This window comes from Crystallibacter degradans (genome assembly GCF_012952295.1).
Taxonomy (GTDB): Bacteria; Actinomycetota; Actinomycetes; order Actinomycetales; family Micrococcaceae; genus Crystallibacter; species Crystallibacter degradans.
Window position 1 is genome coordinate 170,418 of the sequence record NZ_JABBCH010000007.1, and the last position, 40,917, is coordinate 211,334.

At 65.0% G+C, this 40,917-nt stretch carries 31 protein-coding genes and 1 pseudogene (1 of these 32 cut by a window edge); 16 read left to right on the top strand and 16 right to left on the bottom strand.

From position 1 onward, the window contains the following. On the top strand, positions 1-421 hold the 3' portion of the coding sequence (locus tag HGO92_RS13370; protein ID WP_169995574.1) for a bifunctional allantoicase/(S)-ureidoglycine aminohydrolase. 398 nt of this gene lie to the left of the window's left edge; 421 of the gene's 819 nt are visible here — the last part of the coding sequence; its start codon lies beyond the left edge, outside the window; it ends in the stop codon at positions 419-421. Positions 422-498: 77 nt separating this feature from the next. Here HGO92_RS13370 and HGO92_RS13375 read toward each other — a convergent pair whose 3' ends face one another. After that, entirely contained in the window at positions 499-726 is a 228-nt protein-coding gene (locus HGO92_RS13375; RefSeq protein WP_169995576.1) for a helix-turn-helix domain-containing protein, read from the bottom strand. After that, a complete protein-coding gene (locus HGO92_RS13380) occupies positions 726-1,217 on the bottom strand; it encodes a DUF2975 domain-containing protein (protein WP_169995578.1) in 492 nt (163 codons plus the stop codon). Before HGO92_RS13380 ends, HGO92_RS13375 begins: the two co-directional genes overlap by 1 nt. 198 nt (positions 1,218-1,415) lie before the next feature. Here HGO92_RS13380 and HGO92_RS13385 point away from each other — a divergent pair, with 198 nt between their 5' ends. From HGO92_RS13385 to allB, 5 genes are all read left to right on the top strand, one after another. After that, entirely contained in the window at positions 1,416-2,198 is a 783-nt protein-coding gene (locus tag HGO92_RS13385) for a hydroxypyruvate isomerase family protein (RefSeq protein ID WP_169995579.1), read from the top strand. A gap of 63 nt (positions 2,199-2,261) precedes the next feature. Further along, positions 2,262-3,140: a 2-hydroxy-3-oxopropionate reductase gene (locus HGO92_RS13390; protein WP_169995581.1), complete on the top strand. Its 879-nt coding sequence runs from the start codon at positions 2,262-2,264 to the stop codon at positions 3,138-3,140. Positions 3,141-3,274: 134 nt separating this feature from the next. Beyond that, on the top strand, positions 3,275-5,053 hold the full coding sequence (gcl, locus tag HGO92_RS13395; protein WP_169995583.1) for a glyoxylate carboligase: 1,779 nt from the start codon (positions 3,275-3,277) through the stop codon (positions 5,051-5,053). A gap of 7 nt (positions 5,054-5,060) precedes the next feature. Beyond that, complete coding sequence (locus tag HGO92_RS13400) at positions 5,061-6,230, top strand: glycerate kinase (RefSeq protein ID WP_169995585.1); 1,170 nt, start codon at positions 5,061-5,063, stop codon at positions 6,228-6,230. Further along, entirely contained in the window at positions 6,231-7,586 is a 1,356-nt protein-coding gene (allB, locus tag HGO92_RS13405; protein ID WP_169995587.1) for an allantoinase AllB, read from the top strand. Positions 7,587-7,649: 63 nt separating this feature from the next. On the opposite strand, the gene bcp is transcribed toward allB, so the two are convergent. The 3 genes from bcp to HGO92_RS13420 all read right to left on the bottom strand — a co-directional run bounded on the left by bcp (position 7,650) and on the right by HGO92_RS13420 (position 11,512). Beyond that, positions 7,650-8,117 (bottom strand): thioredoxin-dependent thiol peroxidase, encoded by a 468-nt coding sequence (bcp, locus tag HGO92_RS13410; protein WP_169995589.1) that lies wholly within the window; start codon positions 8,115-8,117, stop codon positions 7,650-7,652. A 100-nt stretch (positions 8,118-8,217) separates the two neighbouring features. Then, positions 8,218-9,924 (bottom strand): flavin monoamine oxidase family protein, encoded by a 1,707-nt coding sequence (locus HGO92_RS13415; RefSeq protein WP_205834470.1) that lies wholly within the window; start codon positions 9,922-9,924, stop codon positions 8,218-8,220. Between the two features lie 55 nt (positions 9,925-9,979). Next, complete coding sequence (locus HGO92_RS13420) at positions 9,980-11,512, bottom strand: amino acid permease (protein WP_240974612.1); 1,533 nt, start codon at positions 11,510-11,512, stop codon at positions 9,980-9,982. Between the two features lie 93 nt (positions 11,513-11,605). On the opposite strand from HGO92_RS13420, the gene HGO92_RS13425 reads away from it, so the two are divergent. Then, complete coding sequence (locus HGO92_RS13425) at positions 11,606-13,321, top strand: PucR family transcriptional regulator (RefSeq protein WP_169995591.1); 1,716 nt, start codon at positions 11,606-11,608, stop codon at positions 13,319-13,321. Positions 13,322-13,716: 395 nt separating this feature from the next. Here HGO92_RS13425 and HGO92_RS13430 read toward each other — a convergent pair whose 3' ends face one another. The 5 genes from HGO92_RS13430 to HGO92_RS13450 all read right to left on the bottom strand — a co-directional run bounded on the left by HGO92_RS13430 (position 13,717) and on the right by HGO92_RS13450 (position 20,416). After that, entirely contained in the window at positions 13,717-15,156 is a 1,440-nt protein-coding gene (locus tag HGO92_RS13430; RefSeq protein WP_169995593.1) for a zinc-ribbon domain-containing protein, read from the bottom strand. Then, positions 15,153-16,001, bottom strand: coding sequence for a nuclease-related domain-containing protein (locus HGO92_RS13435; protein WP_240974613.1), 849 nt, complete (start codon positions 15,999-16,001; stop codon positions 15,153-15,155). The genes HGO92_RS13430 and HGO92_RS13435 overlap by 4 nt, the downstream gene beginning before the upstream one ends. Before the next feature lie 34 nt (positions 16,002-16,035). Beyond that, on the bottom strand, positions 16,036-16,755 hold the full coding sequence (locus tag HGO92_RS13440; RefSeq protein ID WP_205834471.1) for an 8-oxoguanine DNA glycosylase OGG fold protein: 720 nt from the start codon (positions 16,753-16,755) through the stop codon (positions 16,036-16,038). Then, entirely contained in the window at positions 16,748-19,171 is a 2,424-nt protein-coding gene (locus HGO92_RS13445) for an AAA family ATPase (protein WP_169995598.1), read from the bottom strand. The genes HGO92_RS13440 and HGO92_RS13445 overlap by 8 nt, the downstream gene beginning before the upstream one ends. A gap of 414 nt (positions 19,172-19,585) precedes the next feature. Further along, positions 19,586-20,416: a nitrilase-related carbon-nitrogen hydrolase gene (locus tag HGO92_RS13450; protein WP_169995600.1), complete on the bottom strand. Its 831-nt coding sequence runs from the start codon at positions 20,414-20,416 to the stop codon at positions 19,586-19,588. A 138-nt stretch (positions 20,417-20,554) separates the two neighbouring features. Between HGO92_RS13450 and HGO92_RS13455 the strand changes: the two genes are divergently transcribed. Then, the gene (locus HGO92_RS13455) at positions 20,555-21,451 is read left to right on the top strand and encodes a dihydrodipicolinate synthase family protein (RefSeq protein WP_169995601.1); all 897 of its coding nucleotides are present in this window, start codon (positions 20,555-20,557) and stop codon (positions 21,449-21,451) included. Positions 21,452-21,487: 36 nt separating this feature from the next. Here the strand turns inward: HGO92_RS13455 and HGO92_RS13460 are convergent, their stop codons facing one another. Then, a complete protein-coding gene (locus HGO92_RS13460) occupies positions 21,488-22,132 on the bottom strand; it encodes a hypothetical protein (RefSeq protein WP_205834472.1) in 645 nt (214 codons plus the stop codon). 172 nt (positions 22,133-22,304) lie between these two features. On the opposite strand from HGO92_RS13460, the gene HGO92_RS13465 reads away from it, so the two are divergent. From HGO92_RS13465 to HGO92_RS13485, 5 genes are all read left to right on the top strand, one after another. Next, positions 22,305-23,456, top strand: coding sequence for an MFS transporter (locus tag HGO92_RS13465; RefSeq protein ID WP_169995646.1), 1,152 nt, complete (start codon positions 22,305-22,307; stop codon positions 23,454-23,456). A gap of 91 nt (positions 23,457-23,547) precedes the next feature. Then, a complete protein-coding gene (locus HGO92_RS13470) occupies positions 23,548-25,944 on the top strand; it encodes a multicopper oxidase domain-containing protein (RefSeq protein ID WP_169995605.1) in 2,397 nt (798 codons plus the stop codon). Positions 25,945-26,049: 105 nt separating this feature from the next. Beyond that, a complete protein-coding gene (locus HGO92_RS13475) occupies positions 26,050-27,030 on the top strand; it encodes a S1C family serine protease (RefSeq protein WP_346768954.1) in 981 nt (326 codons plus the stop codon). A 174-nt stretch (positions 27,031-27,204) separates the two neighbouring features. Further along, on the top strand, positions 27,205-28,938 hold the full coding sequence (locus HGO92_RS13480; protein WP_169995606.1) for an ABC transporter ATP-binding protein: 1,734 nt from the start codon (positions 27,205-27,207) through the stop codon (positions 28,936-28,938). Between the two features lie 122 nt (positions 28,939-29,060). Continuing rightward, complete coding sequence (locus HGO92_RS13485) at positions 29,061-31,070, top strand: ABC transporter ATP-binding protein (RefSeq protein WP_169995650.1); 2,010 nt, start codon at positions 29,061-29,063, stop codon at positions 31,068-31,070. 70 nt (positions 31,071-31,140) lie between these two features. Here HGO92_RS13485 and HGO92_RS13490 read toward each other — a convergent pair whose 3' ends face one another. Both HGO92_RS13490 and HGO92_RS13495 read right to left on the bottom strand, forming a co-directional pair. Beyond that, positions 31,141-32,463: an Nramp family divalent metal transporter gene (locus HGO92_RS13490; protein WP_205834473.1), complete on the bottom strand. Its 1,323-nt coding sequence runs from the start codon at positions 32,461-32,463 to the stop codon at positions 31,141-31,143. A 183-nt stretch (positions 32,464-32,646) separates the two neighbouring features. Then, positions 32,647-33,582 carry a dihydrodipicolinate synthase family protein gene (locus HGO92_RS13495; protein ID WP_205834474.1) on the bottom strand — a complete coding sequence of 312 codons (936 nt, stop codon included), beginning with the start codon at positions 33,580-33,582 and terminating at the stop codon, positions 32,647-32,649. 179 nt (positions 33,583-33,761) lie between these two features. Here HGO92_RS13495 and HGO92_RS13500 point away from each other — a divergent pair, with 179 nt between their 5' ends. Then, positions 33,762-34,784 (top strand): LacI family DNA-binding transcriptional regulator, encoded by a 1,023-nt coding sequence (locus HGO92_RS13500; protein ID WP_205834491.1) that lies wholly within the window; start codon positions 33,762-33,764, stop codon positions 34,782-34,784. Positions 34,785-34,949: 165 nt separating this feature from the next. On the opposite strand, the gene HGO92_RS13505 is transcribed toward HGO92_RS13500, so the two are convergent. From HGO92_RS13505 to hutG, 3 genes and pseudogenes are all read right to left on the bottom strand, one after another. Beyond that, the gene (locus HGO92_RS13505) at positions 34,950-37,673 is read right to left on the bottom strand and encodes an aminotransferase class I/II-fold pyridoxal phosphate-dependent enzyme (protein ID WP_169995612.1); all 2,724 of its coding nucleotides are present in this window, start codon (positions 37,671-37,673) and stop codon (positions 34,950-34,952) included. Then, a complete protein-coding gene (locus HGO92_RS13510) occupies positions 37,670-37,891 on the bottom strand; it encodes a hypothetical protein (RefSeq protein WP_169995309.1) in 222 nt (73 codons plus the stop codon). The genes HGO92_RS13505 and HGO92_RS13510 overlap by 4 nt, the downstream gene beginning before the upstream one ends. Beyond that, positions 37,888-38,894 (bottom strand): annotated as a pseudogene (gene hutG, locus HGO92_RS13515) (formimidoylglutamase). Before hutG ends, HGO92_RS13510 begins: the two are co-directional and overlap by 4 nt. Positions 38,895-39,055: 161 nt before the next feature. Between hutG and HGO92_RS13520 the strand changes: the two are divergent. Continuing rightward, positions 39,056-39,823, top strand: a complete 768-nt coding sequence (locus tag HGO92_RS13520; protein ID WP_169995613.1) for an IclR family transcriptional regulator — start codon at positions 39,056-39,058, stop codon at positions 39,821-39,823. A gap of 145 nt (positions 39,824-39,968) precedes the next feature. Continuing rightward, on the top strand, positions 39,969-40,917 hold a 949-nt coding region (gene hutU, locus HGO92_RS13525; RefSeq protein WP_169995615.1), incomplete at its 3' end, for a urocanate hydratase.

Consider the following 40,917-nt stretch of genomic DNA (forward strand, 5'->3'; position numbering starts at 1 on the left):
CGGTGCTGCCGCCAAGTTCCACTGGATCCGCAAGGCCTACCAGGCCCTGGAGGGCTACACCGCGAAGCCGGTGTTCGGCAACGAGCAGGAACTCGAGCCGAACCCGATGCCGGGCACGGACAACAAGTGGCGCACCACCCGGATGCTGCCGGTCGATGACCTGGCGTACGACATGCACATCAACATCGTCACGTTCGAGCCGGGCGCCTCCATCCCGTTCGCCGAAACGCATGTCATGGAGCACGGCCTCTACGTGCTCGAAGGCAAGGCGGTCTACCGGCTGAACGAGGACTGGGTCGAGGTGCAGGAGGGCGACTACATGTCGCTGCGCGCCTTCTGCCCGCAGGCCTGCTACGCCGGCGGCCCGTCCAACTTCCGCTACCTGCTGTACAAGGACGTGAACCGCCAGATCGTCCTCTGACGAACACCACCGGCCGCTGCGGCCGGACAAGACTGCTCCGCCCCCGTTTGAGAGTCCGGGGGCGGAGCTATTTTGCTTTAATTCGGTGATTCCTCGGGCACGCCGGGCTCCCAGCGCAGCAGATCTCCGGGTTGGCACTCCAGTACCTCGCACAAGGCGGCGAGCGTGGTGAAGCGCACGGCCTTGGCACGGCCGTTCTTGAGCACCGCCAGGTTGGCGGGCGTGATTCCGACGCGTTCCGCGAGCACGCCCACGGGCATCTTGCGCTTGGCCAGCATCACGTCAATGTCGACGATGATGGCCATCAAATCACCTCGTCCAGCTCGGTCCGCAGATGCTTGGCTTCAACATCGCGGGCAACGGCTTGCGCCAGGAGCTTCCGGAGCACCAGGACGATCAGCGCCATCCCGGCGATCAGCAGGGACGCACCGCAGATCAACAGGACGATGCCGGGAGCAATACCGCCCGGTGCCAGCAGCACGGCAAGCCCGAACATGAGGACCGACGCCGCCGCTACCGCGCCGAAGATGACGTCCACGTACCGGAAGGCGCGGTGGGAGAAGACCGTTCCCCGCCGCACCATCGTCAGCAGCCGCCACACGCAGACCATGGTGACCTGCACGGTGACGATGCCCAGCACCACGATCACGAGGAACAGGATGCGCAGGGCGGTGTCCGCGCCGGCCTGGTCCAGATCAGTGGAAATCAGCGGCACCATCCACACCTGGATGAACAGCGAGCCGGCGAGCAGCAGGGCGAGCACAAGGCGCAACGCCAGGACCGTTAGCTTTCCCAATGGAGTCTCCTTATTGTCGACTAACAAGGTAAATCTATCGATAAACAGTAATTAGCGCAAGCCAGCGGTTGATTGATGGAAAAGAGTTTCCATTTTATGGAAAAGAAGCTTGACAGTGCTCGCGGTCCCTCGCTACGCTTTTCGTAGAGCAAAAGTAAACTTCCACATTCTGGAATAAGCGAATCCCGAGGAATACCAATGTCTTACACCGTGAACTGCTCCATCCTCTTCACCGAACTGCCCCTGCTGGAACGCCCCGCGGCCGCCGTCGCCGCCGGCTTCGACAGCGTGGAGTTCTGGTGGCCGTTCGCCGAATCCGTTCCCGGCGACGCCGACGTCACTGCATTCGAACACGCGATCACCGACGCCGGCGTCCAGCTCACCGGGCTCAACTTCAACGCCGGCGACATGCCGGGCGGGGACCGCGGCCTGGTGTCCTGGGAGGGACGCGACGCCGAATTCCGGGACAACATCGCCGTCGTCGCCGGTATCGGTGAGCGCCTGGGCTGCAAGGCCTTCAACGCGCTCTACGGCAACCGCCTGGACGAGCACACCCCGGAGGCACAGGACGAGGTGGCGCTGGCCAACCTCGTCGCCGCGGCCGAAGGCGTCGCCACGATCGGCGGTACCGTCCTGCTCGAGCCCGTTTCCGGCGCGGAGCGCTACCCGCTCAAGACTGCGCAGGACGCGCTCGATGTGATCGGCAAGGTCCACGCCGAGGGCCCGCAGAACATCAAGCTCCTCGCCGACTTCTACCACCTGGCCGTCAACGGCGACGACGTGGCGGCAGTCATCGAGAACCACGCCAAGGATTTCGGCCACATCCAGATCGCCGACAGCCCCGGCCGCGGCGCCCCCGGAACCGGCGAACTGCCGCTCGGCGAATGGATCTCCCGCAGCCGCCAGCTCGGCTACCAGGGCCCCATCGGACTCGAGTACAAGGCGCCGGCCGAGCAGGCCTTCGGCTGGCTCATCCGCTAACCGTCCGCCTCACCGTCTCAGCACAGACTCTTACCGACCAGCACGAAGCAAAGGACTTTCATCATGACCAACGTTGCAGTTATCGGACTCGGCATCATGGGCCTGCCCATGGCCATCAACCTCGTCAAGGCCGGCCACAGCGTTACCGGCTTCAACCGTAGCCAGGACAAGATCGACAAGCTGGCGGCCGAAGGCGGCACGGGCGCCAACAGCATCGCCGACGCGGTGAAGGACGCCGACGTCATTATCACCATGGTGCCGGACTCGCCGGATGTTGAAGCAGTGGTCACCGGTGAGGAAGGTGTCTTCGCCAACGCCAAGCAGGGCGCACTCTGGATCGACGCCAGCAGCATCCGCCCCGACGTCGCCGTCCGCCTGGCCGAAGAGGCCCGCGCCGCAGGCCTCCGCCCGTTGGACGCCCCGGTTTCCGGCGGCGAGCAGGGCGCCATTGACGGCGTGCTGTCCATTATGGTCGGCGGCGAGGCAGCCGACTTCGAAGCCGCGCAGGATATTTTCGACGCCGTGGGCAAGACCATTGTTCACGTGGGTCCCTCCGGCTCCGGCCAGACGGTCAAGGCTGCCAACCAGCTGATCGTCGCCGTGAACATCGAAGTCCTCGGCGAGGCCATCGCCTTCCTCGAGGCCTACGGCGTGGACACCGACGCCGCGCTCAAGGTGCTCGGCGGCGGCCTGGCCGGCTCCAAGGTACTTGAGCAGAAGGGCCAGAAGATGCTGGACCGCAACTTCGACCCGGGCTTCCGCCTCGCCCTGCACCACAAGGACCTGGGCATCGTCACCTCTGCCGCCCGCGAAGCCAACGTGGCCATCCCGCTTGGCGCCGCCGTTGCACAACTGGTCGCCGCCACCGTCAACCAGGGCGACGGCGGACTGGACCACTCGGGCCTCTTCAAGCAGGTCCTGCAGCTCTCCGGCGGGAAGTAAAAGCACCCCGGCGGCAGGCCGGAACCGCACCCAAGACAAGCAGCCGGCGTCGTAATTTGGCGACGCCGGCTCCACCGAACACACCCAAAAACAGCCCGCGAAGGGCTCCACCACAGGCTTTCAAGGAGATTCCCATGACCAAGATGCGCACCGTAGACGCTGCCATCGCCATCCTGGAAAAGGAGGGCGCCACCGAGGCGTTCGGCCTGCCAGGGGCGGCCATCAACCCGTTCTACTCCGCCATGCGGGCCCACGGCGGCATCCGCCACACGCTGGCCCGCCACGTTGAAGGCGCCTCGCACATGGCCGACGGCTACTCCCGCGCCGCGGACGGCAACATCGGCATCTGCGTGGGCACCTCCGGCCCCGCCGGCACCGACATGATCACCGGGCTGTACGCGGCCTGGGCCGACTCGGTCCCGATCCTGTGCATCACGGGCCAGGCGCCGGTGGCGAAGCTGCACAAGGAAGACTTCCAGGCGGTGGACATCGAGACCATCGCCAAGCCGGTGACGAAGATGGCCATGACCATCCTGGAGCCGGCGCAGGTTCCCGGCGCCTTCCAGAAGGCCTTCCAGCTGATGCGCTCCGGCCGCCCCGGACCCGTGCTGCTGGACCTGCCCATCGACGTGCAGATGGCCCAGATCGAATTCGACATCGACACCTACGAGCCGCTGTCCGTGGAGAAGCCGAAGGCCTCCCGCAAGCAGGCCGAAAAGGCCCTCGACATGCTCACCGCCGCGGAGCGTCCGCTGATCGTGGCCGGCGGTGGCATCATCAACGCCGGCGCCTCCGCGCAACTGGTGGAGCTGGCCGAACTGCTCAACATCCCGGTCATCCCGACGTTGATGGGCTGGGGCACCATCCCCGACAGCCACCGCCTGATGGCCGGCATGGCGGGCCTGCAGACCTCGCACCGCTACGGCAACGAGAACATGCTGGCCTCGGACTTTGTGATCGGCATCGGCAACCGGTGGGCCAACCGCCACACCGGCGGCCTGGACACCTACACCAAGGGCCGCAAGTTCGTGCACATCGACATCGAGCCCACCCAGATCGGCCGCGTCTTCGCGCCGGACCTGGGCATCACCTCGGACGCCGGCGCCGCACTGGAGATCCTGCTCGAGGTGGCCCAGGAGCGCAAGGCCGCCGGCAAGCTGCCGGACTACTCCGGCTGGGCCGGCGAATGCACAGAGCGCAAGGGCAAGCTGCAGCGCAAGACCCACTTCGAGAACGTGCCGATCAAGCCGCAGCGCGTGTACGAGGAGATGAACAAGGCCTTCGGCGAGGACACCACCTACGTGTCCACCATCGGCCTGTCGCAGATCGCCGGCGCCCAGCTGCTGCACGTGTTCGGCCCGCGCCGCTGGATCAACGCCGGCCAGGCCGGCCCGCTGGGCTGGACCGCTCCGGCCGCCCTCGGTGTGGTGCGCGGCAAGCCGGACGAGACCGTGGTGGCCCTGTCCGGCGACTACGACTTCCAGTTCATGATCGAAGAGCTGGCCGTGGGCGCGCAGTTCCAGCTGCCGTACATCCACGTGGTGGTCAACAACTCCTACCTGGGCCTGATCCGCCAGTCGCAGCGTGGCTTCGAGATGGATTACCACGTCTCGCTGGCCTTCGAGAACGTCAACTCCCCGGAGATGAACGGCTACGGCGTGGACCACGTCAAGGTCGCTGAGGGCCTGGGCTGCAAGGCCGTGCGCGTGGAAAACCCGGAAGACCTCTCCGCCGCGTTCGACAAGGCCCGCGCGCTGATGGCCGAGTACAAGGTGCCGGTGATTGTAGAGGTCATCCTGGAGCGCGTCACCAACATCTCCATGGGCACCGAATTGGACAACGTGAACGAGTTCGAAGGCGTGGCCGAGACCGCTGCCGACGCTCCCACCGCCATCATGGCCCTGCAGGGCTGAACCTGCCATGAAAGTGGTGATTGCACCGGATAAGTTCAAGGGCTCGCTCACCGCCCCGGAAGTCGCCGCGGCGGTGGAACGGGGCCTGCGGGCGGTCGCCCCGGACATCCAGGTCACCAACGTTCCCGTGGCCGACGGCGGAGAAGGCACCCTTCAGGCCGCCGTCGGCGCCGGGTACACGCGGCATCTCGCCACCGTTGCCGGACCTACCGGCATGCCGCTGGAGGCGGCCATCGCGGTCAAGGGCCAACAGGCCGTGATCGAGATGGCCGCGGCCTCCGGCCTGGATGTGCTGCCCGGCGGCCGGCTGCAGGCGCTCACCGCCACCAGCCTCGGCACCGGGGAACTGATCAGCGCGGCCCTGGACCTGGGCTGCACCAGCATCATCCTCGGCGTGGGCGGCAGTGCCTGCACCGACGGCGGCGCGGGGCTGCTCCAAGGCCTGGGTGCCATCCTGAAGGACGACGGCGGACGCTTCCTTCCGCGCGGCGGCGCGGCTTTGGCGCGGCTCGCCGAAGTGGACCTGTCCGGCCTGGACCCGCGGCTGGCAGGCGTTTCCTTCGTGCTCGCCTCGGACGTGGACAACCCGCTGCTCGGCGAGAACGGTGCCGCCGCGGTCTTCGGCCCGCAAAAAGGCGCCTCGGCGGAAGACGTGGCAACGCTGGACGCAGCCCTGACGCAGTTCGTGCGGGTCCTTGGCCCGGAACTGGGAGCGGGCACGGCTGCGATGGCGCATCTGCCCGGCTCCGGTGCCGCCGGCGGCGTTGGGTTCGCGGCACTGGCAGTGCTGGAGGCGCAGCGAAGGCGTGGCATCGACGTCGTTATTGAACTAACCGGCCTGCGGGACAAACTCGGCGGGGCCGATCTCGTAATCACGGGCGAGGGCAGCCTGGATACCCAGAGCCTCGAGGGCAAGACTCCAATTGGCGTGGCCACCGAAGCCGCGGCGGCCGGCGTGCCCGTTTTCGCGGTCTGCGGCCGTACACTTTTGTCGGACACTCAGCTGGAATCGGCAGGGCTTGCGCAAACGTATGCCCTGACGGATCTTGAAAGTGACGTCTCCGTCTGCATGGCCGAGGCGGGCAGGCTGCTCGAACGCATCGGTGCGGAGATCGGACTGCGGTTGCTGGCAGGTGACATCGGCGGCAGGGAACTGGAAGCTCAGAGGGGAGCATAAGTGGGCGGCGAAGGAACTTCACCGGAATACGACCTGGTCATTCGGGGCGAGCGGATCCTGACGACGGCGGGGGTCGCCGCACGCGAGGTCGGCGTGCGCGACGGCTCGATTGTGGCCATCGAACCGCTGGGCAACGGGCTGCAGGGCCGCGAAGTCCTTGAGCTTGCCGCCGACGAGACGCTGATCCCCGGACTGGTGGACACGCACGTGCACGTCAACGAGCCCGGCCGCACCGAGTGGGAGGGCTTCGCCTCCGCCACCCGGGCCGCGGCCGCCGGCGGCGTTACCACCATCATCGACATGCCGCTGAACAGCATCCCGCCCACGGTCAACGCCGCCGCGCTGGAGGAAAAGCGCAACGCCGCACGGGACCAGGCCTTTGTTGACGTCGGTTTCTGGGGCGGGGCCGTGCCCGGCAACATCGGCGACCTGCGGCCGCTGCACGACGAGGGTGTCTTCGGCTTCAAGTGCTTCCTGCTGCACTCCGGCGTGGACGAGTTCCCGCCGCTGGACGCGGACGAGATGGAAAAGGACATGGCGGAGCTGAAGAACTTCGACTCGCTGATGATCGTCCATGCCGAAGATTCGCGGGCCATTGAACGTGCGCCGCATGCCGAGGGCGACCAGTACCAGCGCTTCCTGGCCTCCCGCCCGCGCGGCGCGGAGAACGTGGCCATCGCCGAGGTGATCGAGCGGGCCCGCTGGACCGGCGCCCGCGCCCACATCCTGCACCTGTCCTCCTCGGACGCGCTGCCGATGATCGCCAGTGCCAAGCGCGACGGCGTGAAGCTCACCGTGGAGACGTGCCCGCACTACCTGACGCTGCTGGCGGAGGAAATCCCCAACGGCGCGACGGCGTTCAAATGCTGCCCGCCCATCCGCGAGGCATCCAACCGGGAGCTGCTGTGGAAGGGCCTCGAGGACGGCATCATCGACTGCATCGTCTCGGACCATTCGCCCAGCACGCTGGATCTGAAGGACCTGGAGAACGGCGACTTCGGCGTGGCCTGGGGCGGCGTCGCCTCGCTGCAGCTCGGGATCTCTTTAATCTGGACCGAAGCCCGGCAGCGCGGCGTCCCGCTCGAGCAGGTAGTGGACTGGATGTCCCGCCGGCCGGCCGAGCTCGCCCGGATGACCCGCAAGGGCCAGCTGGCCCTGGGGTACGACGCCGACTTCTCCGTCTTCGCCGCCGATGCAAGCTTCGTGGTGGACGCGAAGAAGCTCAAGCACAAGAACCCGATCACGCCCTACGACGGCAAGCCGCTGGCCGGCGTCGTCCGTCGGACGTTCCTCCGCGGTGCGGAGATCGACGGCGAGACACCCACCGGCCGGCTGATCCGGCGCGGCACCGCCTGAGGTACAGGCAAAAATGGAGGCCTCCCCGTGGGGAAGGCCTCCATTGTTTTCAGTTGCGGGGCGTCAGTTCACGCCGAGCGATTCGCGCAGCCGCGCCACGTGGCCCTTGGCGTCCACGTTGTACTCGGCATGGCGGACGTTGCCGTCAGGATCGACGACGACGGTGCTGCGCAGCGTCCCGGTGAACTTCTTGCCGTTGAACTCCTTCTCGCCAAACGAGCCGTAGGCCTTGGCCACCTCGTTGTCGGTGTCCGAGAGCAGCGGGAAGGTCAGGGACTCGGCCTCGGCGAAGGCCTGCAGTGCCTCGGGCTCATCCGGGGAAATGCCGACGACGTCGAAACCGGCTCCCTGCAGCGAGTTCAGGTTGTCGCGGAAATCGCAAGCTTCCGTGGTACAGCCCGGGGTAGCGGCCTTCGGATAGAAGTAGACCACCACGTTGCGGCCGGCGTAGTCGGCCAGCGAGACCTTGCTGCCGGAAGCATCGGGCAGCGTGAAGGACGGGGCGGGGGTTCCTGGCTGGAGTTGCGTCATGAAGCAGTCCCTTTCGTATTGCGGAAGTTCTTTATTGCATTGCGAGAACTACTTCCAGTCTATTCTCTGCTGGCCGCCATAGTCCAGCCTCGAGCCACTGTCAGTCCAGCGCGACCGGGCCCAGCTCCGCCAGCAGCTCGCCGGGTCCAGGGTTGTCTTCGGCGCACTTGCCGCCGAGGTGGTTGACCACGCCCCACACCGCATTCAGCCCCGTGGTCACGGCACCCTCCGCCCAGCCTGCCGTGAAGGAAACGTCGTCCCCGGCGAGGAAGATTCCGCGCTGGCGGGCAGGCAGTTGGTCCTGCTTGAAGTGCGTGAACAGCCTCTGCTGGTAGCGGTAGTGGCCGGGCAGGTTGGCCTTGAACGCACCCATGAAGTTCGGGTCGGCCTCCCAGGAGACGGTGATCGGCTCGCCGACAATGTGCGAGGCGATATCCACGCCGGGATAGATCTGGGCCAGCGAGTGCAGCATCAGCCGGACCCGCTCGTCGGCATCGAGCGAAAGCCACTTCAGGGCGTCGTCGTTCCAGGTGTAGGAGAGCAGGATGACCGCCGGCTTGTCCGGCCCGTTGTCCAGCAGATACGTGGCGCGGGGGAGCCGGTCCGTGAGCGTCATGCTGAGCACTTCGCGGCCGGTCGCCGGGTCGCGGTCCTTCCAGAACGGCCGGTCCACCATCACGAAGGTTTTGGAGGACTGCATGTAGTGGTTGCGCTCGATGGCGGTCCACACGCCCGGCTCGAAGAGCGCTTCCTCGGTGTGGATCCGGGTGGAGAGCAGCCACGTCTGGCAGGTCACCACCGCCGAACGGTAGCTGGCGCTGTGGCCCCACTTGTCCGCGATGACGATGTCGCCGTCGGGATTTTCGTCCGTGGGGGCACCGCGGGTAATGCTTGCGACGGCGCCGCGGGCGCTGCCGCGGTGGAGGCTGGCCAGCGAGGTCCCGGCCGGCCAGAAGGCGCAGTCCTCGGGCGCGTAGTTCCAGAGCGCTTCCGGCAGCCGCTGGGCGCCGCCGACAATGCCGCGATGCTGGTCATCGGCGTCGGTGTAGACCACGCGCAGGATTTCCAGGATGGAGTTGGGGAAGTCCGTGTCCCAGCCGCCGGTGCCGAAACCGACCTGGCCGAATGCCTCGCGGTGTTCGAATCCCGCGGCCTTGAACGCACGGCTGGCAGCAATGAATCCGTAGAACGTCTGCTCGTCGAACTCCGGCAGCATCGCGTTCCACAGTTCCTTGATGCGGGCGGTGTCGCGTTTCCGGATGGCCTGCTGCATCTCGTCGAAGGATGCGTGCTCGCGCAGCGCCGCCTTCCACGCATCGGCCACCTCGCGGAAGAACTCCGGCAGGTCTTCGGGCTGCTCGGCATAGTGTTTCTGCCCGCCCAGCTCGATGACGGTGCTGGTAGTAGGGCCGGACAGCGGGTTGGGGAACTCGGTGGTTTCCAGCCCGAGCTTGTCCAGATAGTGGTAGAACGCCCTGCCGGAGACCGGGAAGCGCATGCCGCCCAGGTCCGCAACGACGTCGGGAGCCCCGGGGAACGCGGCCGTCTTCAGCCTGCCGCCGATCGCGCCGGCCTCATAGACAACCGGTTTAAGCCCCAGTTTCATCAGCTCGTACGCTGTCACCAGCCCGGACAGCCCGGCGCCGACCACGGCCACCTCGGCGCCGTGCAGGTGCTCCGGGACGGAGCCCAGCCCGGCGGGGTGGGCGAGGTAGTGGTCGTAGCTGAACGGGAAGTCCGGGTTCAGCATGGTGATCGGATTCTCGTCCGCTGCGGCCGGGGCGTGGAGTTCGGTGGCCAGTGTCATGGTGCTTAGCTTTCGGTTGCTCGGGTGGTGAGGGTGGTGACGGTGATGCCGGGAATCAGCGGCCGGCTGCCGTCGCTTCGGATGGTGCGGGCTCGGGATCCTGGGCGGAGAGGCATTCGTAGTCAGTTCGGGTCAGCTGCGCCACCCGTGAGTTGCGGCGGCCGTAGCCGAAGTAGGCGGCGGCGCCTACCAGCATCCACACGGCGAAGACCCACCAGGTGCTGGAGCCGAGGTTCGCCATGAGATAGATACACATCACGGTACCCAGAATCGGGGTCAGCGGATAGAACGGTACCCGGAAGGTCCGCGGCAGGTTCGGCCGGGAGCGGCGGAGGTAGATCACGGAAAGGTTGACCAGCGCGAAGGCAAAAAGCGTACCGATGCTGGTGGCATCCGCCAGCTCGCCGAGCGGGACCAGCCCCGCCGTGAGCGCCACGGCGCTGCCGACGATCAGCGTCCCGGCCACGGGGGTTCCGGTCCGCGGCGAAACGCGGCCGAAGACCTTGGGTACCAGGCCGTCCCGCGACATGGACATCAAAATCCGCGTCTGCCCGTACAGCACGGTGAGCACAATGCTGGCGATCGCCACCACGGCGCCGACAGCGAAGACCAGCGCCATCCAAGGGTTGCCGGTCAGCTCCTGCAGGATCTGGACCAGGGCGGCTTCGGTGCCGTCGAACCAGGTCCACTCGCGGGCACCGATGGCTGCCACGGCGACAAGGATGTAGATGCCGGTGATGATGACCATGGACGCGATTATGGCGCGTGGCAGATCGCGCTGCGGGTTCTTCGCTTCCTCGCCGGCGGTGGAGGCGGCGTCGAAACCGATGTAGGAGAAGAACAGGCGTGACGCTGCCGCTGACATGCCGGCCACGCCCATCGGCATTAGGGTTTCGAAGTGGCTGGCCCGGAAGGCGGTGAACGCGATGGCGATGAACATGAGCAGCACGGCGATCTTGATGACCACCATGACGGTGTTCACCCAGGCGCTTTCCTTGGCACCGCGCACCAGCAGGACCATCGCCAGGACAACGACGGCGACGGCCGGAAGGTTCAGTACCCCGCCTTCGGCTCCGGGCGGGGCGGCAATCGCGGCCGGCAGTGACAGGCCAAACGTCTGCAGCATCTCGTTGACGTACTCGGCGGAGCCGACGGCCACCGCGGCCACGGAGACCGCGTATTCGAGGACCAGGCACCAGCCGCAGATCCAGGCGATTCCTTCACCCATCGTGGCGTACGTGTAGGAGTAGCTGGAGCCCGAGACTGGGACCGCGCCGGCCATCTCCGCGTAGGAAATCGCGGAGAGCAGCGCCGCGAAGCCTGCCACCAGGAACGAGATCCAGATGGCGGGCCCGGCCAGCGGAACCGAGGCGCCGAGGACCACAAAGATGCCGGTGCCCAGGGTGGCGCCCACGCTGATCATGGTCAGCTGCCAGACGCCGAGGCTGCGCCGCAGCCGGGGACCGCCGGAACTGCCGTCGGCGCCGGTGCCGGCCTCGTTGAGCATCTGGCCGAGCGGCTTGCGTCGCAGCAACTGGCTGCCCAAGGGCAGGCCCCGGCGCTTCGTTGCGGGAGGGGTGTCGATCATTCTCGGTTCCAATCTGGAGGCTTCTTCCGTTCCACCAGCGTGCCATGTGAGACAGCTAACAAGCCGGGGCAAAATGACCTACACTCTTCTCGCATGAGACATTCTGCACCATCCTCCGGCGGCGGGGAGGACGTCCGGCCTGTGCGGGCGGGCGCCGACCAGTTTAGTGGCAGCACGGCCGGAGCCTTCGCGGCGGTCTCGCTGGAACGTTTCCTGGACCGGCTGCCGGACACCCTGACGGTGGTCCACGACGGCCGGCCGGGCACCGCGGAACCGGCCCTGGTCCGGTGGGTGGAGCCAAGCGAGTTGGAAGACCCCGCACCGTATCTGCTGGAGGGCGAATTCGTCCTGACCGCCGGACTCCCGTTCCTCGACGACGGCGGGACCCCCGAGGCCGTAGATCGGTACATCGAACGGCTGGTGCAGGCGAAAGTCTGCGCCCTTGGTTTCGGCATCAGCCCCTATTTCAGCGACATCCCCCAGACCCTGGCCGAGGCCTGCCGCAAGCACTCCCTCACCCTGGTCGCCATTCCGGAAGAAGTCCCCTTTGCCGCGTTGGGGCTCGAATTCGCCCGGCTGCTGGAGGCGGAGAACCTCAGGGTGCTGCGCCTGCTCTCGGAGGCAAACAGGCAGCTGATGCGCGCGGTGCTGACCCCGCGGCCCGAGGCCGAGCTGCTGGAAGCGCTGGTGCGGAACGTGCCGGTGTGGGCAGTGCTGGTCGGCGCCAACCGGCGCGTCCGCTCCCGTGCCGTCCCCGCGCAACTGCAAGGCGGCGTGCCCGAGGCGGCGGAACTGGAACCGATGCTGGCCCGGCTCTTCGCCGGCAGCGGCCCGCGGGTCGAACTGGAAAGCTTTGACGCGCCCGGGGCCCGGCGGGTGGTGGGGTATCCGCTCCGCAGCACCCGGGACGCAAACCTAGGTGCCCTCGTCGTCGGTGCGGCCAGCCCGCTGGAACCGGTGGAGAAGAACATAGTCGAGACCGCCGTCGGGCTGCTGGAAGCCTTGCTGCGTCAACGCACGGTCGGCTCGCTGGCACCCAGCCAACTCGCAACAGCACTGCTGCTGCACCCGGAAACAACGACGGCGGGATCCCGGCGCTCGCAGGCGGTCGGACGGCTGGTGGCGCAAAGTGTGTCCGCGCCGCGTCATGCCGAACTCCGCGTGGTGCAGGGCTTCCGGGCAGGCGGGCCGGCTCCGGAATCAACGGAAAAAGCGGGTGTTCCGTCCGGGACGGGCGGCGAGGATCCGGTCCGCGGACTGCTGCAATGGCGGCGGATCTTCGACACCAAGCTGGTGGAAAGCACCGACTACGGGTTCGCTGCCATCACCAGGGTGCGGGTGGACGACGCGGTGGTGGCGGAGGTGGAGAAGCTCGGCTGGCACCTTGTCATCTCCGATACGGCCGAACTGCCGGAGCTGCCCGAGGCCTACCGGCGGGCCACTTCACTGCGGCAGCAGGCACAGGTTGCCGGGCGCAGTGTCAGGGCGGACCAGCTCGAGTTCTCGGTCACCGGCCTGCTGGGACCGGAGGCCGGGTCGATGCTGTTCAACCGGAGCTTCAGCCCACTGCGGCAGCTGGAGCCGGAGCGCGCCTCCGCCCTGCTGGCGGTACTGCGGGCGTGGCTGGAAGCGAACGGCAGTTGGGATGGCTCGGCCAAGGCGCTGGGCCTGCACCGCAACAGTGTCCGGCGGCAGATCGGCCAGGTGGGGGAGCTGCTGGGGCGGGACCTGTCCGACGCGCAAACACGGGCCGAACTCCTGATCGCGCTGAATTACAGCCCACCGGATCTGCTGCCTGGCCCGGAATAGCTAGTTCTGATACCGGAAACCCTGGAAATTGCTGTGGACATCCAAGTCAAGGCTTGCGCAGGGCCGGAAGTCGGCGGGCGCTAGAAAACTGGGCAGTGGCGTGAATCTACCAGAGACGCTTGCTAGCACCTAGTTCTTTGTCAAAGAACCATTTTCGGATAATCGTGATCGTGGTTATATTCTCCTGCTCAGCAGCCCTGAGTCCATTGTTGCGAGTAACTCTTCAAAAAGCCGGTCCCACCACCCGGAAGCCCGGGATACGGCATAACCGTAGGAGACTCGTCAAACGGCGCTTTGCTGGAAGCTTGGAATCCTGTGCTATCGCGTCGGATGCAGTAGTCATCAATCGTAGAGTCATATGCGCCGTTATCGGCGTTTGGACGGCTCAATTCGAGCTAGAAGAGTGTGTCCCAGGCGATCGATTCCTCGGCTTTGCGTTTATGCGCGGCTTTCGCGCTGAGCGGTATCACGCGCTCGGACTCAGGCAGGTTTTTGACTATATCTGCGGCTCGTTCTGTTGCCCAGGGACTAGGTGAGTTGAGGTAGGCGCGAGTTGCCTCAGCAGATACCCAGCCCAGGTCGGTGAGGTGCTGAAGGAGGGCGTCTGCGATGATTTTCACTTCTGTGGCCCGGGTCCGCGGGACGCTGATGTCATGTTGTGGATCGAGCAGTGTCAGGGGTTCTTCCCGGATGCGCACGACCCGGAAGTCTGCGTCCAAGAGCCGCTGTGTCTTCCTACGGTCTGGTTCTTCCTTGCCATTGTGAAAGAAAGACCCGTCGTACTCGATGGCAATCTTGAGGGATTTCATGAGGATGTCGACGGTATGGGGCCGGTTGTGGCCAAGATCCAGTCGCTCCTGTTTTACCGGGTCCACTTCCTGTGGAAAGACCGCGGCGAGTTCGCAGGCCAGGGCAATGTCCATCCGGGAGCGTTTGGACGGCGCGCAGTGTTTGCAGCCGTCGCGGTCGATGGCACGTGCACGGACCTGCGTTTGCCAGACATGTCTTGGGTCCACGGGGCAAATCCACCAGACGGGCTTGTTGCTTCCGATGCTGACGCCTGCGGGGGTCAGAGGCAGGTTTTTAGTAGGATGCCACTGCTTCGCCAGGGCCGGCCGCTGAAGGTCGAGCCGGTTCCGGTCGGAGGGGAGCTTGCCGTCGCAGTAGGGACAGCCGGCTCCGTCCGCGGGCCGGGAGCTAACTGCGGCTTTCCATCGATGGGTGGCGTCCTTTCGGCAGATCCAGGCCGCGGTGTAGTTGCTGCCTACCGTAACGTCCTCGGGATTTCGGTCATTGTCAGGGCTCCATTCCGAGGCCAGTATCGGATGCACTCCGGCGACACTGTTGGAGGCGTTGACTTTCTTCCCCGCACAGTATGGGCATCCCCTGCCGCGAAATCGTGCGGCGGGGGAGGCGGTGTAGTCGTGGGTGGGGTCTCGAGGGCAGGTCCACCACACTTCGTTGTTTGCCTGGGGAAGAACCTCGGACGGGGACAACCCGAGTTCGGAGCGGTTGCGTTTATGGTGCCAGGTAGTCATCAGGTCCGGTCGGGCCACGGCCAGGTTGTTCTCAGGCGTGGCCTTCATGCCTTTGCAGGCTGCGCAGCCATGGCCCCGCGTGCGGGTGTAGGGGGCCGCTTCCCAGGAGTGGCCCCTGTCGCACAGCCACCAGATCTGCCGGTTGCTTCCCGGGGTGACCTGGGCAGGGGTCATCTTGTTTCTCGAATGATCCCATTGGGCGGCAATATCGGGATATAGGTGCTCCAGCGACCGGTGGCCTTCGTCACGGACCGGCTGTTGTCTTCTTCCGGTCCGGCGCCGGTCGTCGGGGCTCATGGAACAAGAATTGTTGGGATGAGGGTGGCAGCAGCGGGGATGAGAGCAGCAAGTATGGCACCCATGGCGGCCAAGGCGCCGAAAGCCCAGGCTGTGCGGCGGGCCCGGGCGGCGCTCACTTGCCTCTGCAGGTCGATGAAGCTGTTGCGCAGAGCGGCGGGGTTCCCGGGAACCGGCGGATTCCTGTGCCAAGTTTCCGGACGGCTGGCCGCTGCAACAATTTCGGCAATTTGTTCGGAAGTCAGGACCGGTTTGCGGCGGGTGAGCCAGCGCAAGAGCTGCCTTTCCGTCAGTACCCTTACAGCGGCGGGTTTTTCCCGGATAGTCAGTTTTTTGGCTCCGACAATGACCACAACCCCGGTGACCGGAACTGGTGTCGAGGTCACGGCAGCGAGAAGCTTTGCAGCTCGGGACGCCTCGTGCACTGCGTTGGATATGTGGCACTGTTTGCGGCCAGCGACCATGAAGGTGTTGCCCGCTACCCAAACGTTCTGGTTGGCGTGGTTCTTCGTGTTGAGCGTGAAGACTCCTGCGGGTCCGATCAGCACGTGGTCAATGTCCGAGGATCCGGTGCCGACCGGAACGGCGTGCAGAACCGTCCAGTCCGCCCTGAGCGACGTGAGGATATGTCCGATCCTGATTTCCCCTAGAGCACCCTGGTACCAGGGCAGGCTGTCGGGGCTGAGTGGATTGGCGCCGAAGATTCGCCCTAGCCGGGAGCGAGGCTGGACTCGGTTCTGTATGGCCAGCAGTTCGGTGATGACCGCATGCCCCGGTATTCGATTCTGCAGGCGGAGAGTTTGATCTTCAGCACTAATGGCGCTATCAGGGGCGGAGGATTCCAAGGCTGGGAGTTCATGGGACCGCATCGTCAGTGGGTTACTTTCCTGTGGCGAAAGCCCAGCGTTCGACTTCGTCTGCCCCGACCGTTCGATCAGGGGTGGACAGGTCGTGAGCCCATGTCGTCAGGGTTTGGACGGCTGCGTCGTAGGTTCTGAACCCGTAGTTTGTGGTCTTTGGTTTAAAGACGGGGAGTTGGGTTTCCCGATGCAGAGTTGTGAGGACACGCTTGTCGACGATGGGGCAGGTGTGGCCTATTTCTCCGCCCCCGGCGAAGTAAAGGTATTTGGTGAAGAAGTTCGGTCCGAGTGATTTGATGGCGTTGCCGCGGGGCTGGAATTTGAGGAAGGCTTCCCGCGGGTCGGAAACTGCAAGGCGTGCGGCATCGCGCAGCAACTGAGTTGTTCGTTGAGGTTCGGCTTCTATGGAGCGGATTCGGCGCGGGCTGTTGCGGTGGCTTGATCCGGTTCCCCACACGAGGGTGTGCCAGAACAGTCGAAGGGCTCCGGCTCCGGTCTCGTCGCGGTGTGCGTCGGCTGCCAGATCGAAGAGGAATGCTCGGCTGATCCTGTCCTTGGCGGTAGTTCCCTCAGAGCCGAAGACCGGGCTTCCGGGCAGGTGGGCAATGCGTTGGTTCCACCACTCGAGATTCAGCTCGAAGCCGTGGTTATCAATAGCATCGGCGCGGGTATGGGACTCGATCCAGCTTTTTAGGGACGGCGGCGTGGGCGGCACGGTATCTCCTCCTTGCTCATGCAATCGCAAGTTCCTCATCCTCCCGGGGTGCATTGTCAACTAAGAGATGAGAATCGAGGCCGAGGGCTTCGCACATCTGCGTGAAGTGTTTGGCATCTTGATTCTGTATGAGTTCAAAAACCGCATGGAGTATAAGCACGGCTTCTGGCCTATTTACGCCACGTGTTGTCTCCACTCGTTCCTGATGGGAATACTGATGTAGATAGTTGACCATCCGTTGACGAGTCAGACCGTCATCCATCGCATCGATTGCCATCTGCATCTGTACCCTGAAGTCGCCCATTTGAGCGGGAAATTTGAAGCTGAGGAAGCCTTCTAAGAGACGGCGACAGACGTTCGGAAGGATGATGGCCGCATCCATTTCGTGCTCAATAGTTGGGCTTTCCCCGCATGAAATCAATGTGGTAGCAGCTCGCCAGAATAGATAGTGGTACTCGGAGCGGAGGCGAGTCCGAAGAGCTTTGTCCTCCCTGTCTTTATCCGATCCCCAGTCGCGCCAGGTAGGGACGCGGCGAGCGACTCCCACCTCGACCTTTTTTGCCTGGGCCTGTAATTCGAGGATTTTGAAGCTTCGCCGCTGCTTTCTGACACCTTCCTTGAGCCGATCGAGTTGATTCGACCAAATCCTGAAAAGCTCAAAATTATGGGTCATCAGGAAGACCTGGCCACAATCGCGTGTGAGCTTTTGGCCGCAGCGACACCCAGGGGGAGCACCACACTCACAGACCGAAGGCTGGACCAATGCTGCCCACAGGAGGCTTGACGCGCCGATTGTGAAATTTTCGTCCAAGCTTGAGACAGGATCGTCGATAACGACAATCTGGTCGCGAAGGTTCCGCCCGCGTGTGTTGAGACTCCGTACGAAGTACAGCAAAGCAAGGGCTGTGCATTCTCCCTCGCTTAAATGGAGTGCGGGTTCCCCATTCCTAAAAATGGCATATCGGTTGCCTTCAACAGGGTCTACACGAATGTCCGACCTTCCAAGCAATGTATGCAGCCTTTTGTTCAGCCATTTGGCAGGTGGGACAGGGTCAAGCTCGGCATCCTCGAGTTCAGCGATGCGGCTCCGGGCCGCATCCGTTTTCTTGCGATTAGCTGCTAATGCTGCATCGGCGGTCTTCGAGTCATTAAGGGCTTGGACATAAGCTACTTTCTGCTCTCCGATCCAATAGGCTTCCAGTCGTGCGCAAGCAGTCTTTCGAACCGCATCGAATCTGGAACTTCTGTCATTGTGCTCGTTGAGCACTTCCGTCAGAGGTTTAACGTTGGGACCACCGTATGACCGATTCCTCCACTCGCGTGGAAGGGAAATTGCTACGTGGAGATTATCGAGCTTCTGCTCCATCAACTTTTTCAACCCGGTAAGGCCCTTGATGTCCTTCTCAACCTGCGCTTCCAACGCTTGGTGAAGTGAGGCGTATCGGTTCCGATACTCCGGGTACAGAAGACCGGAATCGGGGAAGGTCCCAGGCAAGGTCGTGAGGGAAGCGTCAAGCTTCTCCACCTGGCCAATGAGAAGGCGTAAGTCCTCCTGAAGTTCACGAGTGCTCGCATCAAAGTGCCTGGTAAGAGCCTCCATCCGTTCCTGCGATAAGGTGCCTGTGCAGAAGAGGCAGGTATCGGAATCTTCGTGGAGATCAACACCCTTCTGAACCCAAGCTGAATGCTCTGGTTTCGCAGCTAGGGCATCAAGAAGGCGTGCTGTGGGGGCCCTTCCCAAAGCCGCTTCGATAGTCGCCGTTTGTACGGAACTCGCGATGGATGCCTTCGGCACCTCGACTTTCTTTAGATAAGCGCTCTGAGCCTTGGCAATTTCGGTTTTGACGTCGAAAGTGCTCCTGTCCTCAGCTGTCATTGCGTGAGGTAGCTGCTTGCTGACGGAGCGCGAATCGTAGCCACGCCCGTATCCCTCCACCCCACCTAGCGTGGAGGTCACAAGCGTCCCGATCCCCTTAAGAATGCTGTTAGGGACGGATTGCTTCAGCTTAGTTTCCTTTTCCAGTGTCTGATAATCACGGGCCAGCTGGTCCAATTGAGCGCGAGTGGTTCGTAGCTCCTTTTCCCGGTCCGCGTTTGTTTTACCGATTGTCAGTAATGCTTTGGCTTCACCCGACTCGAAGTCGAAGCAATCAGCTATATATGCCTTGTTAAAGACAGAGACCCTGTCCCAGAATGAATCCTGTGCTGAAACGACGCTCCGTGTTTCAGATGAATCTGGTCCCGACACATCTAGGCGGACTCCAGCTTTCCATCCTTCAATGGACTGCGGAGGAGAGAGCAGCGTTGCCAAGGTGGATTTTCCGCTGCCATTGTTCGCATAGATCAAGTTAATGTCACTGAAGCCGTCGAACGTCGAAGGGGGAGACCAGTCTTGGAAGATGCGGAAATTTTTGATGGACCGGATGTTCTCAATGCGCAAGTTTCCCCCAAAGTTGTATCGTTCTAACATCCATCCTATTTGGCGGGACCGCTTGTTTCCTGAGAAGCGACCGTGTCTACTTCAATCCTTTAACCGATCGATAAGTGGTCGTTTGGATCTGCTTGAGCCAACTTGGATGACAGTTGCGCCGTTATCGGAGTTTTGAGCCCGTTCGGCCTTCGGTTGAGGAGACAAGCGATTCCGAGCTGCACGGGGGCAACGGGGAACGTCGCCCTGCTCACAATCGGGTCGGGAACCTGCCAGGGCTGACGGGCGTATTTGCTTTTGGAATGCCCGGCTGGAATGGGCGGGATCCGAGTTTGAGCGTATTCGATCGGGGAAACGCTGGGACGAGCGCGGATGCAGGCATTCAGATCTGCATCTGAAGAGGCATGAGAACCACGGCCAACAATGCTAGTGGTACTGCTGCGGCTGCTGCCAGGCGCGGTAGAGCGCGGGGCGGCGGTCACGAAGGTAGGGCACGTGGCGGCGGGCCGCCGCGACGTCGTCGGCCGTGACGTCTGCCCACAGGACTTCGAACTCCGTGTCGGTTCCTGCCTGGGCGAGCAGGGCGCCATCGGGGCCAACGATCACGCTGAGGCCGCCCAGCAGCAGCTCCTGGCCGGCGTCCGCGGGCAACGCCCCGGTGTGGTTGGCGTAGGCGATGGCCAGCTGGCTTTCCAGGGCACGGGCCCGCAACAGGACTCCGGGTACGTCCTGGAAGCCGGAACCGAGCGCCGTCGGCACCAGCGCCACGTCCGCGCCGGCATCGGCCAAGGCCCGGACGGGCTCGGGGAACTCGACGTCGTAGCAGATCAGCAGGCCCACCTGGGTGCCCTCAAAGTCCACGGCCGACGGCGCACTTTCGCCCGGTACGAAAACCTGCTGTTCTTCGCGATCGAACAAATGCACCTTGGCGTACCGGAGGAGCTCATTCCCGGCCCGGTCGAGCAATGCAGCGGTAATGTGCCAGCCGCCGTTCTCGGCGGCTGCCGGTGCACTGTAGACCAGCCCGATTCGGTGTTCGCGTGCAATCCGGGCGGCGCCGTCGTCGATGGCGCGGGACAACTCCGGGCCCAGGGAGGACTGAATGGCCAAAGGTGCGTAGCCGCAGATGAACAGTTCAGGGGTGACCAAGACGTCGGCTCCTGCTGCTGCCGCTTCGGCGGCGGCGCGAGCAACCAGAGCAAGATTTCCCGCGACGTCCAGCACTTCGCCGGCAGCCTGCATCACCGCGATCCGCATCCGGTCCTCCTTCTACATATAAGTGCCCGCTGGAACCAGCCTAAGCGGAAACTGTGCAGCAGCGCAGGATAAACTGCACCTGCCCCGAGTCCGGCAGGGATGAAACGCACAGGACCTCGACCAACAGGAGAGATAACGATGTTCGCTGGCTTGAGTGCCTTCCCCCTGACCCCACTTTCAGATGATGCGGTGGATGAGGCTGCTTTCAGCGGCCTGATCGAACGGCTCGCGGAGGCGAAGGTAGATTCCATCACCGCGCTCGGATCCACCGGGTCATACGCCTACCTCAGCGGTGAGGAGCGAAGCCGCGTCGCTCGCCTGGCTGTTGAGCATGCCGATGGAACACCGGTGTTCATCGGCATTGGGGCGCTGCGGACCTCGCATGTCCTCGTGAACGCTGAAAAGGCCGAGCAGGCAGGAGCTTCCGGTCTCCTGCTCGCGCCGATGACGTACCAGCCCCTGACCGACGACGACGTGTTCGAACTGTTCCGGACGATCACAGCGAATTCATCGCTGCCCGTCATCGTCTATGACAATCCGGGCACCACCCACTTCGCCTTCAGCACCGAGCTCTACGGACGCATCGCGGAGCTTCCCGGTATCGCTTCCATCAAAATCCCCGGTGTTCCGGACGATCCGGCGCAGGCACGGGCGCGGATCCAAGAGATACGCGCAGCCGTCCCCGCACACGTGACCATCGGAGTATCCGGCGACGCCAAGGCAGCCGCCGGCCTGGCCGCCGGGTGCGATACCTGGTACTCGGTCATCGCCGGCACCTTGCCCGCGCCGGCCCTGCGGATTACCCGCGCTGCCTTGGAAGGACGGGTCTCCGACGCGCTCGCCGAGTCTGAACGGCTTGCACCGTTGTGGCAGTTGTTTGCGGAGTTCGGTGGGAGCATCCGGGTTGTCGCAGCCATGGCAGAACAGCTGCGACTCGTCCCGAGGGCGAGTCTGCCCTTGCCGATCCAAGGTCTGAACGAGGAGCAGCGCGCCCGTGTTGCCGGGACTATCCAGGACCTCGGCCTCGACCGGTAGCGCGGCAACGCGCCGTTCGCCCTGCAGATCAGCAGGTCAGCTGTCCGCAGAGTCCTTGAGCTCGATGTAGTCGATGATCATGAATCCGTCCCACGGCACCAGGGCCACATACCATTCCTGGGCCTTCACGGTCTCGGCCGAGACCGGTGGGAATCCTTCCCCGCGCGGGGGAATGTAGGCGGCGTCGAACTTCAGGAAGGTCCCGGCGTCGGTGCTGGAATGTTCCTTCATGGTCATCAGTTCGTATTCACCGTTGGCGGGGTGGCCCGCTTCCAGCGCCAGTGCGATGTTCCGTTCGTTCAGGTCGCGCTGCTCGTCGTAATACGCCTCCCACGCCACGTCCGACCGGGTGACGAAGAGCGTGCCGGCATAGGCGTCGCGGTGGAGCTGCGCGAGATCTTCCGCGCAACTCGCGGGCAGGGCCGCGCCGCTCCATGCAGGGGAGGCGGCCAGTTCGGTGCCCGCATTGGCCCAGGCAGCGTAACTGGCCAGTACATTGGCGGCCACCTGTGCAGGGGAGCCCTGGCCGATCGGCTCGGCCTGCACCGAGGCCGGGTCTACTGCCGGGCAAGTCGGCGTCGCCGTCGGTGTTGGTGCGGGTTCCGGGGAGTTGTCGCTGCAGCCGGCCATCAGGGCCGCGGCCGCCAGCATCATGACCGTTCCACGCCTGGCGTTACGCACTGCTTCCCCCTGTGAAGTCCCAACGGCCCATGCGGCCCGGACCAGCCTACCGGCTTCACGCGCCGACCCGTTTAACGACGGCGCACCCTACCGGCCTAGCATCTAAAGCGTGACGACGGCGGACCAGCAGCCCTGGCCGGGGCATCCGAAAGGCAGCAGGGCCTACCGGCATATGCTGATCGCGCTGCTCTTCGGCGGACTGGCCACCTTCGCCCAGCTCTACTCGGTGCAGGCCGTGCTGCCCGGCATCGCCCGCGACTTCCAGGTTTCGGCGGCGGACGCCGCCCTGAGCGTTTCCGCCGCCACCATCGGCTTGGCGCTCGCGGTCATCCCGTGGTCTGCCATCGCCGACCGCGCCGGCCGAAAACGCACGATGTCCTGGGCGATCAGTGCCGCCGTCGTCCTTGGTTTGCTGCTGCCGCTCGCGCCGACTTTTCCTTCGATGCTGGCGCTGCGCTTTCTGGAGGGCGCGGCGCTTGGCGGCATTCCCGCCGTCGCGCTGGTGTACCTGAACGAGGAGGTCCAGCGGCTGCACGCTGCGGTGGCCGCGGGGACCTACGTTGCCGGCACAACCATCGGCGGCCTCGCCGGTCGGCTGGTGGCCGGCCCGGTGGCGGAGTTTACCGACTGGCGCGCGGGTGTGCTCGCGGTGAGCGCGCTCTCCGCGGTCGCCGCCGTCCTCTTCGTCCGGCTGGCCCCCGCCCCGCGGGGTTTCCGGCCGGTGGTCCGCGGGCAGGGACCCAAACTGGCCGAGCGCATCCTCATCAACCTGCGCTCGCCGCGGCTGCTGGCCCTCTACGGACAGGGCTTCCTGCTGATGGGTGGCTTCGTCGCGGTCTACAACTACCTCGGCTTCCGGCTTGAGGCGCCGCCGTTCAACCTGCCGACGTCGCTGGCCAGCCTGCTCTTCCTGGCGTACCTGGCCGGCACGGTGTCCTCCCGTTTAGCGGGCGGGCTGACAGTGCGGTTCGGGCGGTTGCGCGTGCTTCTCGCCAGCATCCCGGTGATTATCGCGGGCTTGGCGATCACGCTGGCCGATTCGCTGCCGGTCATCCTGGTGGGTCTGGTGGTCTTTACCGGAGGATTCTTCGGCGCGCACTCGGTGGCGTCGGGTTGGACACCGCGGCTTGCCACCGTGGGCCAGTCCCAGGCCTCGGGCCTCTACAACCTGTTCTACTATGCCGGATCGAGCCTGCTCGGCTGGGCAGGCGGCCTGTTTTTCGTGCAGTTCGGCTGGGCGGGCGTCGCCATCTTTGCCGCGGTGCTCGCGCTTTTCGCAGGCACGACGGCGGTGCTCGCCTTGCGTGGTTCCGAGACGAAATAACTTCTGGATCAAGACTTTTCCAAGATGGGGATGACGTACTAGGTGCGGTACTCAAGTGGGGGACTAGTACTTGCATCGAGAGGCTTTAGCTATGGGGAACGGTCTATTCAGTCTTGTGCGGCGCGGAACGGAGCCCGCTACCAACGTCAGGACCGGTTCCACCGGGTCGGCGGGCGTGCTGGATCTCTACATCAATGAGGGCTTTGTGCCTATGGTGGACGGCGCGCTGGTCTACCATCGCGGGTTTGGGGACCGACAGACGGCCCCATCGGATCCGAACCCGAGCCTGCGAATAGCCCCGCGGATCTTTATTCGGTCCGGCCAGGTGGTCGCGAGCCGTACCTACCCGTTGAACCGGCCGTTGCCGCCCCATGGCAGACCCGCGCCGGAACGTCCGGATCCGCAGGAAGAGTACTACTACCTGCCGAAACGCCGGTACTGGGCCAGCTATTTTCCGGAGCGGACCATCATCGCGGAGGTGGGAAGCACCATCAGGCTGCGCATCCACAACCGGCTTAAGCAGCCCCACGAACTGGCCATCCACGGAGCGGGACCGAACCGGGGGGACGTCACCAGCGGAAGCATTCGTTCCGGCGCGACCGGAATCCTGAACCTGAAGGCCCCGGCCCCAGGAACGTACCTTTATTCCGATCCCACCAATGGGGCTGTTGAACGCACACTGGGACTCTACGGGGTACTGGTGGTTATCGACCCGGCCCGGGCCTGGCACCTCGGCCCGAACGGCCCGGAGTTCGAGCGCCAATGGCTGTGGATGTGCCACAACGTGGTGCCGGAGTGGGCCAGCGTGGCTTCCCGGGGCGGCAGACTCGACAGCATCGGAACGGACGTTGCCCCACGCTACTTCAATCTGAATGACGAGGCCGGCTTCCGCTCCCTGGGCGTCTCCGACGACCCTGAACTGAACGAGGAGAGGGAGGAAGACAGCCTTCCCTCAGGTTTCCCCCGCTTGACGGATGTGCGGAACTTCAGCCAATCGCCGGCAGTGGGAACGGTCCGGACCGGACAGCTGATCCGGATGGTCAACGCCGGCATCGTGGGCCATCAACTGCATTATCACGGCAATCACGTCTGGACCGTCAGGGAGAACGGGAGGGACTTCCCGCGCGAGAAGGGCACGGTGATGGCGGACGGCCACGTGAGCCTCCAGCAGTGGGAGGACACTGTTGCGCTTTCGCCGCTTGAACGCAAAGAAGCGATCCTGCCGATGGTGCGCCCGCCGGACTGTGTCGACGCCGTTTGGGAAGCCCGTAAGGAAGACTGGCGGTACCCCATGCATTGCCATGCGGAGCCTTCACAGACGGCGGCCGGCGGTCTCTACCCGGGCGGCCTGGTCGCAGACTGGGTGCTGGCCGGAGAGCATGAAGCCGAGGCCCACCATAAATACGAGAGCCAGGTGGACTTTGCCTCCGACCAGCCCCATGAGGGCAGCCCGGAAACCATGTTCCGACAACGCCCCGACGTCTCGATGACGTTCGACTTCTTCAGCCGTGAACTGGAATTCCCCGACGGTTCCGAGCACGAAGTGTGGAGCTTTGCGACCAACAGCAAAGACCGGGGCATGCCCGGTCCGCTGGCGCGGTTCACGGAAGGCGACATCTTCCACGGAACCATTGAGCCGAGCAAACGCGTACACACCATCCACTGGCATGGCATTGAACCCGATCCCCGCAACGACGGCGTGGGCCACACCTCCTATGAAGTCACCGGCCACTACACCTATCAACTGAGGCCGGACATCGGCGAAGCAGGGAATCCGAACCGCGGAGGGTCGGGCACGTATTTCTACCATTGCCACGTCAATACACCGCTGCATGTCGAGATGGGCATGTTCGGCATCGTCATCGTCGACCCGGCAATCGACCGGGTGAAGCCGCCGAGTCCGGGGACACGACGTGCCTTCGTCGACGGCCCGGAGTACGACATCGCCACCGAAACTGTGCTGCTGCCGTATTCCCTGGACCCGAGCTGGCATGAAATGAACCATGCGGCAGGCCTCTCCGGCGAGGACGCCGGCCTGAACCGGTTCAAAGCCAAGCATTTCTACACCCTGGGCGGTGTCGTCCCCAAGAGACCTGGCGGCCGCCGCGTCTGGGCCTTCTCCAGCATGAAGGCGAATACGAAACAAAGCGGACTCGCGCCGACATTGGTCCGCATGGTCAACGTGGACTATTTCCCCACCCTGACGGAATTTACCGACATGAAGGGCAAACCCGTGGCGATGGCCGACCTGATTGCCCATGACGGGCGTCCGTTCCGCAACACCGCCGATCCCAACGGCCCTTCCACGCCGGTCTGGTCCAGCAAGTATCCGCTCCGCACCAGCAAGATAGCTTCTGGAGCGGCGGAAAAATACGACTTCCTGCTCCGCCCGCCTGCACCCGGCAAGTACCTCATGCACATCAAGTTCCTGTCCTGGGTGCCCGGGGAGGTGCGGGCCACCAAGACGGTGACCATTACCGCCGTGTAGGAGGACGAAGTCGGGGAAGCGTTCACCGAAGGCGTAGCACCAGCTGGATCAACCACGGGCGCAGGGTGGTTTTAATAGATCACCAACTGTTCGAGGAAGTGCTCTGTGAACGCAACAGCCGGCGCCGGTCCAGCCCCCGGCGCCGAAGATCCGCTTGATGCTTACTCACGGACCGTCATCCGCGTGGCGGAATCCGTTACTCCGCACGTGGCTGCCATCGAGATGGCGCGCCATGGCCGCAACGGGCCTGTCCGGGTCGGTGCAGGTTCGGCCGTGGTGTTCACCGAAGACGGCTACCTGCTGACCAACGCCCATGTGGTCGCCGGCGCCAATGAAGGGCGGGCGGTCTTTGCGGACGGCAGCGCCACGGACATCGACATCATCGGCGCCGACCCGTTGTCTGACCTGGCCGTCCTCCGCGGCCTGTCCGCCACACCGGCACCGGCCCGGCTCGGCGATGCCGAAGCGCTGCGGGTAGGACAGCTGGTCATTGCTGTAGGCAACCCGCTGGGCCTGAGCGGCTCCGTGTCCGCAGGGGTCGTGAGCGGTCTCGGCCGCTCGATGCCTGCCTGGACCGGCGGCAGCAGGCGGGTGATCGAAGACGTCATCCAGACGGACGCGGCCCTGAACCCGGGCAGCTCCGGCGGTGCGCTTGCCGACAGCCGCGGGTACGTAGTCGGCATCAGTACAGCCGTGGCCGGGGCAGGCCTCGGACTGGCCATCCCGATTAACGCCACCACCCGCCGCATCATCTCCGCGCTGCTGACCGACGGGCGGGTCCGCCGCGCCTACCTTGGCCTGGTCAGCACCCCAGTGCAGCTGCCGGCAACCGTCAAGCTGCGCAACGGGCAGCGCCACGCGCTGCGCGTCGTCGAGGTCATTCCCGGTTCACCGGCCGCCAAGGCCGGCCTGAAGCAGGGCGACCTCGTGGTCAGCGCCGGCCGCAGGCCGGTGGCAAGCGCCGAAAGCCTGCAGAAGCTGCTGTTCTCGGACGCCATCGGCGTGCCCTTCCCGGTCACCGTCATGCGCTCCGGGGCGCTGGTGGACGTCGTCGCCGTCCCGGAGGAGATGACCGAATCCGTCTAACTGACCGAGCCTCAGCGCCCGCCCAAGATCCTCCTTTCGACTGATAGACACTGTCCGATCGCAGGCATACGCTAGGGTGCGGCCTTTTCTTGCGGCGCCGTCCGGCAACCGGCGCCCCACCGCGACACTCACGCACCCTGGCTCTATCACTCACAATCCCGAGGAACCGGCTTCATGCTGATCAAACTGGTCCGTCACTACATACGGCCCTACCTGTCACTGGTCCTGGCGGTGGTCATCCTGCAGCTCGCAGCGACCATCGCGGCCCTCTACCTGCCCAGCCTGAACGCCCAGATTATCGACCAGGGCGTGGCCCGGGGCGACACCGAGTACATCTGGAACATCGGCATGGTCATGCTCGGGGTCAGCCTCATCCAAGTAACGACGGCGATCGCCGCGGTCTGGTTCGGCTCGAAGGCCGCGATGGCCGTCGGCCGGGACGTGCGCAAGGGCGTCTTCCACAAGGTGTCCGGCTTCTCGGCCCAAGAGGTTAACGAGTTCGGCGCGCCCAGCCTGATCACCCGCGGCACCAACGATGTGCAGCAGGTCCAGATGCTGGTGCTGATGGGCCTGAACTTCATGGTGGCGGCGCCCATCATGTGCATCGGCGGCATCATCATGGCGCTGCGCGAGGACCTTGCGCTCTCCTGGCTGGTGTGGGTATCCGTACCGGCGCTGTTCGTCGTCGTCGGTTTCCTGGTCTGGCGCCTGATGCCGCTGTTCCGGTCCATGCAGACCAAGATCGACAACATCAACGGGGTGCTGCGCGAACAAATCACCGGCATCCGCGTGGTGCGCGCCTTTGTCCGCGAGCCGTTCGAGGCCAAACGGTTCGGCAAGGCCAACCGGGAACTGACGGACGTGTCCCTGGCCGTGGGCTCGCTGTTTGTGCTGATGTTCCCGGCGATCGGCATGATCATGCACCTGGCCACGGCGGCCGTGCTGTGGTTCGGCGGGCTGCGGGTGGATGCGGGGGAGATGCAGGTGGGCGCGCTGACCGCGTTCCTGCAGTACCTGCTGCAGATCCTGGTGGCGGTCATGATGGGCACGTTCATGGCGATGATGATTCCGCGCGCCTCGGTCTGTGCCGAGCGGATCGGCGAGGTGCTCGGCGTCAAGCCTTCCGTCCACGAGCCCGAGCAGCCGCTGCAGCCGGCGGACAAGGCCGGCGTGGTGGAGTTCCGGAACGTTTCCTTCGCCTATCCGGGCGCCGAAGCTCCGGTCCTCAACGATGTCAGTTTCACCGCCCGGCCCGGGCAGACCACCGCCATTGTGGGCAGCACCGGGTCAGGTAAGAGCACTCTGATTTCCATGCTGCCCCGGCTTTTCGACGTCGGCAGCGGCGAGGTCCTGCTCGACGGCATTCCCATCACCAGCATGGCGCGCCCGGACATCACGGACCGTGTGGCGTTGGTGCCGCAGCGGCCGTACCTGTTCTCCGGCACCATCGCACACAACCTGCGCTTCGGCAACCCTCAAGCGCACGACGACGACCTCTGGGAAGCCTTGACCGTGGCCCAGGGCGCGGATTTCGTGCTGGCCAAGGAGCACGGTTTGAACTCGCCGGTGTCGCAGGGCGGCACCAACGTTTCCGGCGGGCAGCGCCAGCGGCTCTGCATCGCGCGGGCGCTGGTGGCCAAGCCCAAGGTGTACCTGTTCGACGACTCGTTTTCGGCGCTGGATGTGGCCACGGATGCCCGGCTGCGGGCTGCGCTGAAGGCCAAGACCAGGGACGCCACAGTGATCATCGTGGCCCAGCGCGTCACCACCATCACGGACGCGGACCAGATCCTGGTGATGGAGCACGGGCAGATCGTCGCCCGCGGCACCCATGAGGAGCTGCTGGAAACCTCGCCCACCTACCAGGAAATTGTTGAATCGCAGACCCAGGCGGAGGAGGTGGCATGAGCACGGACAAGGACACGGACAAGGACATCCGCCAAGACGACGGCCGCACATCTGACGGCCACACGACCGGCTCGCGTACCTTCGACCCGCCCACCAGCGACGGCCCCGCCATAGACCGCCCCATGGACGGCCCCACCATCGACCCGGTGGTGGCGCCGACTCCAGGCGCGGCGGCGGACGCCGAGGCACAGGTCCTCGAGGAGGAGTTCCAGCCCACCGAGGCCGACGGCGACATGTTCGGCGGCACGCCGGCGAAGAAGGCCAAGCAATTCTGGCCGTCCGCCAAGCGGCTCTTCGGGCTGCTGAAGCCGGAAAAGGCAGCAATCGCCGTGGTGCTCGCCATGGTGATCATCGCCGTCGTTCTTAATGTCATTGCCCCGCGGGTCCTCGGCAACGCGATGGACGTGATTTTCAACGGCGCCATCAGCAGCAACCTGCCCGCCGGCGCCACCCAGGAGCAGGTGATCGCGGGGCTGCGCGTCCAGGGGCAGGACCAGTTCGCGGACCTGCTATCCGGGATGGAAATCACGCCCGGCGCCGGCATCGATTTCGAACTGCTGGGCCGGCTGATCGCTATCGTACTGGGCATGTACGTGGTGTCCTCGCTCTTCATGTGGCTGCAGGGCTACGTGCTGAACAAGGTGGTCATGCGCGTGGTCTACAACCTGCGCCGCGACGTGGAAGACAAGCTGAACCGGCTGCCGCTGAACTACTTCGATACCCGCCAGCGCGGCGACCTGCTTTCCCGGGTGACTAACGACGTCGACAACGTCCAGCAGGCGCTGCAGCAGGCCTTCGCGCAGTTGATCATGTCCGCGCTGAGCCTGATCGGCATCACGGTCATGATGTTCATCGTCTCCTGGCAACTGGCCGTCATCGCCCTCATCGCGCTGCCGCTTTCCGCACTAGGCGCCGGTCTGATCGGCGCACGCAGCCAGAAGCTGTTTGCCGCCCAGTGGAAGAACACCGGGCAGCTGAACGGGCATATCGAGGAGTCCTTCAGCGGGCATGACCTGGTGCGCGTGTTCGGCCGGGAGAAGGAGTCGCTGGCGCAGTTCGACGAGAAGAACGAGGAACTCTACCAGGCCTCCTTCGGCGCGCAGTTTGTCTCCGGCATGATCATGCCCGTCATGCAGTTCATCTCCTACCTCTCCTACGTGGGGATCGCAGTGGTGGGCGGGCTGCGTGTGGCCTCCGGCTCGATGACCCTGGGCGAGGCGACGGCGTTCATCCAGTACTCGCGCGAGTTCAACCAGCCGCTGAGCCAGATGGCGGGCATGGCCAACATGCTCCAGTCCGGCGTTGCCTCCGCAGAGCGGGTGTTCGAACTGCTCGACGCCGAGGAGCAGGACCCGGACACGGCCACCAAGTCGCTGCCCGCCAAGACGGACGGCCATGTCGAGTTCGAGCACGTCAGCTTCAGCTACACCCCGGACAAGCCGCTGATCGAGGACCTGTCCTTCGCGGCGAAACCCGGCGAAACCGTGGCGATCGTGGGGCCCACCGGCGCCGGCAAGACCACCCTGGTAAACCTGGTGATGCGCTTCTACGAGCTGAACTCCGGCCGGATCACCCTGGACAACGTGGACATCACGCAGCTCAGCCGGGCCGAGCTGCGCTCCAAGGTGGGCATGGTGCTGCAGGACGCTTGGCTCTTCGGCGGTACCATCGCGGAGAACATCCGCTACGGCAATCTCGGCGCCACCGAGGAGCAGGTGCTCGAGGCGGCAAAGGCCACCTACGTGGACCGCTTTGTACGGGCATTGCCGGATGGCTATGACACGGTGATCGACGAAGAGGGCAACAACGTCAGCGCCGGCGAGAAGCAGTTGATCACCATCGCCCGCGCGTTCCTGGCCAACCCGTCGCTGTTGATTCTGGACGAGGCCACGAGTTCGGTGGACACCCGGACCGAACTGCTGGTCCAGCACGCCATGGCGGCCCTGCGCACTGACCGGACCAGTTTTGTGATCGCGCACCGGCTCTCCACCATTCGCGACGCCGACATCATCCTGGTGATGGAGGACGGGCAGATCGTGGAGCAGGGCAACCACACGGAACTGCTTGAAGCCCAGGGTGCGTACTACCGGCTCTATATGTCCCAGTTCGCCGCTGCTGCGGATACGGTGTAACAAAGCGCTGCTTGGAGGCCGAAGACAGGACCCCGCACAAGGGCGGGGTCCTGCGAGTTGATATGTCGTGCTAGCTGATGAGGGAGATGATCAGGCGGAGGGACATTGCGAGGATCGCGATGAGTCCGATGATGCCGAAGAGGTTGTGCCACCAGCGGTTGCGTAGGTCTCCCATGAGGTTTCGCCGGTTGCTCATGATCATGAGCAGGATTCCGAGGACGGGTGCGACGAGCACGGTCAGGGATTGGGCGATGATGATCAGGCCGACGGGGGAGCTTTGGAAGATCAGGGTGATGGTGACGCCGAAGGCCAGGATGATGGCTATGACGGTTTTGGCTGTGGGGGATCCGGATCGGGCGCCTTTGCCGAGGGCGTCGGAGAGCATGGTGCCGCCGGCGGTGGCGTTGGCGATCATGGAGGAGAACGCTGCGCCGGAGAGGCCGAGGGCGAAGAGGAATGATCCAACGGGTCCGGCAAGGGGTTCGAAGATGGTGGCGAGGGCGTTGATGGTGGTGGCTTCTTCGCCGGTGCGGCCAAGGACGGCGGCGGCGACGATGATGACGAGGGCGGTCATGACGCCGGGGGCTACGATGCCCGGGATGGTGTCGACCATGGTGACGTCGCGGTATTCCTCGGCGGTGCGGCGGCGTTCCTTGGTGCCATAGGCGTTGTAGAACGCGGCGTTGATAGAGAAGTTCGTGCCGACGAGGGCGACGACCAGGATTTCGCTGCCGGCCGGGATCTGCGGCATGAGGCCTTCGACGGACTGGACCCAGTCGGGGCGGGAGACGAAGGCGCTGGTAAGGAATCCGATGGACATCAGGGCGACGATGGCGACAAGGATTTTCTCGACGATGAAGTAGACGTTCTTGAACAGGAGGATGAATCCGACGGCGGTGGTGCAGAGGATGGTCCACAGGACCGGGGATCCGCCGAAGATCAGGGACAGGCCGAGGCCGGAGCCGACGGCGTTGCCGACGGAGAACATGAGGGTGATGGCGAAGACGCCGAATCCGGCGATGTACCCGATGGGGTTGCCCAGGTGTTCTTTGATGGAGGTGATTAGGGAGACCGGGGTGGCGATGCCGAGGCGGACGCTCATGTCGGTGAAGAAGATCATCAGGATGGTCGAGACGGCGATGACCCAGATCAGTGTGTAGGAGTATGCGCCGCCGGCTTGTACTGCGGAGGCCAGGTTTCCGGGGCCGAACTGCCAGGCGCCGACGACGAAGGCAGGACCGATCAGCGTCAGGCGCGCCCAGAAGGTGCGCCGTGTTGCGAGGCGGGTCATGTGTTCCTCTCTGCCGGCGGTGGATTTAGCGTAACCAGTATCGTGCCCGGACGGGGCCGGGGCCGAGGGCGAGCTGGATCGGGACTTCGTGCTCTCGCTCATGGCGAGACCTCCTTATAGGGGTACGCGGCTTCCTTGCCGCAGGTCGGCACTGACCGCTGTGAAGAGCTGGGGGGAACGGAAATCGTGGCCAGGGTATGTTCCGGGGCCGAGAGACGGGGTTGGTTCTGGAACTGGGGTGGCGGACGGCGGGTCTGCGGACCGCCACCCCAGACGGAACTGTGGTTAGACGCGGGACGTGACGCTGGTCAGTCCGGCCGAGGCCAAAGCATCAGCGATTTCCTTGCCGGCACCCGGTGCCAGAGGCAGCAGGGGCGGGCGGACGGTGGCGTGCTCAAGGATGCCGCGGGCGACGAGTCCTTCCTTGAGCGCGACGGTGCCTTCCATGTGGGAGCCGCGGTGGTAGACGTTCTTGGTGACTGGCAGCAGGCGGTCGTGGATCGCGCGGGCAGCGGCGTAGTCCTTGGCCTTGCCGGCGGCGATCAGTTCGACCAGCGGTTCGGGGGCGAGTCCGCCGTAGCCTACGAGGGCGCCGTCGACGTCGAACATGGTGTGCAGCAGGTATTCGTCGTGGCAGGTGAGGATCTGCAGGTCCGGGTAAGTTTCGCGCAGCACGGGGATTTCCGTGTCCCAGCGGCGCATGTTCCGTACGCCGTTCTTGGTGGCGAAGACACCTTCCTGGCCGGCGATCTCCAGTTGGGTCTCCAGATCGTAGGTTGCCTTGGTGGCATCAGGGTACTGGAAGAGGATCAGCGGTAGTCCGCTGGTCTCGTAGATCTCCTTGTAGCGGGTCTGCGGTGCGCCCTTCTGGTAGCCGAAGCGCAGCCAGCCGTGCGAGGGGTAGACCAGGCCGGCGGAGGCGCCGGCATCGACCGCACGCTTGGCTTCGAGGGCGGCAACGGTGTTTCCCTCACCGGTGATGCCCGCAATGATCGGGATGCGGGAATCAACGGCATCACGGAACGCGGTGATGACCGCGGCTTGCTCCTCCGCGGTCAGGAAGGTTCCTTCGCCGGCATGGCCCAGGACCACCAGGCCCTTGACGCCATCGACGGAGGCGAGCCAGCTACCCAGACGCTGGATGGCATCAAAATCGACTGAACCGTCTTCGTTGAACGGCGTGACGGGGGCGGGTACGAGGCCGCGGAGGTCGAGTGTCATGACTTTCTTCTCTTTCGGTAGATCCATGCCGACCGCTTGTTTGCAATCGTTATCGGGAACGTTTGCAATTCTGCGTGACGTGGAGCACAGTTGTCAATAGGTGGTTTTTCGGGGGCCGCAGGAGGCGCCCGGAGGGGCCTACTAGACTGGGGCGCAGGACCCGTGGAAGGACAGCAATGATGAGTTCGACAGAGGAACGGCGGCAGGTAACCCTGCGCGACGTTGCCGAAGCCACCGGCGTCAGTATTTCCACGGTCAGCCGAGTCCTGGACGCTCGGAGCTCTTCTTCGCGCTCGGCGACCGCGCTGCGGGTCCGGCAAATCGCCGAGGAACTTGGCTACCGCCGCAACATGTCGGCGTCAGGGCTCCGCCGGGGATCCACGGGAACCATCGGCGTCCTCGTTCCCCGGCTAAGCGATACCGTCATGGCCATGATGTTCGAAGCCCTGGAGCGCGCCGCCCGCGCGCACGGGCACTTCGCCGTCGTCGCTACCAGCGGCGATGACCCGGCAGATGAACGGACGGCCGCGGAAACCCTGCTGGACCGCAACGTCGACGGGCTGATCCTCGCCTCCGCCAGGCTCGACGACCAACTGCCGGCCTCATTGAGGGAACGGCATGTTCCCCACGCGCTGGTGGTGCGCACCGACGGAACCAGCCCGTCGGCCCTGGGCGACGATGAAGCCGGCGGCTACCTCGCCGTCCGCCACCTCATCGACCTCGGACACACGGACATAGCGGTCGTGACTGGCCCCGATTTCGCCTCCACGGCCCGGGACCGCCTCGCCGGCGCCCGCCGCGCCCTCACCGAAGCCGGACTTCACCTTCCAGCGGATCGGATCATCGGACGCGGCTACAGCATCGAAAACGGCGCCGAAGCGGGTGAAGCCCTGTTCGGCCGTCCATCCTCTGAGAGGCCGACCGCCGTGTTCGCGGCGAACGATAACCTCGCCCTGGGGATCATCGCAGCAGCCCAACGGGCAGGCATCTCTATCGGCTCCGACCTAGCTCTTGTCGGGTACAACGACATCCCGCTGGCACAACTGCTCCCGGTGCCTCTGACCTCGGTCAGAGTTCCTTTCGACCAGATTGCTGAATCGGCCCTGCGGATGCTGCTGGACCCGGACACCAAACCCCGGCACATCACCCGCGCGCTCCCGACCCTCATACCACGCGCCTCAAGTGGACCGCCCCGCCGCTAAAGGGGTCCCCGCACCCCCCGTTACCCCGCTCGTGGACCGCGGACATGACTGAGTACCTCTACTAATCGACGACCTCAAGCGTGACCGGCACAAGCTGATCAACGTCAGGGAAGTGGAACGGCCCGAGGTGCTTGTTGTCGATCCCCCCAGACAAGAACCCTATGGCTAGACCAGGACGCGGTAGCCGAATTCCGGATGGAATCCGTGCACCTCCCGTACGTCCAGCGCGGCCATGTAGTCGAGGATCTCGCCGGTGATCACCTGCCCGGGGACCAGCACCGGGAAGCCCGGCGGATACGGGGTAACGAACGCGGCGGAGATCAGTTCCTCGCCGTCGGCCACGAGCCGCGCGGCAGCCTCCGGTTGCAGGTAACGGCAGGAGCCTTCCCGGTAGGTGAGGAAATGGGCGGCCCGCAGATCGCCGTCGGGTGTGTCCGGGCCGGAGCGGAAACGGTCCGCGAAGCGGCTGAAGTTTGGCAGCGGGGGCGGTGCCGTAGTGAGCGAGGCCACCCGGGCCTGCCGGGCCTGCAGTGCGAGCGGGCTCATCCCTGTCTGTTCCTCATCGAAGGCCTCAGCCAGCTGGACCAGGACCTCGATCAGGAAGGCCACGGCACTGCGGGTGGTGCCGATATTGGTCATGAGCAGCACCGGGTTGCGGGAGGTCTTGTTGACCTGGATGCCGAACCGGTCCATCAGATAACCGTTGCGGAAGGTGTCCCCGTCCACGCCGGTCAGCCTGATGTGCAGAGTCAGCCGGCTCGGATCCAGCACGAATTCGTCTTCGCGCCAGGCCCGGTCCAGTTCGGCCAAGCCCATAGGTTTGGGATCATGGTGCGATTGGCTAACTTCGCGGTAGGCGAGCGGCACAAGGTCCGCGGCGTCGAGGATCCGGAAGTATTTTCGCAGCATCGGCTGCCGTTCCACCGCAGCGGCGATGCTGCCCGCCAGATCCATCTGCCGCTGCACCAGTTCAAAGCCCTCCAGCTCCACCTGCCGGCGGCCGGCGTCCAGGGAAGCGAGGATCTGGTAGTTCGGTGAGGTGGAGGTGTGCGTCATGTACGCCTCGTGGAAGGACTCGGCATTGAGCCGGTTGAAGTCCCTGTCGTGCACATGGATCATCGAGCCTTGGCGCAGCGCGGTGAGGGTCTTGTGCATGGACTGGGTGGCATAGACGCGGACCCGGGCACGGGCTGGATCCGGGACCAGGCGGGTGCGCAGCCACAGCTCGTCGTCGAGCGGCTCGCCGGAGTCGGCATCGTGCAACGCTGCCAGCTGCTCCGCGTAGCGCTCTGCGGCTTCCGGGCTTGCCAGTTCCTGCTCGAGCCGACGTGCGGAGGCCATCGCGGTGCGCCGGCGCAGCACTGGATGGAAGCCGGCGAAGGCGAACCAGGCCTCGTCCCAGAGGAAGACCAGATCCGGTTTGATTGCCAGGCACTCAGCCATCACTCGATGCACGTCGTACACGATGCTGTCGAAGGTGCAATTGGTCAGGGCGATCAGCTTCACCTCGTCCAGCTTTCCGGCCCGACGGTAGTCCAGCAGCATCTGCTTGATGCTCTGCAGCGGAACCGCGCCGTAGACCGAGTAGTCATCCAGCGGGTAGGCCTCCAAATAAGCCACCCGGGCTCCGGCCAACATCAGGGCGTAGTGGTGCGACTTGTGGCAGTTCCGGTCCACCAGAACCACGTCCCCGGGGGCCACGATGGACTGGGTGACGATCTTGTTCGCCGTCGAGGTCCCGTTGGTCACGAAATAGGTCCGCTGCGCGCCGAAAGCACGCGCCGCCTTGCTCTGGGCGGCTCGCAGCGTGCCGTGCGGATCCAGTAGCGAGTCCAGTCCGCCCGCAGTCGTGGAGGTCTCGGCCAGGAACAGGTTCAATCCGTAGAAATCACCCAGATCCCCAATCCACTTGGAGGTGACCACCGAGGTGCCGCGGGAGATGGGCATCGCATGGAACACGCCGGCCGGACGCTGGCTGTGGCGGCGCACCGCATTAAAGAACGGCGTTTCATAGCGCTCGGCGACCCCGGCCAGGATGGACAGATGCAGCTCCTGCAGCGCCTGCCAACGGAACACCCGCCGGAACCGGCGGGCCAGGGACTCGGCCAGCTCCTCGATGGAGACGGCGGCAATCAGGTACAGGTCCAGCTCCGGGCGCAGCTCGGTGAGCGCTTCGGCTAGCCGCAGGGTGCGCGGCAGCGCCGCCAGCCGGTCCAGATCGGCACCGGCCAGCGTGCCGACGTACCCGGCTAGGCCGCTGCCCAGACGGGCGTTCGAGCGGTTGACAAATCCCGGCCGTACTACGCAGGCCTGAATATCCGGGTTCAGCAGCACCGCCACCAGGGCGTCCTCAACACTGGGGACGACATTTACGGTGTAAGTGAACTCATCCGACGCATGCCGCAGTCGGTGCATGGACTCCTGCAGCGCCGCCCGTTCCGCCGGCGGGACGTCGTCGATGACGAGCACCTCGAACGTGCGTCGTGCCGGCACCTCGGGAGACTCTTCCCCGGCTCCATCTCCGTCCTCGCCGTGTACCGGCTGAAGCCGCCGGGTCACGGCCTCGATCAGGGCGAGGGCGGCTCGGGCATCCCCGGTGCCCAGGCAGCGGCGAATGCGCTCCACGTGTCCAGGGCCAGGAAAGGACCAGTACGCCTCCAGCGGTTCGAGCCGTGCCAGCCGCTGATGGCACTCGGCGGCCAGCGCCTGACTTCCCGGCTGGTCCTGCTGATTTCCGGATCCGCCGGCAGACCGCCACCCGCCGGCCAGCTGCCGGGTGGCGTAGGCGAGGAACTCCCAGTCATCGGCCCGCGTCCGCCAGACACTGCCCGGAGCGTCGAGGCAGCCGGCCTGCTCCTTGGGCTGTACCGATTCCAATAATGCGCTCATCGGCCACCCGTCTGCTGTGCTGTCTCCCGGGCTGTGTCCGTTGCCGTGTCCTGCCCGGCTTCCCAGGATGCGGGTTCGGACGTGTCCTCGAAGGCGACCGCGGACCCGAAGAACAGGCCGGTTCCGATGGCCGAGCCGAGGGCGATGAAATGGATATGCCGGGCGGTCAGGCCTCGTGACAGGCCGCCCGCGGCTCCGGATTTGATCATGGTTTTCATCTCATACTGCTTTCTGCGTTGGGGTCGGCCAGTCGGGCCGAGTGCGCAATGGTGCTCAGCAGACGCGCGGCACAGCGCGCGGTGGCGCCGTCGTCGTCGTACTCCGGATTGAGTTCGACGACGTCGGCCAGTGCCAGCTTTCCGCTCGACGCTGCCTGCCGACAGGCCGCGGCGATGGCCGGGAACGGGACGCCGAAGGCGGCCGGCGCACTCACGCCCGGGGCCGTTGCTGCGGGCAGCACGTCCAAGTCCACGGTCAGGTAGAGCAGGTCCACCGAATCCGCGAAGCTGGCCACGAAGCGCTCTAGTGCCGTACTGTCCTGGCATTGCTCGTCGGTGAGGTATTCGACGCCGAGCCGGTCGGCCGTGTCGAACAGCGCGCGGGTGTTGTTCGGTTCGCTGATGCCGGCGACGGCGTAGCGGAACTGCCGGCTGGCGGCTGCTTCGGCCTCGGCGATCTGCAGGAACGGCGTTCCGGAGCTGGGCCGGGCATCACGGCGCAGATCGAAGTGGGCGTCCAGGTTCAGGATGCCCAGCCGCCTGCCCTCCAGCAGCCCGGACCCGGCCAATCCCAGGTAACTGGCATAGGCGGTTTCGTGGCCACCGCCAAGCACCAGCACTAGGCGGCTCTGAGGCAGCAGGGCAGCAATTTTCTTCCCCAGGGATTCCTGGCCGGGTTCGAGGCCGAAGCCTTTGACGGCCACGTCCCCCGCGTCGTGGACAGCGAACCTGGCGTGCAGCGCCAGCGGACCCAAGGCCCGGCGGATTGCCGCCGGGGCATGCCGGGCGCCGGGACGGCCCTGGTTGCGCCGGACCCCCTCGTCGCTGCGGAAACCCACGATGGACAGAGTGTTTTGGAGCTCCAGGCATCGGTTGCGGAATCGGGGGATGCAGTCTGCTGTGCCACGGCGTTGTGCCAGCGGCGGTGCTGGGGTGAATCGCCGTCGTTGCGGCCAGTCCAAACTGGGCGGACGGACGACGGAGGGGCGAACTGGGAGGACATGGTTAAGAGCATCCTGATTTGGGGGGCTTTTCTGTGACGTGAATTACCGGCTCAAGCAACGAAACCGTATTTCGGGCATACGATGTGCCAGAATTTCGGGAAAGAGTCTGGGATTCCGGACAGAAGCCCCTGGCAAAGCAGGGCCCCCGAGGAGGGAACCAATGGCAGTCTCCAAGGTGCCCGCAGCCGAGAACACGCTGCGGATACTGCGCTACATGGCCTCGCGCCGCGGCCCCGTCACTGCCACGGCCATCGCAGCCGCCCTCGAGTTGCCGCGCTCAAGTGTTTACCACTTGCTGACGGTGATGCAGGAGAACGGCTTTGTGCTGCACCTGCCGCAGGAACGGGTCTACGGGTTGGGCATCGCCGCCTTCGAATTGAGCTCCGCGTACAGCCGTCAAGAACCCTTGGCGCGGCTGGGCCGGCCGTTGCTGGCAGGGCTGGTGGACAGGGTGGGCGAAAGCGCGCACCTGGCCGTGCTGCATGGGCGCGATGTGCTCTACCTGGTGGAGGAACGGGCCAAGAACCGCCCGTCGCTGGTGACCGATGTCGGGGTGCGGCTGCCGGCGCACCTGACCGCCAGCGGCCGCGCCATCCTGGCCGCGCTGCCGGCTTCGCAGTTGCGCGCGATCTTTCCGGACAAGTCCGCATTCATTGTCCGGCAGCCGGATCCCGCGATTACCGGCTACACACAGCTGAAGCATCACTTGGGGCAGGTCCGCCAGCGAGGGTACGCGACCGAAGAAGGGGACGTCACGGCTGGCTTTGCCTCGCTCGCGGTGGCCGCGCTGGACCACGTCGGCTGGCCGGCGGCCGCCGTCGCCGTCACCTTCCTGAGCCACCGCATGGGGGCGGAACACCGCGAGGCGCTGCTGGCCGAACTTCGCTCCGTGGCCGTGGAGGTTTCCCACCGCATCTACGGCACGTAAAGGTCGATGTCTGGTATCCCAGACAAAAGAGTGTCAAAGGGCGCTTCGCAAGGGCTACCGCGGCTGTTTCATAGAAGCAGAGGTTGTGAGCCGTGCCACCCACGGATCCGCGACAGTCCCCACGACGCGAAAGAAGGAACGCGAAATGGTCAAAAACTTCACCCAGCATGACCCGTCCCGCAGCATCCAGGCGCCGCGCGGCACCGAGTTGACGGCCAAGAGCTGGCAGACCGAAGCGCCGCTGCGGATGCTGATGAACAACCTGGATCCCGAGGTCGCCGAGCGCCCCGAGGACCTGGTGGTCTACGGCGGCACCGGCCGCGCGGCCCGCAGCTGGGAAGCCTACGATGCGATTGTGCGCACCCTGGCCACCCTGGAGAAGGACGAGACCCTGCTGGTCCAGTCCGGCAAGCCGGTGGGCGTCTTCCGCACCAATGAATGGGCGCCGCGGGTGCTGATCGCCAACTCGAACCTGGTGGGGGACTGGGCCAACTGGCCGGAGTTCCGCCGGCTCGAGGCCGAAGGCCTGATGATGTACGGCCAGATGACCGCCGGTTCCTGGATCTACATCGGTACCCAGGGCATCCTGCAGGGCACCTACGAAACCTTCGCCGCCATCGCCGACAAGCGCTTCAACGGCACCCTGGCCGGAACGCTGACGCTCACCGGCGGCTGCGGCGGCATGGGCGGCGCCCAGCCGCTGGCCGTCACCCTTAATGGCGGAGCGTGCCTGATTGTCGACGTCGACGAGACGCGCCTTCGCCGCCGTGCCGGCAAACGCTACCTGGACGAGGTGGAGACGGATCTTGACGCCGCGTTGGCCAAGGTCATGCGCGCCAAGGAGGAGAAGCGTCCGCTGTCCGTGGGCTACGTGGGCAATGCCGCCGCGGTGTTCCCGGAGATCCTGCGCCGGCACCAGGCCGGCGAGATCAGCGTGGACATCGTCACCGACCAGACCTCCGCCCACGACCCGCTGAGCTACCTGCCGCTGGAGTACTCGGTGGAGCAGTGGGACGCCGAGGCCAAGGCCGACCCCGTGGGCTTCACCAAGAAGGCACAGGAGTCGATGGCCCGCCACGTGCAGGCGATGGTCG

Excerpts from the sequence above, each read along its gene's own strand:
- HGO92_RS13480 (WP_169995606.1), top strand. The coding sequence starts at position 27,205 with ATGCTGATCAAACTGGTCCGTCACTACATACGGCCCTACCTGTCACTG.
- HGO92_RS13455 (WP_169995601.1), top strand. The coding sequence starts at position 20,555 with ATGTTCGCTGGCTTGAGTGCCTTCCCCCTGACCCCACTTTCAGATGAT.
- HGO92_RS13505 (WP_169995612.1), bottom strand. The coding sequence starts at position 37,673 with ATGAGCGCATTATTGGAATCGGTACAGCCCAAGGAGCAGGCCGGCTGC.
- HGO92_RS13415 (WP_205834470.1), bottom strand. The coding sequence starts at position 9,924 with ATGACACTGGCCACCGAACTCCACGCCCCGGCCGCAGCGGACGAGAAT.
- HGO92_RS13520 (WP_169995613.1), top strand. The coding sequence starts at position 39,056 with ATGGCAGTCTCCAAGGTGCCCGCAGCCGAGAACACGCTGCGGATACTG.
- HGO92_RS13500 (WP_205834491.1), top strand. The coding sequence starts at position 33,762 with ATGAGTTCGACAGAGGAACGGCGGCAGGTAACCCTGCGCGACGTTGCC.
- HGO92_RS13465 (WP_169995646.1), top strand. The coding sequence starts at position 22,305 with ATGCTGATCGCGCTGCTCTTCGGCGGACTGGCCACCTTCGCCCAGCTC.
- HGO92_RS13470 (WP_169995605.1), top strand. The coding sequence starts at position 23,548 with ATGGGGAACGGTCTATTCAGTCTTGTGCGGCGCGGAACGGAGCCCGCT.
- HGO92_RS13450 (WP_169995600.1), bottom strand. The coding sequence starts at position 20,416 with ATGCGGATCGCGGTGATGCAGGCTGCCGGCGAAGTGCTGGACGTCGCG.
- HGO92_RS13495 (WP_205834474.1), bottom strand. The coding sequence starts at position 33,582 with ATGACACTCGACCTCCGCGGCCTCGTACCCGCCCCCGTCACGCCGTTC.
- HGO92_RS13385 (WP_169995579.1), top strand. The coding sequence starts at position 1,416 with ATGTCTTACACCGTGAACTGCTCCATCCTCTTCACCGAACTGCCCCTG.
- HGO92_RS13490 (WP_205834473.1), bottom strand. The coding sequence starts at position 32,463 with ATGAGCGAGAGCACGAAGTCCCGATCCAGCTCGCCCTCGGCCCCGGCC.
- HGO92_RS13390 (WP_169995581.1), top strand. The coding sequence starts at position 2,262 with ATGACCAACGTTGCAGTTATCGGACTCGGCATCATGGGCCTGCCCATG.
- HGO92_RS13420 (WP_240974612.1), bottom strand. The coding sequence starts at position 11,512 with ATGATCGACACCCCTCCCGCAACGAAGCGCCGGGGCCTGCCCTTGGGC.
- gcl (WP_169995583.1), top strand. The coding sequence starts at position 3,275 with ATGACCAAGATGCGCACCGTAGACGCTGCCATCGCCATCCTGGAAAAG.
- HGO92_RS13485 (WP_169995650.1), top strand. The coding sequence starts at position 29,061 with ATGGACGGCCCCACCATCGACCCGGTGGTGGCGCCGACTCCAGGCGCG.
- HGO92_RS13400 (WP_169995585.1), top strand. The coding sequence starts at position 5,061 with ATGAAAGTGGTGATTGCACCGGATAAGTTCAAGGGCTCGCTCACCGCC.
- HGO92_RS13375 (WP_169995576.1), bottom strand. The coding sequence starts at position 726 with ATGGCCATCATCGTCGACATTGACGTGATGCTGGCCAAGCGCAAGATG.
- HGO92_RS13510 (WP_169995309.1), bottom strand. The coding sequence starts at position 37,891 with ATGAAAACCATGATCAAATCCGGAGCCGCGGGCGGCCTGTCACGAGGC.
- HGO92_RS13425 (WP_169995591.1), top strand. The coding sequence starts at position 11,606 with ATGAGACATTCTGCACCATCCTCCGGCGGCGGGGAGGACGTCCGGCCT.
- HGO92_RS13430 (WP_169995593.1), bottom strand. The coding sequence starts at position 15,156 with ATGAGCCCCGACGACCGGCGCCGGACCGGAAGAAGACAACAGCCGGTC.
- bcp (WP_169995589.1), bottom strand. The coding sequence starts at position 8,117 with ATGACGCAACTCCAGCCAGGAACCCCCGCCCCGTCCTTCACGCTGCCC.